Here is a 57,671-nt window from a genome sequence, read left to right as displayed (position 1 = left end):
ACTTTATCAGACCATCTCCTGCCGTCTTCATGCACGTAGCGGTTATTATCAGTCTGGTGGCGCATTTGGCTTCCGCGACCAACTCCAGGATACCTTGGCTTTAACACACGCCATGCCAGAACGCGCGCGTGAACAAATTCTGCTCTGTGCTTCGCGGCAGTTTGTTGAGGGGGATGTACAGCATTGGTGGCACCCACCGCAAGGAAATGGTGTTCGCACCCGCTGTTCCGATGATTATCTGTGGTTGCCGTTGGCGATCTGTCATTACCTTGACGCCACTGACGATCAGACGATCCTCGAAGAACAGGTGGAGTATCTGGAGGCAAGGAAACTGACACCGGGCGAAGAGTCGGCTTACGAACACCCCAGCATCAGTGCAGAAAAGGAAAGTCTGTATCAACACGGCGCCAGGGCACTGAAACATGGTCTGCGGTTCGGTGAGCATGGTTTACCACTGATGGGAGCCGGTGACTGGAACGATGGCATGAATATGGTTGGGCTGGAGGGCCGTGGTGAGAGCGTTTGGCTCGGCTTCTTCCTGTTCTACATTCTGCAGCGTTTCGGCAAACTGGCAACGCAGCGTGGCGATCAGGAACTGGCCGAGCTGTGCCAGCTTGAAGCAGAAAAGCTGCGGATTAACCTGCATGACCACGCGTGGGATGGCGAGTGGTACCGCCGTGGATATTTTGATAGTGGAGAACCGCTGGGTTCTCACGATGCAACAGAGTGCCGTATTGATGCTATTGCCCAGAGCTGGTCGGTCATTTCCGGTGCCGGTGACAAAGCGCGCAGCGCGCAGGCGATGCAATCTTTGGATCAGCATCTGGTAGATAATCAGGCGGGTATCATCAAGCTGCTGACCCCGCCATTTGATGGCAACGGCCCTAACCCCGGCTATATTCGTGGTTATCTGCCCGGGGTGCGTGAGAACGGCGGACAATACACCCATGCGGCAGTATGGGCAGTGATGGCGTTCGCAGAAATGGGAGATATTGAACGCGCCTGGGAACTGATGGCGCTGATTAACCCGATAAATCATAGCCTGAACGTCAGTTCTGCGGAACGCTACAAGGTCGAACCTTATGTTGCCACCGCAGATATCTATGCAGTTGCCCCTCATATTGGGCGTGGAGGATGGAGTTGGTATACCGGCTCTGCGGCTTGGATGTATCGGCTAATCATAGAGTCACTGCTTGGGCTTAAACGCCAAGGTAATACGCTATCGATCAATACACGCTTACCTGATAACTGGGCACCGATCACCATTACTTATCGCGAAGGAAGTAGTGAATACCAATTAACCTTAAGGCAGGGAGAGGGAAAAACTCAGGTGATTATTGACGGCGAGCAACAGTCTGAGCCGGTGATAAACCTGGTTGATGAAGGGAAAATCCATGTGGTAGAAGTGATCCTGGGGCGCGAACCTGGATAACGGTTTTTGTACAAGACTGACAATTCAAAGAACAGGCCTATGGGGTGCGGTAGTTTCCACACCCCATGCCGTTTCAGGCATCGGGAGAGGCATGTTCCGCCAGTGGCGAAGCTTCTTGCCTGCCACGAGCCGCCAACCAAAATCCACTATTTTTCATGGCGTAGCCAAATACCAGCCCAACCAACAGCGAAACGGTGATTAATTGCCAATGTCCATCGCCGGCAAAGGTCGCACAGGCACCAATGAAAGTGCCGGGAACAAATCCCAACCAGCGTTGCTTTGCCTGAATACACATAACAAACGCGACGGCCCCTGTCAGTAGATAGCCAAGCATACTCCAGGCGGGCTCCAACGCACTGCCGTGGATGATAACCATCGCCCAAAACACGCCGCTACAACAGGAGAGCGTACTGATTAATAGGCCCTTTAACCCACCTTGTGGACAAGCGAAGTAAGCCGTGCAACCGAGAAAACCTGCCCAACTGATTAGCCCAAAGCTAATGGCAACCCACCCCCACACGCCAGAAAGGATCCCGGTAGTTATCGCGATGGCAAGAAGTACGTTCATAAACTGTTCCACTGAAATTAGTGCCAACAGTTTACGCAAAATTCGCTATTTCCTTGTGATATAAGTCACATTATTTGTGCAACAAAAATTATTTCATTTTTTATTATTTGATTCTCGTCACAAAAATATCAAGCATACCAAAGTCGGCACTAACATTAGATAGCCTACTGAAAAATCATACTTATGCGGCTTTAACCGTTTTCTTTGACGTACGGCGTAGGATAGCCAAAGCGCCGGATAGAATAATCAATACCATGCCGACCGCCGCCGAGGAAGAGAGTGACTCGTCGAAAATCAGGTAACCCAGTAAGGTTGAGAAAATAATCGTGCTGTAAGAAAGGATACTGACAATCACGGCATTGCCTGTACCGTAAGCCCGAGTCAGGGTAATTTGCCCCAAACTACCGAATATGCCAATGGCACACACGCAAAGCAAAGTAATCGAATCCAAAGCGGTAAACCCGATGAAAGACGTCATCACCGCCCCCACCAAGGTGCCGACCAAAGAAAAGTAGAACACCACACGCAACTCAGGTTCACCAGTACGAACCAGTTTACCAACATTAAAATAGGCCAGAGCAGTCAGTAAGCCTGAAAGCAAGCCAATCAGCGTAGCGGCATATTCACCATGCGGCACATCCGGGCGTAGTAGAATAAGAATACCGACGAACCCTAATAAGACTGAAAACAGTAATTTCCCTGTCAACTGTCCTTTTGCCGTCACAAAGGTGATCACCGACTGAAAAATTGGGCTGGTATAACCTAGGGTCGTAGCCGTTGCGATAGGTAGGTGGATCAGCGAATAGAAGCCACAGTACATGGCAGCGTTGCCGATTGCAGCACGTTTCATGTGCAAGCTCAAGTGCCGGGTACGAAAACCGATATTTTTCAATTTAATCAGTAACGCGACGATCGCTACGTTGATAAATGAACGGTAAAAAACGATATCGAAGAAGCCGACTTTCGCTGAAGCCAGCTTAATGCAGACTCCCATCAACGCGAAAAAAGCGCTGGCGACAATCATCCATAAAGCAACCATGATTTTCCTAGAATGGTGTCCCAAAGGGCCGCATGAAATTTGCTACTCGGCGGCTTTCACCGTCATCGGTGTGCGATCGGCACCGTCAGAGAATAACAGTATTTCAGCATGCTTATCACTATTGTTGATAAACAATATACAGGCTGTATCACTCATGGAACTTCCCATTTTTGCCAGGAAACATGGCTCGCTGTTTGCTGTAAACAATAGGTAAGCCGCAAGAATTGTTCAGGCGGGACAAAGTTATAAAAAAAGGCCGCCGAGGCGACCTTCCTTCTAACTGTTTACCAATCAGAACATCGGCTGTGCCATTTGCACCAGCGCGATCAGCGGTTGCGGGTAAAGACCCAACAACAACACTAGCGCTGCAGAGATCAGCACCACTACACCGCCCGCGGTCAATGCCCAGTTGTTAGGCGTATCGCGTACCAGTGTCTCTGGTGCACTCAGGAACAGGCTAACGGTCACACGCAGGTAGTAGTACAAACCAATCGCGCTACCTACCACTACCGCACCAGTCAACCACCACAGTTGAGCACTGACACCCATCGCAATAACAAAGAACTTACCGATAAAGCCTAGCGTCATTGGAATACCGGCCAAAGACAGCATCATGACCGTCATTACAGCCGAAAGGATTGGCTTGTGCCAGAACAGGCCGCGGTAAGAGAACAGCGAATCTGCATCCGGACCACGATACGGGCTGGACATCAGGCTGACCACACCAAAAGCACCCAGGCTGCTGAACAGGTAACCCGCCAAATAGACACCTGCAGTTTCCAGAGAAAGCTGATGCGTTTGCACCGCTATCAGCGCAACCAGCAGGTAACCCAGGTGAGCGATAGAGGAGTAACCGAGCAGCCGTTTGATGTTGCTCTGGCTGATCGCCATCAAGTTACCAAACAGGATCGAGCAGAAGGCGATGATCGACAACACCATACGCAATGCTTCACTGTCGGCAGCCGGTGCATACAGGAACAACCGCATCACTACTGCGAAAATCGCAATCTTGCTGGCAGTCGCCAGGAAGGTTGAAACCGGCGCAGGCGCCCCTTGGTACACATCCGGTGTCCACAGTTGGAATGGCACCAGTGAGAGTTTAAAGCCCAGGCCGACGATCATCATGCCCATACCAGCCAGGATCAGCGGTTGGTGCACCATGCTATCTTGCAGGCTCTTGCCAAGACCAGCCAGTGACAGATCACCAGACTCAGCATACAGCAGCGCCATACCGAACAGCAGGAAACTGGATGCCGCGGCAGACAGCACCATGTACTTGATCGCCGCTTCCAGTGAACGCTTCTGACGATAGGCATAGCCAATCAGACCAAACAGCGGCAACGAGATCAGTTCAATACCCAGGAACAGCGCAGCCAGATGGTTGGCGCTCGCCAGCAGAATGCCACCCAAGGAAGCAATCAAAACCAGCAGGTAAAACTCTTCGCGGTTATCCGGGTAACCCACCAGCCATGGGTAGGCGAAGGTGCAGGTTGCCAGACTCGCCAGCAAAACCAACCCGGTATAGAACATTGCATAACTGTCAACCCGCATCAGCGGGGTGACGTCCATTGGGCCTACCTGGCCAACAAAATAAAGCGATAGCAGCGCCAGGTTAAGACCGATCACTGTCAGGGTGGCGTTGATAAAGTGGTCGCGTCGCCACGCAATGCACAGCATCACAACCACCACCGTCAATCCGACGATCAACAGCGGTAACAGTGCGATCAGTTGTTGAGGAGTTATTGTCATGGCGAATTACGGCCTTGTTGTTGAAATTGCTGAAACTGACGGACCAAACCAGTGTTGCACGTTACTCATCGCCGCACTTGAGGTATCGAGGATCGGCTGCGGATAAACACCCAGCAGAACCAGCAGTACCACCAGCAACAGAATGATGAACAACTCACGTGCGGTCATGCCAGGCAACGGTTGATCAGATTTGGCTGCGCCGAAATAGGCACGCTGCATCATGATCAACGAGTAAACCGAAGCAAACACCAGACCGAAAGTAGAAATCACCGTGATCACAGGCACAACCTGGAAACTACCGAACAGGATCATGAATTCACCGACGAAGTTCCCGGTACCCGGCATCCCCAGCGTAGCTACTGCGAAGAACAGAGACAAGGCTGGAATGTACTTGATCCGCCCCCACAGGCCGCCCATTTGGCGCATATCACGAGTATGCAAACGCTCATACAACTGGCCGCAGATGATGAACATACCGGCAGCGGACAGGCCGTGCGCAATCATCTGGATCACTGCCCCCTGGTAAGCCAGTTGGCTGCCAGTGTAGATAGCAATCAGCACAAAACCCATGTGCGATACGGAGGTATAGGCAATCAGACGTTTGATGTCGGTTTGCGCAAACGCCATCCAGGCACCGTAGAAGATCCCCACTACACCCAGCCACATGGCAATAGGCGCAAACTCGGCAGAAGCATTAGGGAACAGCGGCAGGCTAAAACGCAGCAGGCCGTAAGCCGCGGTTTTCAGCAAAATCCCCGCCAAGTCAACAGAACCCGCCGTTGGCGCTTGGCTATGGGCATCTGGTAACCAACCGTGTAGTGGCACCACTGGCATTTTCACCGCAAAAGCGATGAAGAAGCCCAGCATCAACAGATACTCAACGTTGTGTGACATTGGAGTTTTCAGCAGATCTTCATAGTTGAAGGTCCACACGCCAGTGGCGTTGTAGTGCACAAACACTAACCCCAGGATCGCAATCAACATCACCAGACCGCTGGCCTGGGTATAGATGAAGAATTTGGTTGCTGCTGTAATACGGGTTTTACCGTCCGACGCCTTGTGCCCCCACAGGGCAATCAGGAAGTACATCGGCACCAGCATCATTTCCCAGAAGAAGAAGAACAGGAACAAGTCGATGGCGAGGAACACGCCGATAACACCGCCCAGGATCCACAGCAGGTTCAGGTGGAAAAAACCCTGATACTTCTGGATTTCACGCCAGGAACAGAGGATCGCCAGCACACCCAGCAGTCCCGTCAGCACCACCATCAGCAGTGACAGACCGTCCAGCGCCAAGTGGATAGTGATGCCGAAACGCGGGATCCACGGCAGCACAAATTCAGATTGCCACTGTGGAATGCCTAGCGGTTTGATCAGTGAATAGCCGCCCTGCAACCAAAGTTGCAGCGAGAGCGCCAATGTCAGCCCCATTGCGATCAATGCGATCCAGCGCGGTAGCTTAGTACCGAAACGCTCACACTGCCAACACAGCAGACCGCCGATAAAGGGGAGAAGAATTAGCCAAGGTAATAGCATGGCGTTTTGTGTCCCTTATATGAATAATCTAAAAACTTGTATCAGGCCCTTGTTCGACAAGGGCCGAACCCAGAATGCGTCTGTTTAAATTATTCAGTTAAACCAAAATCAACAGAGCCAATACGACCACTGCACCCACACCCATAGACGCGATATACCAGCGTATCTGACCGTTCTCACTTACCGTCAAGCCCTGATTCCCCCAACGGGAGAACATTGCTGGCAGGTTCATCATCGAGTTCAACGGATCGCTTCGCAGCAGCTTGGCAATACCCAGATATGGCCTGACGAACACTTTGTCATACAGCCAGTCGAAACCCCAGGCATGGAACCACCAAGTTGAGAAGAAACGACCTGGAGCGCTTTTCGCGATGCTGTTCACCAGACTGCGTTTCCCCAACCAGAGTACGGCAGCCAGCAGGATACCCACGATAGCCACTACTCCAGAGGTTATCTCCAGCGTCAGTACGCTGCCGTGTGTCAGTTTGGCCGTTTCGGGTAGCACACCCTGCAACGGCGGAACGATCATCGCGCCAACAAAGGTGGAGAGTACCAAAAGAACCAGAAGCGGTAAGTGGTGTGTAATACCCTTTCCAGCATGCGCTTTGATTTTCTCTTCACCGTGAAACACGATGAAAATCATGCGGAAGGTATAAAGCGAGGTCAGGAATGCACCAACCAGACCAGCAATCATCAGGTTGATGTGGCCGTTTGCCATCGCACCTGCCAAGATCTCATCCTTACTGAAGAAACCGGCGGTAACAATAGGCAACGCGGACAATGCAGCGCCCCCCACCAGGAAGCACACATAAACCAGCGGAATGCTCTTACGCAGCCCCCCCATCTTGAAGATGTTCTGCTCATGATGGCAAGCCAGGATCACGGAACCGGAAGAGAGGAACAGCAGCGCTTTAAAGAAAGCGTGGGTCATCAGATGGAAGATTGCCGCATCCCAAGCCTGAACACCCAGTGCCAAGAACATGTAACCAATCTGGCTCATGGTCGAATAGGCAAGCACCCGCTTGATGTCGGTCTGTACCAGCGCGGCAAACCCCGCCAGCAGCAACGTTACGCCACCAACGATACCGACAAGGTTCAACACTTCTGGTGCCATCAGGAACAGGCCATTCATCCGGGCAATCAGATAGACACCAGCAGTTACCATGGTAGCGGCGTGGATCAATGCTGATACCGGAGTTGGGCCTGCCATCGCATCCGCCAGCCAGGTTTGCAGTGGTAGCTGTGCTGACTTACCAACTGCACCACCCAATAGCATTAGGGTTGCCCAGGTAATTGCCGTGTCGCCCACCACCAGTTTCTGCGGTGCCAACACCATCAGTTCACGAATGTTCAACGTACCCAATTCGTGATACAGAATAAACAGCGCAAAGGCCAGAAACACGTCACCCACGCGGGTTACGATGAAGGCTTTCATTGCAGCAGCGCCATTGGCCGGATCTTTATAGTAGAAACCGATCAACAGATAGCTGCACAGGCCAACACCTTCCCAGCCCAGATACATCAGCAGCAGGTTGTCCGACAGTACCAATATCACCATGCTGGCGATAAACAGGTTCGTGTAAGCAAAGAAACGCGAATAGCCCTCTTCACCACGCATGTACCAGGAAGCGAACATGTGGATAAAGAAACCGACTCCGGTAACCACTGAAAGCATGGTCAGGGACAAACCGTCCAATACCAGGGTTACCCCGATATTGAAGTTGCCCACCGTCATCCAGTTCCACAGATTTTGCTCGAACAGTTGCACACCAGCGGCTTTTTGACCCAGAAAATCGATCGCCACATAGACCGTAACCAGTGCCGCCAGACCAATAGAGCCCACCCCGACAGTAGCCGCTGTGTTTTCAGACCAGCGACCACGGGAAAATGCCAACAGCAGGAACCCGATCAGCGGTAGCAGAATTGTTAAATATAATAGGTTCATCCGCGCATCTCACTGACAGTATCAATATTCAGGGTATGACGACGGCGGTAGAGCTGCAGCAGCAGCGCCAGACCGATACTGGCCTCGGCTGCCGCCAAGCTGATCGCCAGAATGTACATAACCTGCCCATCTGCCTGGCCCCAATAGCTTCCCGCCACAATAAACGCCAGCGCAGCAGCGTTAATCATCACTTCCAGGCTGATGAGCATAAACAACAGGTTACGACGTATCAGCAACCCGGTCAGCCCTAGAACAAACAGCGTAGCTGCCAGGATCAGCCCATGTTGAAGAGGGATCATGCTTGCTCCTCCGATTTTCTTTTCGCCATTTCACCGCTCCCAGAGGCATTGCTCAGAACTTCCCCCGGTTTGTGTTCACGGCCAATATGGAAGGCAACAACCAGCCCCGCCAGCAGCAGCATTGAAGCCAGCTCAACTGCCAGAACATAAGGACCGAACAGGCTGATACCTACAGCTTTGGCATCCACCACGTCACCACTGATGCCCTGATCGGACAGGCTTCTAATAGCGACAATCAGCACCACCAGCAGAATCAGTGACAACAAACCTGGTCCAATCCACAGGGATGGCTTCAGCCAATCACGCTCCTGCTGCTGCACGGCACCGCCGAGGTTTAGCATCATCACCACAAATACGAACAGCACCATAATGGCACCGGCATAAACGATGATTTCCAGCGCACCCGCAAAATAGGCACCTAGAGAGAAAAAGACTGCCGAGATCGCCAGTAGGGACACGATCAGATACAGCAGCGCATGCACAGGATTGGTATGCGAAATAACACGAATCGTCGCGACAATCGCAATCAAACCTGCCAGATAAAAGGCAATTTCCATGCTTTGCTTGCTCCTACGGCAACAGACCTTTGACATCGATCGGTTTGGCTTCGTTTTCGGCTTCGCCTTTGGCTTTGCCGTCAATCGCCATACCGGCCATCCGGTAGAAGTTGTATTCCGGATATTTACCCGGCCCCGAGATCAACAGTTCTTCTTTTTCGTACACCAGATCCTGGCGTTTAAACTCACCCATTTCGAAATCCGGCGTCAGCTGGATCGCGGTGGTTGGGCAGGCTTCTTCGCATAGACCACAAAAAATGCAGCGCGAGAAGTTGATGCGGAAAAACTCTGGATACCAACGCCCATCCTGGTGCTCAGCCTTTTGCAGCGAGATACATCCCACCGGGCAAGCAACCGCACACAGGTTACAGGCCACACAGCGCTCTTCGCCATCAGGATCGCGCGTCAACACGATACGGCCACGGTAACGCGGTGGCAGATATACCGGTTCCTCCGGATACATTTGGGTTTCGCGTTTGGCAAAGGCATGTAAGCCAATCATCCAAAGGCTGCGCACCTGGGTGCCGAAACCAACCAATAACTCTTTCAATGTCATGGTTTATTCACCCCTTATTGAGCGTTGTACAAAATGACCGCGGCAGTAGCCAGCAGGTTCAACAGCGTCAGTGGCAAGCACACTTTCCAGCCAAAGGACATTACCTGGTCATAGCGCGGACGCGGCAATGAAGCACGGATCAGGATAAACATCACCATGAAGAAAGCCGTTTTCAGTGCAAACCAGATGAATGGCGGCAGGAATGGCCCCTGCCAACCGCCGAAGAACAACGTCACAATCAGGGCAGATACGGTGACGATCCCGATGTATTCCCCTACAAAGAACAGACCGAACTTCATGCCGGAATATTCAATGTGGTAACCGTCAGCCAGTTCCTGCTCAGCCTCCGGCTGGTCAAATGGATGACGGTGGCATACCGCTACCCCGGCAATCGCAAAGGTAAGGAAACCAAAGAATTGCGGAATAATATTCCAAACGTGAGCCTGCGACTCGACAATAGCCTGCATGTTGAACGAGTCTGCCTGCGCTACCACACCCAGCACTGACAGGCCGAGGAACACTTCATAGCTGAGGGTCTGCGCAGAAGCACGCATCGCACCCAACAGGGAGTATTTGTTGTTACTTGACCAACCCGCGAATAACACCGCGTATACAGCCAAGCCCGCCATCATCAGGAAGAACAGGATACCAATGTTGAGATCGGACACCGCCCAGCTCGGGCTGACGGGTACGATGGCAAATGCCAGCAACAAAGAGGTGAAAGCGATCATCGGAGCCAGGGTAAAGATCATCCTGTCGGAGAATGTCGGAACCCAGTCTTCCTTGAAGAACATTTTGATCATATCGGCGACCAACTGCAGCGAACCGCCCCAACCGACACGATTTGGCCCGTAACGGTTCTGGAACAGTCCTAGCAGACGGCGTTCACCAAAACTCATGAAGGCCCCACAGCTCACCACGACCAGCAGGATCACCACAGCTTTCAGAATGGCGATCAAAATATCGATCACCTCAGGCGTAAACCAGCTCATTGTGCCGCCTCCCGCAGATTTTCAACCGTTGCACCCACCAGCACTGGCGGGATCCCTGGCAAGCCGAGCGGTAAACCAACCTGCCCTTGACACAGTGTTTCACTCAACCGTACTGGCAAACGGAGCAACTGCCCTGCACAACTGAACTCTACCCAAGCACCAGCTTTTACCCCAAGCACTGCGGCATCAGCAGGGTTCACCATCACGTACGCCTGCGGCATACGCTGCTGGATCACCTCTGAACGCTGCGACATTTCATCGCTGCCAAACAGATGGTAGTAAGGTGCAACACGCCAGCCTTCCGCCTTGAATGCCACAGGGATGTTGGTGAAGTAATCAAGGCTACCCTCCCCTGCTTCGATCAGGCGAATACCAGGATCGCCATGACGCAGACTGCCACCCACTTCGGCCTGGAACTTGTTCCACGCCTGAGGTGAGTTCCAACCCGGTGCCCAGGCAAATGGGATCTGCTGACGGTCGGCCAGTGGGCTGTTGTTACCTTCCATCGAGAAGGCAAACATGGTGTCTTTATCCTGCGGTTGGCGCGGTTCATGCACACTGATATCGGCGCGCATTGCGGTACGGCCACTGTAACGGTGTGGAGAACGAGCCAACTTCTGACCACGGATACGGAAATTGGCGTCTGGAGCCGCCTCGACGATCCCTTCCAATTGCGGCAATGCAGCCACACAGGCAGCGATGACATCATCAAGTTGGGTCCAGTCAACCTGCCGACTGGTGTAGGTGGAGTGCAACGAATGCATCCAACGCCAGCTTTCCAGCATCACGCTGTGGATATTTTTCTTGGCATCATCGTAATAGGCAGGATCATACACCTGGAAGAAGCGCTGAGCGCGGCCTTCCTGGTTGACCAAGGTGCCATCACTTTCTGCAAAACTGGCAGCAGAGAGGATCAGATTGGCGCGATCCATAATGGCGGTGTGCTGATGGTCCGCAACGATCAGGTTACTGACCTTCGCCAGCGCAGCATCGACTTTAGAAGCCGGAGCATGACGATAGAGATCGTTCTCCATCACGATGGCGGTATCGGCGGCACCGCTTGCCAACTGCGTCAACGCATCGTCAAGAGTGCCCCCACCGATCATCGCCAGACCAAGGCTGTTGGCCGCTGCGGCAACAAAGGTGATACCAACGTTCGAGCCACGCCCTTTAAGTGCCTTGGCAATGTTAGCTGCAGCTTCAATGATCGCTTCGCTACCCGCATTGCTGCCGGTAACGATCAATGGCTTCTGTGCACCCGCTAAAGCCTGAACGATCACGTCAATTTTCTTATCCAGACCTTCTGCAAGATCGGTAACCGCAGGAGCCGAATCGTCCAGCGCATGGGCAATGGCAAAACCTAAACGGGCCTGCTCATCAACCGGTGCACGATAATTCCAGGCTGCAATATCATCCAGACGAGTGTTGTCAACGTTGGTAACAAACAGTGGATGTTTGGCGTGCTGGCCGATGTTCTGCACCGCTGCAATCTGCCAGTCGGCAACGCGTTGTGCCGCTGCCATGGCACGCGCTTTACCCTTCACTGCCTGACGAACCGACAGGGCAATGCGGGCACCGGTCTGGGTCAGATCTTCACCCAATACCAACACGGCATCATAACTTTCGATTTCACGCAGATTAGGCGTATAAACACCGCTGTTTTTCAACACGTTAAGCATCAGGCTAAGACGTTGTTGTTCCGTCTGAGCGACGCCGGTATAGAAGTTCTCCTCCCCTACCAGCTCACGCAACGCAAAGTTGCTTTCCAGGCTGGCACGCGGTGAACCGATACCGATAGTTTTCTTCGCCTGACGTAGAATGTCGGCAGCGCCTTGCATTGCCTGTTCTGCGTTCAGAGTGATCCAGTCTTTACCACGCAGCTGTTGCGGCTGACGCGGACGATCTTTCAGATTCACATACCCGTAACCAAAGCGGCCACGATCGCAAAGGAAGTAATGGTTTACGCTACCGTTATAACGGTTTTCGATACGGCGCAGCTCACCATAACGCTCGCCAGGACTGGTGTTACAGCCAATGCTGCACTGCTGGCAGATGCTCGGCGCAAACTGCATGTCCCACTTACGGTTATAGCGTTCAGAATGGGTCTTATCAGTGAACACACCGGTTGGACAAACCTCCACCAGGTTGCCAGAGAATTCGCTCTCCAGCGTGCCACTTTCCGTACGACCAAAATAGACATTGTCATGCGCGCCGTACACACCCAAATCGGTGCCGTCAGCATAGTCTTTGTAATAGCGCACACAACGATAGCAGGCGATACAGCGGTTCATCTCGTGAGAGATAAACGGCCCCAAATCCTGATTTTGGTGGGTACGTTTACTAAAGCGGTATTTACGGAAGCTGTGGCCGGTCATGACTGTCATATCTTGCAAGTGACAGTTACCGCCCTCTTCACATACCGGACAATCGTGCGGATGGTTGGTCATCAACCATTCAACCACACTTTCACGGAACTGTTTGGCTTCTGCGTCATCGATGGAAATAAATGTTCCATCAGATGCCGGTGTCATACAGGACATCACCAAACGGCCACGCGTATCGTCCGCGTTTTGGTATTGCTTTACCGCACATTGGCGGCAAGCGCCGACGCTTCCCAGCGCCGGATGCCAGCAAAAGTAAGGAATATCGAGCCCGAGGGAGAGACATGCCTGCAACAGGTTGTCGGCTCCATCTACGTCGTATTCTTTGCCGTCTACATGAATCGTAGCCATAGTCAGCATGCTTCCAAGTGACCTGCCATACGGCAGGCATTAATCAAAAATTCTGGCCGTGTTTCTGGGTGCGCTCACAGCTCCCAGGCAAAGCGGGGGTTACCAGCGTTGCTTCAACAAGTTGTTTGGCTGAATGCCGCCAATCGCCTGGGTATTGCCCAAATACTGCGGGGAGATACCGGCTTCAAACTCATCACGGAAATATTTAATCGCGCTTTGCAGTGGCTCTACGGCACCTGGCGCATGGGCGCAAAATGTCTTGCCTGGGCCAAGAGCGCGGCATAGGTGCTCGAGGGTTTCAATATCCCCCGGTTGGCCTTCCCCTCTCTCCAACGCACGCAGGATCTTCACACTCCAAGGCAAGCCGTCGCGACACGGTGTACACCAGCCACAGGACTCACGGGCAAAGAACTCCTCCAGATTACGCACCAGAGGAACCATGCCGATTTCGTGATCCACCGCCATTGCCAGCGCGGTGCCCAAACGGCTACCCGCCTTGCCAATGCTCTCAAAGTCCATTGGCAGATCCAGATGATCGGCTGTCAGGAAATCTGTACCAGCCCCACCCGGCTGCCAGGCTTTGAATCTCAGGCCGTCACGCATGCCACCAGCGTAATCTTCTAAAATTTCACGTGCGGTAATACCAAATGGCAGTTCCCAAACGCCAGGATTTTTCACCCGACCAGAGAAGCCCATAAGTTTGGTACCGGCATCGTTACTCTTACCGGCAGAAATCCCTTTGTACCAGTCAGAACCATGTTCAAGGATGGCGGGTACGTTACACAGGGTTTCAACGTTGTTAACACAAGTAGGCTTGCCCCACACCCCTGAAGATGCAGGGAAAGGAGGTTTTGAACGCGGGTTGGCTCGGCGGCCTTCGAGCGAATTGATCAGTGCTGTTTCTTCACCACAGATATAGCGGCCAGCGCCGGTGTGAACAAACAGTTCTAAATCGAAACCGCTGCCAAGTATATTTTTACCCAGCAAGCCAGCTTCCGTCGCTTCAGCAATCGCACGACGCAGGTGCACGGCAGCTTCAACGTATTCACCGCGCAGGAAGATGTAACCACGGTAGGCTTTCAACGCGAATGCCGAGATCAACATCCCCTCAACCAACAGATGCGGCAGTTGCTCCATCAGTAAACGGTCTTTATAGGTGCCTGGTTCCATTTCATCGGCATTACACAGCAGATAACGGATGTTCATGGACTCATCTTTTGGCATCAGGCTCCACTTCAAACCGGTAGAGAACCCTGCACCACCGCGGCCTTTCAGCCCGGCGTCTTTTACCAGGTTGACGATCTCGTCAGGTGCCATACCTTTGAGGGCATTTTCTGCGCCCTGATAACCATTTTTGCTGCGATACTCATCAAGCCAGACTGGCTGGTTGTCATCCCGCAAACGCCACGTAAGCGGGTGCATTTCGGCAGTACGTTTGATATCAATCATCATTTATACCGCTCCAACAGTTCAACTGCGTTTTCTGGTGTCAGCCGCTCATGAGTATCTTCATCGATCATCATGCTCGGTCCTTTATCACAGTTACCCAGACAACAGGTTGGCAGCAGCGTAAAACGACCATCGAAGGTGGTTTGGCCTGGCTTGATGTTGAGTTTCTTTTCCAAGGCAGCCTGAACGCCCTGATAGCCAGTAATGTGACAAACAACGCTATCACAATAACGGATCACATGGCGCCCCACAGGCTGGCGGTAAATCTGGCTGTAGAACGTGGCCACGCCTTCTACGTCACTGGCAGGTATGCCCAGCACTTCTGCGATAGCATGAATTGCGCCATCCGGAACCCAACCACGTTGCTTCTGCACAATTTTCAGTGCTTCGATGGAAGCTGCGCGCGGATCCTCGTAATGATGCTTTTCATGCTCGATCGCATCACGTTCTTCCACGCTCAGCACAAATGCATCAGCGCCGCTCAGGGGAGCGGCTGCATTGGTCTGCTCAAGCGCATCGTTGACTGCGTGATTATCTTTAAGATCATGCATAGTTAGCGGTCCACATCTGACATTACAAAATCGATACTACCCAGATAGACGATCAGGTCCGAAACCAGGCTGCCACGAATAACCGCAGGGATTTGCTGCAGGTGTGCATAGCTTGGCGTACGTATCCTGGTGCGATAGCTCATGGTGCTGCCGTCACTGGTCAGGTAGTAGCTGTTAATCCCTTTAGTGGCTTCAACCATCTGGAATGATTCATTGGCTGGCATCACCGGGCCCCAGGAAACCTGAAGGAAGTGGGTGATCAGCGTTTCAATATGCTGCAGCGTGCGCTCTTTAGGCGGCGGCGTGGTCAATGGATGATCGGCCTTGAATGGGCCCTCAGGCATATTATTCAGGCACTGTTCCAAAATACGCAGGCTTTGACGCAACTCTTCCACTTTCAGCATCACGCGGGTGTAGCAATCGCTGTTGCCATCGCCGACTGGCACTTCAAAATCGAAGTTTTCGTAACCGGAATACGGGCGCCATTTACGCACGTCAAACTCGATACCGGTTGCACGTAGCCCAGCACCGGTGACTCCCCATTCAAGCGCTTCTTTAGCATTGTAAGACGCCACGCCGACAGAACGACCTTTCAGAATGGTGTTTTGCAGCGCAGCCTTAACATAGGAATCGATACGCTTAGGCATCCAATCGAGGAAATCGCGTAACAAGCGGTCCCAACCACGCGGCAGGTCATGTGCCACACCACCAATACGGAACCAGGCTGGGTGCATACGGAAGCCGGTAATTGCTTCCACCACATCATATACTTTCTGACGATCGGTAAAGGCGAAGAACACTGGGGTCATGGCCCCCACGTCCTGGATAAAAGTACTGATGTAGAGCAGATGGCTGTTGATGCGGAACAGTTCAGAGAGCATCACACGGATGGTATTGACACGATCCGGCACCACGATCCCGGCCAGTTTCTCAACCGCCAGAACGTACGGCATTTCGTTCACACAGCCGCCGAGATACTCGATCCGGTCGGTATAAGGAATAAAGCTGTGCCAAGATTGACGTTCGCCCATCTTCTCTGCACCACGGTGGTGGTAACCCACATCAGGCACACAGTCGACGATCTCTTCGCCATCCAGTTGAAGAATAATACGAAACGCACCGTGCGAAGACGGGTGGTTTGGACCGAGGTTCAGGAACATGAAGTCCTCGTTCTCGGTGCCACGCTTCATGCCCCACTCTTCAGGCTTGAACTTCAGCGACTCCATTTCGAGATCTTCTTTCTGCTTGGTCAACACAAAAGGATCGAACTCGGTAGCGCGCGCCGGGTAATCTTTACGTAGCGGGTGTCCTTCCCAGCTCTGCGGCATCATGATACGCGTCAGGTGGGGGTGCCCATCAAAGGTGATACCGAACATTTCCCAGGTTTCGCGCTCATACCAGTTGGCATTCGGAAACACTTTGGTTGCTGTGGGCACGTGCAGGTCTTTTTCAGACAGCGCCACTTTCAGCATGATGTCACGGTTACGTTCGATGGAAATCAGATGATAGAAAACGGAAAAATCAGCAGCAGGCAAACCCTGGCGATGAGTGCGAAGACGCTCGTCAACGCCATGCAGGTCAAACAGCATGACGTAAGGCTTCGGCTGTTTTCTCAGAAACGTCATTACTTCCAGCAACTGGTCAGGCTTTACCCACACCACTGGCATCCCGGTACGGGTGGGCTGAACAGTAAAGGCTTCCGGCCCAAAACGGTTGCGCAGTTCACCGATCACCGGATCATCAAGATGATCACGGGTATGCCAGGCTGGCAGGGCTTCGTGCGTCGTTAAATCTGTCATAATTTTTTTCACCACACTAAAGGGTCATTTCGCCGCAAGTTCAACTTTCGCTGTGTTAACCAATAGCGCACTAAGATGGACGTTATATGAACGTCTTAAATCTCATCAGGCGACCGCAGGTTGGTTACCGCAATACGCTCGGCGTGCTTACGTTCTTTCTCAGACTGCATATTGGCACGGTAAACGCCCTGATCGCCCACAACCCAAGACAGCGGACGGCGTTCTTTGCCGATGGACTCCTGCAGGAGCAGCAGAGCCTGCATGTAAGCTTCCGGACGCGGTGGGCAGCCTGGGATATACACATCAACCGGCAAAAATTTATCTACACCCTGCACGACTGAGTAAATGTCGTACATACCGCCGGAGTTGGCACAGGCTCCCATTGATATAACCCACTTGGGCTCCAACATCTGTTCATACAGGCGCTGAATAACCGGAGCCATCTTGGTAAAGCAGGTACCTGCAACCACCATGAAGTCTGCCTGGCGCGGGGAAGCACGCAAGACTTCCGCACCAAAGCGTGCCACGTCGTGTACGGCGGTAAACGAAGTCACCATTTCCACATAACAGCACGAAAGGCCGAAGTTATACGGCCAGAGAGAGTTTTTACGCCCCCAGTTCACCATGTCATGCAAAGCATGTTCGAGTTTACCCATGTAAACCGTACGGTGAACCTGCTGCTCAAGGGGATCACCAACGATCTCCTGTTTTTGCAGGGGATAACGGTCATTCTCACCGTTCGGGTCTATGCGGGTGAGCGTATAGTCCATCTTAATGCCTCGCTGTTACTGCGGATGACTGTTGCTTGCGTTCTTGATTGTGCCTGGTTTGCTCAGGCGCCTGGAGCGCACCGGAGTCCAATCCAATGCACCAATGCGCACCAGATAAACCAACCCAGCCAATAACACCAAAATGAAAATGGCGGCTTCGATAAAGCCTACCCAACCGCTCTCACGAATAGAGACCGACCAGGCATACAGGTATAAAGCTTCAACGTCGAAAATAACGAAGAACATGGCGACCAGGTAAAACTTGGCAGAAAGACGCATACGCGCCGAACCAACCGAGTCGATCCCAGATTCATAGGGGGTGTTTTTAGCACGAGCCCGGGCTCTCCCGCCCAGAAAGAACGCACCTAGCAGCATGAAGCCACAAAGCCCGATAGCCAATACGAGAAATACGGCGAACGCCCAGTGATGAGCGATAACTTCAGTGGTTGTAGACATACTCTATGCTTACTCATCAAAAGTGGCGTCGAACGCTCTGCTCTTGTTACTGGCAGTCAGTGCACCACATCGATTTAAGGGAAGGATAAATAACCACACAAACGTACTGCTTTTACAGAGAGTTAGGCAGCGTTTTACTGTGGGCTTTTTACTCCTATCTATAACCTTTTGTCAACTTTGACAAAAGAATCTACACATTAGTTTACATATGAATTATTTGATTAACATATGATGCGCCAGCAGAGGCTAAATCGTGTCAGTCAATTACAGTGCAGAAACAGAAAGATATAAACCAATGTGCATATTTCAGTTTTACCATACCATTGTCTCAGGATTTGCCTGTTGTTCCACTCACTACCTAGGGGTATTTTTTTGATCCAGAACACGTTTTTGGCATAAAGCTTCAAATAAAGTGCAGCTGTTTAACAATTTTTTCAATTGTAGATGAAAAGGCTTCCTCAAAATACCAAAATAGCCCTGCTGACTCCAGGCTCTTTACTGGCTGTTATCATTGCATAAAAAACATACAGATTGAATTTACCAAAACTGACACTGTGTGCACTCACAAATAAAAGTGAAATAAATGGCGCTTTCATGCAAAATTCAGCCCCAACACTCTATTAGCGCATATTCACCAATCTATCCTGCCAATTCGTAATGGTTTTTACTCAGTACAAACAAAAAAGCCCCTGCTATTGCAGGGGCTTAAACGATAAACTGATTGAGCGTTACTCTTCCTCTTCAATCAGGCAAGAGCCTTCTTCAGTCACTGACGAACCAGCACCAAAATGGTAAGTCTCGCCACCATTTTGTACCGCACTGAAAATCGCCATTGCCAGCTCATTCTCGCACTTCATATCTTTACATAACGCATATTGCGTATCGGGAAGCGGCGGCAAACCTTCTGCCGTCCCCAGAACTCGCAGATCTGGGCTCATCATCTCGATTGGCCTTGCAGTAATCCCCAGACCAGCCCTACACGCCGCACGTACTGCGGATAATGTTGAAGCTGAGTAGGCGATACGCCAGGCAATGCCAGCTGCGTCAAGATGTTTGATTGCCATAGCTCTGAACGGGCTAGGCTCGTCCAGCACTACCAGAGGGATAGGCTCTCCTGATTGGAAATGGTAATCAGCTGCGCAATACCACAGCGTTGGCGACGTGCGCAAAACAATGTGCGGATGCCCTTCGGTATCCACCGTAGTGATAGCCAAATCCACTTCACCGTTCTTAAGCATATCGACCATGAATGGGCTACGCTTCACTCGAACATCAATCGCAAGCTTGGGATAAACAGACGTCACGCGGTTGAGTAGATAAGGAAGGATGGTATCGGCACTATCATCGGAAGCGCCTATAGACAAAACTCCCTTGATATTGTTGAACATCAGTGAGGTACAGGCTTCATCATTGAAACGCAGGATTTTCCTGGCGTAACTGAGGAGCTGGATACCGTGCTCGGTTAATAATTTATTGCGTCCATGGCGTGCAAACAACTCTTTGCCAACCAATTGCTCTAACCGCTGCATTTGTTGACTGACCGCTGACTGGGTACGACACACGGCGACAGCCGCAGCCGCAAAGGTGTTCAAATCAGCAACAGCTACAAAAGTTCTAAGCAGATCGAGGTCGAGATTAATTATCGGACGATTTGCAGTTGTCATAGTGTTTTCTTCACTTTTTAAATTCTAATTTACAAACTACCCTGGTGTATTTCCAAGACGTTGCCAAAGAGTGCAAGCGTCAGACACGACAGTAACCCACTCATAAGGTGAGGGCAAAAAGATTACTTATAATTCGTTATCTCTATCGCTTTTTATCCACTATCTATCTTAAAGGCTTATTGATGTGGATGAAAATTACAATGAAAAGTGCTTACACTTAGAAGAACCTATAATTATAAGTGTTGAAACTCAGCACTTTCTTCATAAATCGTACTTCACAATGCATGGCATTTCCCACGTTTTTATTACTGTTGCTGTTCAAAGTATCTGTTCGCTGTTTATCTGCGCCCCCTCAAAGTTAGCGTTTTGCAACGCACAACCGTTGTATCCTCACTGATCTGCTCTTGCAAACCACTTGCAAGTATCAACCCACAAGGGCTGCAGCGCCACACTGCATAGATGTATAAACAATGTTCAACTTTATTAAAAAACCATTTGCTTGTCAGCATTCTGTCACCTGTTGCCTGCATCTCCAAGTCACTTAAGTACAGTATATTTATTAGCTAATTTAATAAATTCAAACAGTAAGAACTTTCACTAAAGAAATAGATCATTCTGAATTAAAAAAAACTTAAGTCACATGCTCAAGCTTATCTAATGCAATTCCCAATTAGCTAAAGTGTGGTATTGTCCGTGATTAGCATCCATCCAATAATCCACGCATTATCATTTTGTTACAATTCTAGGTCTATTCCCCTCCTGACTCAATGCCAACAAATTCTGATTTTTCTGCTGCAAGATGAAGCCAGCTTACCTGCCATAAAATAGAGAAAAAACCCAAAAAAACAATTAATTTAAAAACAAAATCCCAACAATTCTATTTCATCAGCATTTCAATCGCATTAAAAACTCTGTTGGCTGCTCGTTTACACTAAAGCCTTGCATACCCCTTCAAAATCAGGGCATCCAGGAGTACATTGAGTGAATTGAGGTGTCCCACGGTAGGGACACCCACCTACCTAAGCAAAAGGCTCAACGTTCTATGTCCCCCATTGAGAAATCCAGCAAGCTGGACAACGTCTGCTACGATATTCGCGGCCCAGTGCTCAAAGAAGCTAAGCGTCTTGAAGAAGAGGGCAATAAGGTCCTCAAATTGAACATCGGTAACCCAGCGCCGTTCGGTTTTGAAGCCCCTGATGAAATTCTGGTTGATGTCATTCGTAATCTTCCCACCGCACAAGGTTACTGCGACTCTAAAGGGCTTTACTCAGCGCGTAAGGCGATCATGCAGCACTACCAGGCGCGAAACATGCGTGATGTGACCGTTGAGGATATCTACATTGGTAATGGCGTATCCGAACTGATCGTGCAGTCAATGCAGGCACTGCTTAATGTCGGTGACGAGATGCTGGTACCCGCGCCAGACTACCCTTTGTGGACAGCGGCAGTTTCTCTCTCCAGCGGTAAGGCTGTGCATTATATTTGTGACGAAGAGTCTGGCTGGTTCCCAGATCTGGATGACATCCGCAGCAAAATCACACCACGGACCCGTGGGATTGTGATTATCAACCCGAATAACCCAACCGGTGCGGTCTACAGCAAAGCATTGCTGGAACAGATCGTTGAGATCGCCCGTCAACATGATCTGATCATCTTTGCTGATGAAATTTACGACAAGATCCTCTACGACGATGCCGAACATCATTCTATAGCGGCGCTGGCTCCAGATTTGCTGACCGTCACGTTCAATGGCTTGTCAAAAACCTATCGCGTTGCCGGTTTCCGTCAGGGTTGGATGGTGCTCCATGGGCCTAAAAAGCATGCTAAAGGTTACATTGAAGGCTTGGAAATGCTGGCCTCCATGCGCCTGTGCGCCAACGTGCCGATGCAGCATGCAATCCAAACGGCACTTGGGGGTTATCAGAGCATCAGCGAATTTATCCAGCCGGGTGGGCGTCTGTATGAACAGCGCGAGCGTACTTGGCAATTGCTGAATGATATTCCCGGTGTTTCCTGCGTCAAACCGATGGGGGCGCTGTACATGTTCCCGCGCATAGACGCCAAGCGTTTTAACATTCGTGACGACCAGAAGATGGTGTTGGATTTGCTGTTGCAGGAAAAAGTTCTGCTAGTACAAGGCAGCGCATTTAACTGGCCGCATCCTGATCATGTGCGTATCGTTACCCTGCCCCGAGTTGATGAACTTGAAATGGCGGTGGGTAAACTGGGGCGTTTCCTCGAAACCTACAGTCAATAATATTTATACCCAAGTGCATGCAAGTTGCAGAAAAAGGCAACGCGTTTTGAACAACGTTTGCGCAGGCTCCGAAGGGCCGAGTAACGCAGCCAACACCCAAGTAATTTGAAGTATCAAGGTTATAGTGGCGCAGTTCGCTGCGCCTGCACCGCACATCTGGATTTGCATAACCTACCGCCACTGCTCACAATAATGGCACACTCGCCGTTGTCTAAAGAGAGCCCCATGAGCCAGAGCCACTTTTTTGCCCATCTGTCACGTTTGAAGCTGATCAGCCGCTGGCCGTTGATGCGCAATGTGCGCACCGAAAACGTTTCAGAACACAGTCTGCAAGTCGCTTTTGTTGCCCACGCGTTGGCAGTGATCAAGAACCGCAAGTTTAACGGCAATCTGAATGCTGAACGCGTAGCGCTGCTGGCTATGTACCATGATGCCAGCGAAGTGCTTACGGGGGATATGCCAACGCCTATCAAGTATTACAATCCGCAGATTGCGCACGAATACAAGAAAATCGAAAAAATCGCCCAACAGAAACTGCTGGAGATGCTGCCAAAAGAGTTACAAAACGATTTTCGTCCTATCCTTGACGAACATTACTACAGCGAAGACGAAAAACTGATTGTGAAGCAAGCAGACGCTCTCTGCGCCTATCTGAAATGCCTGGAGGAGCTTTCTGACGGAAATAATGAGTTCAAACTGGCTAAAGCCCGCCTCGAGAAAACTCTCGAACTGCGCCATAGCCTCGAAATGGATTATTTTATGGCGGTATTTATCCCAAGTTTCAGCCTGTCGCTGGATGAGATCAGCATAGATTCACCACTTTGAACATTATTGGCCCGGTTTACGGGCCTTAAAACGCATACAACCACGGCACCACCACCACGCTGACCATCATCACCAACACCGTGAACGGCACCCCTATACGCACAAAATCGCCAAACTTGTAATTACCCGGTCCTAATACCAACGTATTTACCGGTGATGATACTGGGGTCATAAAGGCAGCAGAGGCAGCAATCGCGACTATCATGGCAAACGGATAAGGTGATACACCCATTTCCCGCGCTGCGGCGATGGCGATGGGTGCCATCAAGACGGCTGTAGCAGTGTTAGAGATGAACAGCCCGATACTGGCGCAGAGCACAAAAAGACAAACCAGCATCACACGCGGCCCGGCATCACCAGCAACATCCATCAGGCCCCGGACGATCAAATCCACCCCGCCGGTTTTCTGCAACGCCTGTGCAAATGGCATCATACCAACGATCAGGATAATGCTTGGCCAGTGAATAGCCTTGTAGGCGCTTTCCATATCAATGCAGCGAAAGCGTCCCATCAAAAGACAGGCAATCAATGCGGCTATTGGATTAGGGATTTCGTCGGTCAGCATCATTGCCACCATCAGCGCCAAACAAAACAGCGCGTGCGGAGCCTGATTGATGGCTGGGGCGACTTCATCTACTTCGGCTGGCAAATTCAATACAATGAAATCACGCGTTTTAGCCTGTAACTGACGGATTGCTTTCCAGTCGCCAATCACCAGCAGGATATCCCCGAGCCCCATTGGCTCATCCACCAACCGGCCTGTCAGCGCTTCACCATGACGGCGGATCCCCACCACGTTGAGATCGTAACGGCTGCGGAAACCGGCATCTCGCACACTTTTACCCAACAACGCAGAGTCAGGAATTAACGACACTTCGGCCATACCGACGTTACGCGACTGTTCAGAGAAATACTCACCTCGCAGCACCATGGGTTCCAGCTGTTGATCGCTACAGAACTCGCGCAGATCGATATCGCAATCCGACATGTCAATCAACAGTACGTCTCCTTCGCGAAGTTCAGTACTACCAAAGGCACTGATCATGACTCGACGAAAACGCTTCCAGCGCTCAATCCCAATAACGTTGGCACCGTAGCGTGCCCGCAAGTGTAATTCATCCAGCGCGCGGCCAATTAACGGTGAACCACTACGAACGGCTAAACGACGTGCACGCCCGGTTAACTTGTAGTCACGGATCAAATCGCGGAATGTTCGGCGCTGCCAAGTCACTTTGGTTTTCGTACTGCTGCTGTCACCCAGCCAACGGCGTGCAACCAACATGTAGGCCACCCCGAGCAGTAACACCACCAGGCCAATTGGCGTGACGCCAAAGAAACCGAATCCGACAATACCTTCACGCACCAGTTCACTGTTCACCACCATATTCGGTGGCGTAGCGACCAGCGTCATCATGCCGCTGATCAATCCCGCAAAGCTCAAAGGCATCATTAGACGCCCAGGGGAAATCTTCATCCTCACAGCAACACTTAATACCACGGGAATAAAAATGGCGACCACCCCGGTAGAACTCATGAAAGCACCCAGCCCGGCGACGGTGAACATGAGCAGTGCCATCATTTTGGTTTCACTACTGCCGGCCACTTTCACCAGCCAATCCCCTACCTGATAGGCAACTCCCGTTCTTACCAGCCCCTCCCCGATCACAAATAATGCAGCAATCAAAATCACGTTAGGGTCGCTAAAACCTACAGTTGCCTCTTGTAGGCTCAAGGTGCCGCTCAGCACGAAGGCAATGATCACCAACAGCGCCACCACATCCATGCGTAGCTTATTGGTTGTAAACAGCACGATGGCTATAAACAATAAAAGTAAGACCCAAAGTAGTTCGCTGTTCAAAACGCTGTCATCCGGTAGTGTTCCAAACCTTAAAAATTAGCATAAAAAAACCCCGCTCATGCGGGGTCTAATCAATTTGGGGGAAGAAAACACCAATTAAGCAACAACTTCGACGCGTGCACCCTGTTCAACTTTGACGACTTTGATCTGGGCCAGCGACGAAAGCTTCAGGTGTACCTGATCCAATTTTGGCGCATTCGCTGGCGCATTGACCGCAATCACCTGGCAGCCTGCTGCCAAGCCTGAAAGGATCCCTGCCGGGGCATCCTCAACCACAACACAAGCTTGCGGAGCGAAGCCAAGGCGTTCAGCGCCTAGCAAATAAGCGTCTGGCTGAGGTTTACCGTGCTTAACCAGTTCAGATGTAATGAACACTTCGGGCTTAGGCAAACCGCCTGCAATGCGGCGTGCATTGGCGACCGGCACAGAACCGGAAGTCACTATCGCCCAGGGGATCCCCATCTCGGTAAGCCGCTCCAGCAGATCCAGTGCGCCAGGCAGCGCGCTGACGCCTTCCGTATCCTGCGATTCTGCCTGTTCCAGCAATTCAAATTCATGTTGAATTTCTGCTTCAGTGGCACCCGGCATAAAATGACGCAGCGAAGTGATGGCCTGCTTTCCGTGGATAAAATCCAGCACCTCATTTGATTGAATACCATGACGCTCCGCCCAGTGAGTCCAGGCTCGCTCTACCGCTGGTAATGAATCAACCAGCGTTCCATCAAGGTCAAACAGAAAACCCTTACATTCCACTACAAACCTCTACAGTTCAATCATGCATTAATAATTTGTGCAATTTCAACGGCGCTCAGATGGTATTGACGCGGACAGGATTGCCAGATTGCCAGCATACGCTGGTACTTTTCCCACATTTTGGTTTGGGCATTAAAACCATGACTGCCAGAATCAAAATGCGTATAACGCCCTTCCGTGCTGACCAGGAAACGCACGTAACTCAGATAACGCGCTTCGGTTGCCGCATCAAACCCCAGAAACGCCACACGACGCGCATCCAACCCCTGCCGATCCTTGAGATTTTCCCAAGATACCTGCAGCGCATGGTGCATCTCCATAATATTGATAATGGTACGGCAAACCTCTTCGCTCATCTCACCAAAGTCACGATCAAGTTCGCGCATTTGCAAACCAAAACCCCGCTCGATAATAGTCTGCAAGCGGCGGTAACGTTCGGCATTGTCCGGATCGAGCATAGTCATCATCTTGTATTGATTGGACAGGATCAGCCTTTGAGCATTAGTCATTTCCATTTCATGTTCCTCAGTTCTGCAAATTGCCGAAAGCATCGCATGACTTTATTGTGTGGTGGAATAACAACTCGGTCTTTCTTTGATTTGGCAGGGGTTAATGACGCTATCGGCTGCACGACAACCTATTAAACCCCGACAATTTAGCACTTAGAGGTCATCGAGGAAGGTCTTATCCAATTGCTTGAATGCACGTTTCAGCACATCGGCAAGCGCCTGATAGGTGGGAGCTCCCTCTACCGGCGCCATGGCCTGCCCAGCCTCAGCAAGCTTGTTGCGCATCTCATGAAACCATTGCAGCAAAGTAGGCGGCAACGGAGTGACTGAGCGACGGCCCAACCACCACAGCCCCTGCATTGGCAGGCTGCAGGCGAACAGCGCAGTTGCAATCGCCGGGCCGAGTTGGCCACCCAGCGCGATTTGCCAGGTAAGGGTGAATATCGCCAGCGGGGGCATAAAGCGAACGGCAAAACGGGTAGCCCGCGAGACGCGGTTTTCAGGGAAAACTGACGCCAGCCGTTTGTCTGCTGGCCAGGTTTTCATATAGTGCTGCCCACGCTGGAATATTTGAAACCAACTTACGGAACCAGATGGTCTGCTCGTCATCGCTTTCACCTCAACTTCACGTATAAAAATTAAATATTTTCGTAAACACACCAACAAAAAAGTTGAATATTTAAATTTATTTTGTGTTTACGGCAGGCTATCGGTATCCTAAGCTGGCCTTTTGGCCGCTAGTAGAAGACGACGTAAGATCTGTCAACTTTTTTAGTCCGTTATCTATCCGATTTGAGGTTGCTGTGAAAACCACAGCAACCTCAAATCGAGTAGAGAGAAAATAGATTACTTAAACCACAGAGAAATCATCGGTTTTTTCATCATCATGGCCTTTCTTTTAACTGACATGATGTTAATCATAAATGTCAACGGCATTATGCGCTACGCTTGTTGTTTGATTGACGATTTATTCACCACGTGTTTTTGGGTCTTCCACATACCAACACGAACTATCAAGTAGGTACTTCCATGTCGAGTAAGCTAGTACTGGTTCTTAACTGCGGCAGTTCTTCTCTGAAATTCGCTATCATTGATGCAATCAACGGTGAAGAACATCTTTCTGGCCTGGCCGAATGCTTCCACCTTCCTGAAGCCCGTATCAAATGGAAAATGGACGGCGTTAAGCAAGAAGCGGCACTGGGTGCCGGTGCAGCACACAGCGAAGCGCTGAATTTCATTGTTAATACTATTCTGGCACAGAAACCAGAGCTTTCCGCACAGTTGACCGCTATCGGTCACCGTATCGTTCACGGTGGCGAGAAATTCACCGCTTCAGCCGTGATCGATGATGAAGTCCTGCAGGGTATCAAAGATTCAGTCCCCTTTGCACCACTGCATAACCCAGCTCACCTGATTGGTATTGCTGAAGCGTTGAAATCCTTCCCGAATCTGGCTGAGAAAAACGTTGCCGTGTTCGACACCGCATTCCATCAGACCATGCCGGAAGAGTCTTATCTGTATGCTCTGCCATACAGCCTGTACCGCGATCATGGCGTACGCCGCTATGGTGCACACGGCACCAGCCACTTCTATGTCACACAAGAAGCGGCCAAGATGCTGAACAAGCCAGTTGAAGAAGTTAACATCATTACCTGCCACTTGGGTAACGGCGGTTCCGTTACTGCCGTTCGCAACGGTAAAAGTGTTGATACTTCCATGGGGCTGACACCACTGGAAGGCCTGGTGATGGGTACCCGCAGCGGTGACATCGATCCAGCTATCATCTTCCATCTGCACGATGCCATGGGTATGAGCGTGGACCAGATCAACAAGATGCTGACCAAAGAGTCCGGCCTACTTGGGTTAACCGAAGTGACCAGCGATTGCCGTTATGTTGAAGACAACTACGACACCAAAGCCGACGCCAAGCGTGCAATGGACGTATTCTGCCATCGTTTAGCTAAATACGTTGGTGCCTACAGCGCATTGATGGAAGGCCGCCTTGATGCCGTGATCTTTACCGGTGGCATTGGTGAGAACGCAGCGCTGGTACGTGAGTTGACGCTGAACAAACTTGGCCTGCTTGGCTTCGAAATCGATCATGAGCGTAACCTGGCTGCCCGTTTTGGTAAATCAGGCAACATCGCCAAGGACGGTAGCCGCCCTGCGCTGGTGATCCCAACCAACGAAGAGCTGGTTATCGCGCAAGACGCTTGCCGTCTGACGGCTTAAAGACTCTACACACCGTCAGCCAAGGCTGGCGGTGTTGTTTTAGCCTTTATAGTTGAAACCGCACATGCGTTTACCTGTTGCTGCAACTTCAATTATTTTTGGCTACGACCTCATTTCAATCGTGAAGAGGACTATTCTGTGTCACGTACAATTATGTTGATCCCCACAGGTACCAGTGTCGGCCTGACCAGTGTAAGCCTGGGTGTCATCCGCTCCATGGAGCAGAAAGGCGTTCGCCTGAGCGTGTTCAAACCGATTGCCCAACCACGCACGGGCGGCGACTCTCTGGACCAAACCACCGCTATCATCCGCAGCAACTCAACCATTCCAGCGGCAGAGCCACTACGTATGAGCTATGTTGAAGGCTTGCTGAGCTCCAACCAGCAGGACGTGTTGATGGAAGAGATCGTGGCACGTTACCACGAGAACACTAAAGATGCGGAAGTAGTGCTGATTGAAGGCCTGGTGCCAACTCGCAAACACCAGTTTGCATCAGCGCTGAACTACGAGATCGCTAAAACACTGAATGCAGAAATCGTCTTTGTTATTGCGCTGGGCAATGATTCTCCTGCACAGTTGAAAGAGCGTATCGAACTTGCTCGCAACAGCTTCGGTGGCAGCAAGAACAAGAATATTACCGGCGTGATTATCAACAAGCTGAACGCGCCAGTGGACGATCAGGGGCGTACTCGTCCTGATCTGTCTGAAATTTTTGACGATTCCACCAAGGCCAGCGTGACCAATGTCGATCCCGCGCAGCTGTTTGCCAACAGCCCGCTGCCGGTTCTGGGTTGCGTACCGTGGAGCTTCGATCTGATCGCTACCCGAGCTATTGATATGGCGCGCCACTTGAAAGCGCGAGTGATCAACGAAGGCGACATTATGACCCGCCGCGTGAAATCCGTGACCTTCTGTGCTCGCAGCATTCCACATATGTTGGAGCACTTCCGTCCTGGTTCCCTGCTGGTAACCTCGGCAGATCGTCCAGACGTATTGGTTTCAGCCTGTCTGGCTGCGATGAACGGCGTGGAAATCGGTGCCATCCTGTTAACCGGTGGCTATGAGATCGATGGGCCGATCAGAAAACTGTGCGAGCGCTCATTTGGAACCGGTCTACCAGTCTTCATGGTTGACACCAATACCTGGCAGACCTCGCTAAGCCTGCAAAGCTTCAATCTTGAAGTGCCTTCAGACGACAGCCAGCGTATCGAGAAAGTGCAGAACTACGTAGCGAGCCATATCAACACTGAGTGGATCGACTCTCTGACCGCCACCTCTGAGCGTTCACGCCGTTTGTCTCCACCAGCCTTCCGTTACGAATTGACAGAATTGGCCCGTAAAGCAGGCAAACGTATCGTACTGCCAGAAGGTGACGAACCGCGTACTGTCAAAGCCGCCACCATTTGCGCCGAGCGTGGCATCGCTGAGTGCGTGCTGCTGGGTAACCCGGATGAAATCAGACGCGTTGCCTCGGCACAAGGTATTGAACTGGGCAAAGGCATCGAGATCGTTGATCCCGTCGCGGTAAGAGAGCTCTATGTGCCACGCTTGGTCGAACTGCGTAAGAGCAAGGGTATGACCGAAGTAGTTGCTCGCGAACAGCTGGAAGATAACGTTGTTCTCGGTACTCTGATGCTGGAAAAAGGCGAAGTTGACGGCCTGGTTTCTGGTGCCGTTCACACCACGGCTAACACCATTCGCCCACCGTTGCAGTTGATCAAAACTGCGCCGGGCAGCTCTTTGGTATCTTCTGTGTTCTTCATGCTGTTACCGGACCAAGTTCTGGTCTATGGGGACTGTGCGATCAACCCGGATCCTACTGCCGAGCAACTGTCTGAAATTGCCATCCAATCTGCCGACTCTGCCGCTGCATTTGGTATTGAACCGCGTGTGGCGATGATCTCCTACTCTACCGGGAATTCTGGCGCAGGTAGCGACGTTGAGAAAGTGCGTGAGGCAACTCGTCTGGCGCAGGAAAAACGCCCGGACCTGATCATCGATGGCCCACTGCAGTATGATGCTGCCATTATGGCCGATGTTGCTAAATCCAAAGCGCCTAACTCTCCGGTTGCAGGTAAAGCGACAGTATTTATCTTCCCGGATCTGAATACCGGTAATACCACTTATAAAGCAGTACAGCGCTCTGCCGATCTGGTCTCTATCGGGCCAATGTTGCAAGGCATGCGCAAGCCAGTGAACGACCTGTCTCGTGGAGCCTTGGTTGACGATATCGTGTATACCGTTGCTCTGACGGCGATCCAGGCAGCTCAAGCGGATGCCAAAGCGGCAGAAGCTTGATAGCCTGATTGCACCACGGTGGGCCTCGCCGTGGTGCAATCAGCTCATTAGGCTATAGCAGTTGAAGCGCCGCCTTGAGAATATGCTTTGCAGTCAAGCCATACTCCTGTTGCAAAAACTCCTGTGTTCCCACTTGCCCGTAGCGTTCTTCAACGCCGACACGCCGCATCGGAACCGGGCACTCCTCCACCACCACCTCTGCCACTGCCGAACCCAGGCCGTTATGGATACTGTGGTTCTCACAAGTGATAATCTTGCCAGTTTTAGCTGCAAAGGTTTTAATGATCTCCCGATCGATCGGCTTGAGTGTGAACATGTCGATCACCGCAGCGCTAACGCCTTCCTGTTCCAGCATCTGTGCAGCTTTAAGCGCCTCGGCGACCATGATCCCGTTGGCGATAAGCGTAATATCACTACCGTCACGCAGCAGATTAGCCTTACCAATAGTGAAACGAGAACCATCCTGATAAATCCGCGTAGCCTGTTTGCGGATGGTGCGAACCCAGTAAAACCCTTCCAGATCGACTAATTGCTGCAGAATGTCCTGAAACATGGTGGCGTCGGTCACCTCCAGAACCACCGCGTGGGCCAAGCCGCGCACAGTCCCCATATCCTCAAATGACATATGAGTGCCTCCGTTATGACAGGCGCTGACTCCGGCATCAGAGGCGATCACTTTGACGTTATTGCGTTGATAATCCAGCGACATAAACAACTGGTCAAAACAACGACGGCTGGCGAATGCGCTAAAAGTGTGAACAAAGGGCACCCGCCCGGTCAAAGCAAGCCCGGCGGAGACGCCAATGACATTGGCCTCCATGATGCCGCAGTTGATCACGTGCTGTGGGTGATCCTTCTGCACGCCATCCATCGCCATTGAACTCATCAGATCGGCCTCCAGTGCAATAACTGGTTTACCGGCCTCGATCTGTTGACGAATCATTCCGGCGTACACCTTGCGCATTTCTATGCCGTCTTTTTCCAAGTGCGTGGCTACATTAAACATGAGCACCCTCCAGGTCGGTGATGGCTTTTTCAATTTCCAACTTAACATCCGCTGTCAAACGCAGATGATGCGAGTTTTTCAGACTCTCCAGATAGGCCACACCCTGCCCTTTGATACTATCCAGGATCACCATTAATGGCCGCTGTTCCCCGCTACGCAAGGGTAGTACTGCGTCACGGATCGCCGGAATGTCATCTCCCTGCACGGTTTGTACCTCAAAACCGAAGGCGCGGAATTTACCCGCCAGGTCGAAGGGCTTAATAACTTCATCAAGCCTGCCGTCCAATTGTTGTTTGTTGTAATCAATAAACAGCGTCAGATTATGCAGGTTATGGTGGGCGATAAACTGGAAAGCCTCCCAGCACTGACCTTCGTTAAGCTCGCCATCCCCCAGAATGCAGAATACCCGGTTGCTCCGCTCCGCCAGTTTATGTGAAAGGGCCATGCCTGCAGCAATAGATACTCCCTGCCCCAGCGAGCCGGTCGTGGCATCCACACCGCGCGTCAGCAAACGATCCGGATGGCTCGGTAGCCGAGTACCATTCTGATTTAGCGTTTTAAGTTCATCCAGCGGGAAATAACCTTTGACCGCCAAGGCGCTATACAGAGCAGGTCCCGCATGCCCTTTTGACAACACCAGGTAATCGCGTTCTGGCCAATCCGGCCTGTCTGGATCGATACGCATCACTTCGCCATACAGCACTGCAAGGGTTTCTACTACAGACATACATCCGCCATAGTGTCCAAACCCAAGGCCAGTAAGCGCTTTCAACGTTTCCAGACGGATACTACGTGCCAGCGTCTGTAATTCCCCACTATGAGTCATTGTGTTACTCATCAAACTACCCTCGCTTATTTCTCGACAGGTTCGCTATCTGGACCACTTTTGCGATTCCCCAGAAAATTATGCGCAACCAGCAGTGCAAAAATAGCGACCACCACCACCATAATCATTTCTTTGCTCAGGAAGCGTGCCATGTTGCCCAATACAATACCGATCACACCGAAGTCGGCGTCAGAGAAAGTGGTATTGGCAAAACCTAGAGCACCGAGTACCGGCAACAGTAGTACGGGGAGGAAAGTGATCAGAAGCCCATTGGCAAATGCCCCCAGCATGGCACCACGGCGTCCTCCAGTCGCATTACCGAAAACGCCGGCAGTAGCGCCGGTAAAGAAGTGCGGCACGACACCTGGCAGGATAAGCACCATCTTCATTTGTCCTAGCAGAAATAACCCTACCAACCCACCGAGGAAGCTGAACAGGAAACCAATCAGCACAGCATTGGGGGCATAGGGATAAACGACTGGGCAGTCCAATGCAGGGCGGGCATTAGGAACCAGTTTTTCCGAAAAACCGGTAAAGGCCGGAACGATCTCCGCCAGGATCAAGCGTACCCCTTGCAAAATAATGAATACCCCGGCAGCGAAGGTGATCGCCTGGATAATGGAATACACCAGGTAGTTTTGCCCACCACTGAGTTGCTGTTCGACATAAGCCTGACCAGCGCAGATAGCCAGGATCATGTAGATAATGATCATGGTCATTGAGATGGAAATAGAACTGTCGCGCAAGAAGCTAAGGTTCTTGGGAAGATTCATCTCTTCAGTGGAGCGCGAGTTTTTACCCACACGCGAACCGATCCACCCCGCAAGCACATACCCCAAAGTACCGAAATGACCAAAGGCGATATCATCATTACCCGTAATGCGGCGCATATAGCGCTGGGCAATCGCCGGGAAAAATGCCATCACCAGCCCCAAGGTCAGTGCTCCGGTAAACACCAGCGCTACGCCTTCAAAACCAGCTACCGTGAGGATAATACCGATCATACAAGCCATATAGAAAGTATGATGGCCGGTAAGGAAGATATATTTAAACCGGGTAAATCGTGCTACCACGATATTAGCCACCATCCCGAATGCCATAATCAATGCGGTGGATGCACCGTATTTTTCCAAGGCAATAGATACAATAGCTTCATTGTTGGGAATAATGCCTTGAATGTTGAATGCATGTTCAAACATGCCCCCCAACGGATTCAGTGAACTCACTAAAACTGAAGCACCACCGCCGAGAACAATAAAACCCAGAATGGTTTTAACTGTCCCCTTAACCACATCAGAAAATGACTTCTTTTGCGCCAGCAAACCAATCAGAGCAATAACCCCAACCAATACTGCCGGCACTTTTAGTATATCAACCACAAACTTGAGCGTTTCTTGGATAAACATATCCACCTCGCCGATTGGTTTGATTAAATGATGGAGTGAGCTTCGAAGTAGGCGCGTAGTTTGGCCTCGAGCTCATTAATATCGATAATATTGCTGATCACCACTAACTGATTGGCGGGCACGCTAGCACTATCGGCAATATCCTTGGCCATTACAAAAATATCAGCAGCCCCTGGTGTAGCAGATGAAAGGTCAGAATGTTCAACCTCTGCCTCAATATTCATTTTCTTCAGGACTTTTTTAATATTCATTTCCACCATAAAACTACTGCCTAGTCCTGAGCCACAAATAGCCATAATTTTCATTTTTGTCACCTAATAGATATTAATTGTAGTAAAATGCCATCCAAATTAAATTGGATATAGCATATTCGAGTGTTGCACAGCGATTCTAATCAATGTGACCGTAAATTTGAGAATATGTTAGCTAGCGATTAATAGTTGGCAATCACATCCTCAATTTGCTGTTTATTTTCCGCCCTGAATAATTTCTCCATAGACTCGTTATCCGAAAATAATTCTGCCAATTGCGAAATTAACTCAATATGGCTACTGCTATCAGGAGCCGAAAGCATAACCACGATAAAAACGGGATCGTTATCTTCAGAATGAAATTGCACTCCCTGATTAATTTTCAGCAATGAAAGCCCCAAGGCTTTAGCTCCCTCTTCCGGCCTGGCATGTGGCATAGCAATACCAGGAGCCAGTACAAAATAGGGACCTAAAGCCTGATGTTGACGGAATATTGCCGTCAGATAGTCTTGTGTGATGATTCCCCGTTGTAACAGGGGCTGTCCACTCAAAGCTACTGCTTCCTGCCAGTCCGCTACCTTGTCACACAATTGGATATGATCACTGTTGAGCCAGTCGTTGAGCACACGTCCTCCTAAGATTCATTTTCCTTAACACACCAAGATCGACCAATGGATGACACTCTCGACAGCCGTAGCCTGAATTTAACCGGATGCTAACCATTTACCGATGAAACCGCGTACTCGTGATGTTCATGAACCCGCGACGATGAAACCATAATCAACGGCAGGGACTTCAACTGTGATTGTTGTCGCAAAGATAGCGCTACCAAAGATTTATCAGCGAGATTTGTGATAGCGCTATCAAATATATCCAGCCCGATATTACCCGACACAGATTTTTTATCGTTAAACCTTGTAACGGGTTAGAATGTGCACCAAAGCGAGGATAGCGAACCCGGCTATGGGTTTTCTGCCTATAAGCTCATTTATGCGCCTTTAGCGCATTTCAGTCAGGATTAGCAATGTCGATCGGCAAAAAACGACGCAGCACTGGCCGGGTAACGCTGGCCGAGGTGGCTCAATTAGCGGGCGTGGGTACCATGACCGTATCGCGGGCCTTACGTACTCCGGAGCAAGTTTCAGATAAACTGAGAGAAAAAATTGAGGCGGCAGTCAGTGAGTTAGGCTATCTGCCCAACCTGGCGGCAAGTTCCCTAGCCTCTGCATCTTCTTATACCATTGCCATGGTAGTTCCCCGCTTTTCCGAATCCGGGTGCGCAGATATGTTTGCAGGGCTGCAACGCGTACTTCAGCCAGCGGGCTACCAGATCATGCTGGCTGAGTCCCAGCATCATCTTGAGCGAGAGGAAAAACTCCTAGAGACGCTACTCTCTTACAACCTTGCTGCGGCAGTGCTGTTAAGTGTGGAACACTCGCACAACACGCGAATGGCACTGCAAACCGCCAATATTCCTATTGTGGAAATAGGCGCTATTTGCGCCAACGCGATCGACATGAATATCGGCATAGATTACGTCGCCGCCATGTATCAACTGACACAAACGGTCATTGCCAATGGTTACCAGAACGTTGGCCTACTGTGCGCCAATCAGGAGCAGTGGATCTTTCAACAACATCTGCAAGGCTGGCACAAAGCATTATTACGCAACCATATGTCGCCGCACCGGGTAATCAATGCCGCGCAACCCTCAAGCTTCAGCATCGGCGCTCAGCAGTTGCCAGAATTTCTGCTCGCATGGCCAGAGTTGGATGCTTTGGTATGTTCATCTGACGAGTTGGCTTGTGGAGCGTTATATGAGTGCCAGCGCCGAAGGATCAAAGTGCCAGAACAGTTGGCCATCGTAGGTTTTGGTAATAGCGATGTCAGCCAGGTTTGCCAGCCCCCACTGACAACAATGACCGTTCCGCATAAAGAAATTGGAATTCAGGCAGGTAAGGCACTTCTTGCGCGTCTTAATGGTGAAGAATGGCAGGCTGAAGGTTCAATTCCCTCGGTGCTGTGCCGCCGTAGCAGCTGTTAGCACCAAAATACCGGGAATACCCGTCACACCAATGCGGTATTCCCGGCTGTACAGCTAAAATTTTTTACCAGCTGTAAGATACACCAACGCGGTAGCGAGTCTGACGGTTATCGTTGATGCTATCTTGCTTCACATTCCCTACTTCTATATATGGCTTCCAGTTTTTATCCCACTTGTAAGCCAGTTTGACGTTATGTTCGTAATCGGTTTTGCCATCATCAAAGATAACCTTATTGCTGCTCTTATAAACGTAGTTATATTCTACCTGCCAATCTTTGAGGAAACTATATCCTAACCAGAAATCACCACGGTTGGTTTTCTCATCACCGTCTGAACCTTTCGAGGTGGTACGCTTATATTCGTAACGATACCTAGTTGCAACATAAACATCTTTGGTCAAATTATACTGCATACGCAGAAAAGGACGATAACCATTATTATTGCTACTGGATTCAAGAGAGAAACCAGGCTGTAAATTGAAAACATCATTCACTTTATACTGGTAGCTGGCAACGGCTTCAGTACCGTTACTTACCTGCTCATGCCAAAGTTTATTTGGTGTCGAATCTGATGAATCCTGCTTCCATTTAGCTTCCAGAGAGAAACCAAAGCCGTTATCAAACCGATGGGAAATTAACATGCGATCCTTGTGATCGCCTTTAGCCGTATCCATCCACTCGTGTCGTAAATCAACTGACATGGCCATTGCGCTAAAGTTGACGACAGAAGCCACTACCAGAGTTAATATTTTTAATTTCATTGTTCCTGCCCTTATCATTTAATTATAAAAAGAATAACTATTATTTTAAAAAGAATTACTAAAGATGAAAATAATCCATTAGTTATTGGCTCGTGAGGAAAGCCACTTTTCTCATAAAGGTTATTCAATATTGATATGATATATTTATCGACAAATCCAGCTATTTACAAAAAATTCAGATTAAAAACTTATACTCTAAATAATTCAAGTTACAGGAAGGCCGCCCCCAGAAATATAGTCACTGGGGTGAATAAGCGCATGCAAACTGAAATATAATAAGAATATTTAAATTAATAGTATCCCACCTGATTAACAGGTGGGATATTTCTATTATCTCATTGCACGTTTCAGAATACGGTCGCCTTGGCGTTGGAAATCAGCCGCAACTTCATTGACCGTTTTCTTACCGTAATCAAGGGACTGAATAGCGTCCTGGAACAAGACTACGATCTGCGGGTCATCAAAGTAAGGTGCTGCGTTAATGCTGTGCGGTAAGGACAATGCCAGTTTTAACCCGGAAACTGCCGGATCGTTATCCTGGATCACGCCACTTTCACGCAGTTGGGTCACAGCCGCTTGACTCAATGGCACGCCACGTTCGAGTTTCAGGGCTTCAACCCCTTCCTTGCTGTTCAACAGGAAATTAATCAGCATTGCAGCTTCGCGCGGGTGCTTGCTGCTTTTACCAATTGAGAACATTTGTGCCGGTTTGAAGAATAAGCCAGCATCGGTGGCACCTTCCAGCATCGGATAAGAGCCCAGTTCGAGCTTGGCTGGCGGCTTCAAGTTATCAGAATACTTGTTAATGGTAGAATTCCACATGTAAGTACCTGCCCACTCACCCGCGATCCACGGCTTCATTTCATACATATTACTCTTACCGAAGGAAGCGTAATATTTTGAAGAAGGCATCACATGGCTCTCTACCATCTTCTGATACATCTGGAAGAAATCTACCCACTGTTCTTCGCTATAACCGAACTTTTTCTTCTCTTCATTGATAATATCAACGTTATACTTTTGGATCATATAGGAACGTAACAAGGCAAACGTATCCTGGTGTTCCAGTACAACCGGATAGTATTTTTCACCCAGTTTTTCTTTAAAAGTTTTACCTGCTGCTAACAGCTCATCCCAGTTCTTGGGATATTCCACGCCCGCACTTTTCCAGGTGACATCGTTATAATAAAAGACGCGCGCGGTTACTGAGATTGGGATCCCATTGAGCTTGCCGTTAATCGTAGTGGTTTGCAGCTCTTTCGGGTCAAATTGCGTCAGGTCCAGATACTCACTGACTTTATTCAAATCATGGAATCCGCTGCCATCTTTCGAGAAAATGGGCAACCAGTTCCAGTTAGTCTGCATAACGTCCGGCTCGGTTCCACCTGCTATCTGGGTGGTCAGGCGCGAAAGGTGGCCGTCCCAACCGGTATATTCTGATTTAACCTTGATATTCGGGTTTTGCTTCTGGAATTCCTCAATTGCTTTTAACGTTACCTGATGACGGCCATTCCCTCCCCACCAGGACATACGCAGGTCAACCTGCTCCTCAGCAAACGATGTCTGTGCAAACATAGTCAAAGACGAAGCCACCAGGGTGCTTAATACTACTTTTTTCATTATCACCAACTCCTGTTAAAGAGAGATATTTTTTTCTGTTTTAGCATCAAATATATGACATTTGTTCATGTCGAATTTAAAGTAAACAGGGCGATGCAGACCATTTTTCAAAATAGGTTTTACATCATCAGATGGAATACGGCAGGTTAATTCAAAGTCATTAACTTTGAGATAGACAAAGAATTCATGCCCCATATTTTCCACACGGACTAACTCGCCCTGAGAATGATTGCCCTCAAAAGGTGACTCCGAAATGGTAATAAACTCAGGGCGCACGCCGAAGAATACATCTTCGCCGACAAAACTGGTCACTTTCTCTTGCTGATATTCGTTCAGCGTTAAAGTGTAATTTCCTACCGTCAGGCCCACTTTGCCGTCTTTTTCTACCAGTTTACTCGGCTTGATGTTCATTTCTGGTGCACCGATAAAACCGGCGACAAACATATTTTTAGGGTGGTGATAGAGATTATCTGGTGTATCAACCTGCATTATGTGGCCAAGCTTCATCACACAGATACGGTCCCCCATGGTCATGGCTTCTGTTTGGTCATGGGTTACATAAACGGTGGTTGCCGGTTTGCCACTCTTCTTAAGCTGCTTGTGCAGATCGGAAATACGTATGCGCATTGAAGCACGCAACTTGGCATCCAGGTTTGACAATGGCTCATCGAACAGGAACACATCCGGTTTCTTCACAATAGCGCGGCCAACGGCAACACGCTGTGCCTGCCCGCCAGAGAGTTGACGAGGCAAACGATCCAGCAACTCGCCCAGCTCCAGAATTTTTGCCGCTTCGTTAACCTGTTCTTCAATCTGCTCTTTGGGCAATTTGCTCAGTTTGAGTCCAAAAGCCAGATTCTCTTTCACTGTCATGTGTGGGTACAGTGCATAGTTCTGGAACACCATAGCAATACCACGGGATTTTGGTGCCAGATTGTTAACCACACGGTCGCCAATGCGCACTTCACCACCGCTGATGGTTTCAAGACCCGCCAGCATCCGCAGCGTAGTTGACTTGGCGCAGCCGGAAGGCCCGACAATGACCATGAATTCACCATCGGCAATGGTCAGATTGATCCCATGAACGGCCTTAAAACCGTTGGTATAAACTTTCTGCAGATTATTAAATACGACTTCAGCCATGATAGATCCTCAATTAACCTTTAATTCCGCTGCTGGTAACGCCCTGAACAAAGTAACGTTGGGCCAGGAAGAACACGATGACAGACGGCAGAATGGAAATACTTGCCATGGCCAGAATTTCATTCCACGGTGCACCTTCTGTAACGTCGATAGACATTTTCAACGCCAACGCAATCGGGTACTTATCGACGCTGTAAACGTAAATCAACGGGCCTATAAAATCGTTCATCGACCACATAAACTGGAACAGAGCGACCGAGATAATCGCAGGCTTAAGAATTGGCACCACCACATACCACAGCACCTGGAAAGAGTTACAACCGTCGATTTGCGCTGCCTCTTCCATGTCACGTGGTACACCGCGTAAGAACTGGATCAGCATGAAGACGAAGAATCCCTGCGTCGCAAATGCCAGCGGTAAATACAGCGGTAGATAGCTATCCAGCATGCCCATTTCACGGAACATGATGTACTGAGGGATCAGTAGCACGGTGCTTGGCAGCAACATGGTGGTGATCAGCGTAGCGAACCAGAATTTCTTCCAAGGGATCTCAAAACGAGCAAATCCGTAGGCAACTATCGTTGAAGAGATAATGGTCAGTAACACCTTGGGAATAACAAACTTAAAGGTATTAAGCATGTAGTGCCCAAAGTTATATTCCGTACCGGTTTTCCAGCCATTCACAAAACCATCCGACGTTGGATGCGCAGGCCATAGACCCAGCGTGGTGAAGATTTCATGGTTGGGCTTGAATGATGCAGAGAACATCCAGACCAACGGATACAACATCAACAGGCCAACGAATAACAGCACAACATAACGAATAGCCGCACTGATTTTCTCTTTGCGTAACGTCTGTTGTACCTCTTGCTCGGCAATTTCCTGAGCACTGGGCATAGTTAATTGGTTCGGTTGCATATCAGCCATTTTTGCCACCCTTATCTGCAGAGTAGAAGACCCAATATTTCGATGATTTAAAGGCGATTGAAGCAAACAGAGCCACAACCAGGAACAGGATCCACGCTAATGCAGCGCCATACCCCATATCAAAATATTTAAAGGCAGTATCGTAGATATAAAGTGAGAACAGGTAAGTGTAATGCGTTGGCCCGCCCCCTGTTATGACATATGGGGCAGTAAACTCCTGGAATGCCTGCGTAGTCTGCATGATGAAGTTAAAGAAGATCACCGGCGTAATCAGCGGTACGGTTACCTTCATAAACATTTGCCATTTAGAGGCACCATCGATCATCGCCGCTTCATATTGTGACTGAGGAACGTTTTGCAGCGCTGCGAGGAAAATAACCATCGCAGAACCAAATTGCCATACCCGCAGCAAAGTCACCGACATCAATGCCAAAGAAGGCTCACCCAACCAGTTAATCGGGTCCATACCAAAGACGCCGATAAAGCTGTTAAGCAGACCATCAATAGCGAACAGCGCACGCCAAAGTACAGCGATAGCTACGCTACTCCCAAGAATGGAAGGAATATAATATGCAGTCCGGAAAAATCCGATCCCACGCAATTTAAAATTAAGCACAAAGGCAATACCGAGCGCAAAAGCCAGTTTCGCCGGGATGGTAAGAAATACATAGGCAAAAGTCACACCCATGGACTTCCAGAAAAGGTGGTCCTCCATAAACATATAGCGATAGTTTTCCACTCCGTTATATACCGGAGGGTTCATCAGGTCATATTCCGTAAAACTGAGCAAGAATGATGACACAAAGGGAAACGCCGTAAATATTATCAGCCCTATAATATAGGGTGATATATAGGCCAACCCCAACATTCTGTTTTCATTCATGGTTATTACCCACATTAATAGAAATAAAAGTAAGTAAAGTTAGATTTTACTAATATAAAAAATAAAGTAGAAATCCGGGCTTTTAGCCTCCGTTAAGTGACCTGTCACAGTGACATTGGCCCGGAATAAAATCGGAAAGTACCTCCGAGACTGCCAATCTGCAAAATGGAAACTGAGCGAGCCTGTGACGCAAAAGAAAATACTGAATTTGCCCATTTTGTTTGATTTGGTTCAAACACTGACAACTTGCCAATGGCTGAGTTGCAGTGAGGTTACCGAACATCTTGAAGCGGTAGGCGAAATCCATTTTGCGGTCTCCCTGACGGGCCAGACGTGCACCAATCAACAAACTGAAACACTATTTCAAATTAGTATATCTGAAATTTTTCTAGCGTCATTCAACGGATGGCAAAAGTGTGATGAAAGTAGAAACGTTGTTTTGATTTTTTTGTATCGATAGTCGAAAATTTAAAATAAACGAGGAAAAACCAATGCAACTGTTTGATTAATAGCCATTAAATTTACAACTATCAATTGTAACATTAACGATAGAGATTTGGGTGAAATTGGTTAGCCAATTGTATTACTGGCAAAAAACCAACCGCCACCCAATCAAAATGAGGTATGAAAGGCAGGCATATTACGTTAGATAATAGTGCGTTAACAGGTTGGGCCAGCGCTTCACCCTGGTTAGCTGGGGTAACGCGTCGTGGTGCTAAAGGAGACAGCCTCACTGTACAGTAAAACGGCAAGGCTGTGGTACTGTTATGGAAGTTCTGCTTCAGATTCGATTTTGCTGTCACGCGGCAGGGGCTTGCCGTAATCCTGACCATTATTGCGTGTCAACCACAGTGACAACGCTTTCAATGAGTCCGGCGTAAATTCGTCACATCTTGCGGTGATTTCTTCAGGCGTCAACCAACAGACTTCAGCCACTTCATCTTCTTGCAACGCAAACGGGCCATGGGATACACAGCTGAAGAGCGCCCCCCAAATGCGGCACTGATCTTCTTCAAAATAAAACAGACCATGTTCAGCAAAAGGCACACCGGCAATTCCCAGTTCTTCTTCTGCTTCACGACGGGCGGAGTCCAGCACGTTCTCACCGCTCTGTACCACGCCACCAGCCGTGGCGTCCAACCAGCCTGGATAGTAATCCTTGGTGTCTGTGCGGCGTTGCACCAGAATTTTTCCCATCCCGTTATGTACTACGATATAGGTAGCACGGTGACGCAGCCTTTGAGCACGCATCTGTTGACGACTGGATTGAGCAATCACTTCATTCTGCTCGTTGACTATGTCAACCCACTCGGTTTCTGCTGCCTGAACCTGTTCCGCCATCCTCTAGAACCTTCTATTTGGGCGCGATGGAAAACGCGCTACTGGTTGATCAATGGGTGTGCTTCAATGATTCTTATTATGACTTGGGTATATACCTGCCTTTGCATAGCCCCTGCAGATACAAATTAGTGCGTTAGCGTCACCTCTGCAACCGCCTTGCCACAGTGCAGATCGACCACGCTCAAGGTACCGTTTTGCAGTATGCCATAACTGGCAGGAAAGCCACCTTTTGGAATACTGACCGAACCTGGATTAAAACAGTAAATATCCCCCTGCCTTTCGGCCTGAGGCAAATGTGTATGGCCGTAAACCAAGACATCTCCACTGGCTAAGGGGGGTAACTCGTTGGGATGATAAAGGTGACCATGGGTTAAAAACAATCGCCTTTTTGGCAGTAATACCTGCTGAAAAGACGCTGTGATTGGGAATGACAGTAGCATCTGGTCAACTTCACTGTCGCAATTGCCGCGAACAGCAATGATTTTGTCGCGATAAAGGTTTAATTTTTCGGCAACCAGGGCCGGTTGATAATTATCCGGCAGTGCATTGCGCGGCCCATGATTCAACAAATCGCCCAACAGAATCAACCAGTCAGCATGGCGTTGTTCAAACAGTTCGAGGATTTTGTCAGTGGCGGAGAGCGAACCATGCAGATCCGAGGCAAACATCAGCTTCATAATCTTTCCTTTAACGCAAAGTATGAAACCATTTTATCTTAGCGGGGGTTTACGACAAGTGAAGAGTCAAGCAGGTGGCCGATAATCGGCCACCTGAATAAAAGATTACGCTCAGCGGCTGAGGATCTCTTTTACAAACGCAACAATTTCAGGCTTTTTACCCTGTGAGAACAGGCATTCCTGGAAGCGAGCACCGCTGACAGCGGTTTTCACCAATTCAGGATCGATCGCGCGCAGTGTATCGAGATAATCATCTTTGATAACCGCACGTTTAACCTGGTTCAGAATACCCGCATTGCGAACCTGAGGTTCTTTACGCTCTACTGGGTAACCTTCGCCTTTGCGCCCGGTAAAGGCTTTTTCGAAGATGTAACGGACGTTCAGCTCTGCGCCCCAGCCAAAACCTTTGGCAAACGGCAGAGAAAGCGCATTGCCATTGTTGATCTGAGCGAAAAGGAAGGCATCAGCAGGGTCGATGCAGTAGCCACAAACCACGCCTGGGTGAATGTTCAAAGACATCAATGCCCCTTGCCCGGTGCCACAGCCCGTGACAACAAAGTCAACCGCCTCTGCATTCAGCAGAATACTGGCCATAATCCCCAAGTGGATATAGGTCAGATGGTGATCCTGCTCATCGCTCATGCCGACGTTGAACACCGCATCATGATTACCAGCCGCAACGGCCTGCAGTTGTTCGAGAACCAGCGCATTTTTGCCCGCCTGGCTGTTTTCCATCATCAGTGCAATATTCATCTCTTCCTCTCTGCAAATAGAATCAATCGATTATTCTTCAGACTTAGCGCGCCAACCAACCGCCATCCACTGCCAGGGTGAAGCCATTGATATAATCCGAAGCTGGTGACGCCAGGAATACTACCGGCCCCATCAGATCTTCTGGCAGGCCCCAACGGGCAGCAGGAATACGATCAAGGATCTCCTCACTGCGTGCCTGATCGTCACGTAATTGACGCGTATTGTTCGTTGCCATGTAGCCGGGTGCCAGCGCATTGACGTTGATGCCATGGCTTGCCCATTCGTTGGCTAACAGACGCGTTACTCCCATCACTGCACTTTTCGATGCGGTATAAGAAGGCACACGGATACCCCCTTGATAAGACAGCATGGAAGCGATGTTGATGATCTTGCCACCGGTACCTTGGGCAATGAATTGGCGAGCAACTGCCTGAGACATAAAGAACACCGTCTTGATGTTCAGGTTCATTACGTCATCCCAATCCTTTTCACTGAATGCCAATGCATCCTGACGGCGAATAATACCCGCGTTATTAACCAGAATATCGACATGACCAAACTCGGATACTGCACGCTCCAGCAGCCCCGGCAAAACGTCCAGTTTGCTCAGATCGGCTTTCAGGCTCAGGAAACGGCGCCCCAATTCAGTGACTCTAGCGATGGTATCGTCCGGTTCAACCACGTTGATGCCGACAATATCACAACCCGCCTGCGCCAGACCAATCGCCATTCCCTGCCCAAGACCGGTATCACAGCCAGTCACAATCGCTACTTTGCCCTGCAATGAAAAATTATCGAGAATCATGCTCTTGTCCTTAGTACTCAGGGCATCACCGGCCCTTGTCAAAAGTGGGGATAGCGTTGCAATCCCGCCAGTATCCGCAGCCTGCTGCCGCACAGGGTGGGTGGAATTACCCTCCCCTGTCATCATGATGCGGCAAGTCTAGCGCTTATCTCTGGCGCGATCAATTAAATTGAAACGATGTTTTGATTTAAGTGAAAGATATTTTTTATTTATGTGAAGTGTGCCGTCAAGATGACGGGAATAAGACGAGGCAGGGCCAGTTGGGAACAAACATTTCTCTACAATGAAACAGGCCGGGTTCCGAAGAACCCGGCCTGAAATCACCTCTGGGTGCTAAAAATAAAGGCATTATTCTCTGCAATCTGCCCCACTACGGCGTCAGCGTATTCTCCTGGTTTGGTCCGTAAGGAGAGATTTCCGCTAAATATCCCCTGTTTATCCTGAGTCGTGTATGGACCTGGGCGGAAAATATAGTTGAACCGTAGGTTATCGAGGGCCGTATTGTTAGCGAGTTTCAGAGCTCCAGGGTTAAAATTGTCGGTAAAACCATCCATACCGTTCTCGATGGCCAGGCTGTCAGAAACCTGATGAGCCACCGGTAAACCTTCACCACCCAGTTTGAAGCCGTTATTAGCATTACGCAGTGCGACGCTATTCTCAATAACCACACGCCCATTCGGGCCATCCTCAATCTTGTTGAACAGATCGTAGCCATCATCTGCGTTGTCATGCGAGAAGCAGGATATGAGCCGATTACCGTCGCCCACGCGCATTTTGACAGCAAAGCCATCGGCATTGATCATGCCCGGGTCCTTATTCGCATAAGACTCGGAGTGAGAGATCAGGTTATGGCTGGCCCACAGTGGCCGATCGGTTTTAGCCGGTGAGGAAACAACAATTCCTGTATCGTCCGCATGATGTGCAACGACCCGTTCAATATGGTTATGGCTACCCTCGATGCGGAAGCTTTTTTCTGTCACCGCAATGTCCTGAATATTCCAGTAGCTGGCTTCCAGGTTAAGCCCATGCAACACCACGTTTTTGCCTAACGGTTTGAGCTTTTTAGGATGGGCAGATGTTCCACTAGCAGACGCAGGCAATACGCTAAATGGGTATTTACCCTCTTCCAGCCAGAGCACCCCACCTGGAGCCAGTGCTTGCGCAGCAGTAGCCAGATCCAACGGATGTTGCTTGCTGCCGTCATTCTCTGCTTTACCTTGTGGAGAAACGTAGAGATTAGCGCTATCGGCATAACGGGTTTTATGCACTACCAGGCTATCGGTGAGAGTTTTACCATTCAGTGGCGTAAAGCGATATTCCAGTTGGGTATCCGCTTGCGTCAGAGGCACTTTCACGGCCAACATCTCTCCCGCTTTCACCGCTCGTTCTGCTGCAACCACCACACCATCTTTAATCAGCGTCAAGGTGCCTTTCTCGTTGCTGCGCAGTTGAAATACATAGTCATCAGATGCTGCAAGCTTTGCCGAGCCGATTTCTATCTGTGTCGGTAATGTTTTAGCCACGAATTTCTCTGCCGCAGGCAACTTACTGCTACTGAGTGTCAAGCTGGCCTGATTGACTGTGATACGTGCATTTCGCGAAGCAAAAAAGCCAATATAGTAGCCATCAGGATCGAGTTTAGTGACGCGATGCGGGTCCCCGGCATTCTGGCTGACCCAATTATCGCTACCCTGCGGCGCATAAGCAGCGGTAAAGCCCTGATCGGTGCGGGCCAAACGGAGTCGGAAAGTCGGGGTTTTAGCAACATCGACCTCTGGTTGGTAACCTTCACGCTTAATCTCAACGCCGCCATTCCCCCAGGAGTTAAGCACGCCATTACGGGAAATCATGGTTAACTTGACCCGGTGATTATCTTTCTTGTCCTGCGTCATGATCGCATTCATCACCATGTTGGCTGCCGCAGGGAATTCCTCATAGCCCGGCTCTATTTTTTCCAATCGCGGTTTGCCAAGAATATCGCGGATCAATAGCCCTGCGCCTTCCTGTCCGGCGGGGAGCGCCTCATTTTCTGGACCAAATTGCTCAACAGTAATTTCTGCTTCCAATAATGCATTCGCATTGGCGGGAATTCGGGTGTAATAGAAGGTCAGTCCATCATGGCTGTTAGCAATTTTACCGCCTCGGCTTTCCAGATGAAACGGCGTCTTCAGCGGTCCCGCTTGCACTACTTCACCATTGGCCAGCGTCGCTTGATTAGTGCCCACCTTGTTTGGCAGCACGTTGGTCGCGAAATTGACATCCGTAGACTGACCAAAAGCGATAGTCTGCCAGACCAATTCATTGGCAGCAGGCAATTGCCCTGCGCTAGTACAGTGACTGATACTGGCCAGTGCAAAAAAAATCGACAGAGGAACAACCTTCATTTCCCTTTCCTTTTATTGGCATCAGTGGATCCCCTCGCCTTGCGGTGAGGGGAACAGAACACATGGTTTTTTGGGTTAGGCCTGTGAGGCAGGCGTATACACGGTGGAGGCTATTTCGGGTGGCATATTCATTTTTTGGCAGATCTTACTGTTGCCCCAGCATTGTTCATAAGGCAGACCGACCAGTTTTTCGATCACCAGACGAACTTCTGGCTCAATGTCGGCGATTTTGCCGCCAGCTTTGATGCGGGCAACTTCGTATAGCACCACACGGTGAGTTTGGCGGTTAAGCGTCATCTGGCTGCTGAAGACAATCGCCACCAGTGCCAATAAAATCACACCGGCAAAGAACACCCAGGAAATCGCAGTAATGGCCGTTTCTGGCTGGGTATGGGATTTAGACTGGAAACCGTAATAGCTGAGAATAGCTCCCATTGTGAAAACGATAATCGAACGGACAATCTTACCGGAGAATGTCATCGCTCCCGCATAGATCCCTTCACGGCGGCGGCCGGTAAAGACCTCATCCACATCGGCCAGGAAGGTATAAACCGTCCAGGGAATGTAATACACCCCACCAGTCCCTAAGCCAAATATCACCGTGATACCAATGATGGCTGCGGTGGCATAGTGAGCAGGCAAGCTAAAGAAATGCAGCAAGGAGTAACAACAGACGGCGAACATCACGATCCCAAGAGCCCAGCAATAGGGCTTACTGAAGCCTTTCTTCACGCACAGGCCAATAAAGATAGCCGTCGATATCAATTGCAAGATGGCGTTCAGGCTGTTCAACCCTGCCAAGATAGCGGGATCGTACTGCAGAACAAAGATCACGAAATAGGTGAATACCGACGCAAACAACCATTCGGCACCAAATCCGAACAGATACATTCCCAGGTGCTTACGGAACACACGCAGGTAGAACGTCGATTGCATATCACGCGCCAGACAAGTCAGCGTTTTCATCAATGACTGTTTAGTCTTGACCACCGCAGCTGTTTCATCCTTTCGTTCCCAAGAGAATAGGTAAAGCGTACCGATGGCAATAAATAGGATCACGCCATATGTTATGCCGGTATAGAGGAAAGGTTGGGCCGACTCTTTACCGTAAATAAGGATAAATTGACCAGGAATGAATGCAGCCAGGAAGTTGGCCATTTTGCCAAAAATCGCTTTATACCCGGTCAGCTTGGAGCGCACCGCGAAGTCATCGGTCATCTCGGTCGCCAGCGTTTCATACGGCACCATGACCGAGGTATAAATCAGTTCAAAAATCACATAAGTGGCTAAATAGTACCAAAAACCGAATCCCTCAACCCACAGCAGCGGGTAGAAAACCATCAGAGGCGCACCAATCAGCACAAAGAAACGCCGCCGACCGAAACGCTTACCGAGCCAGGTATTGCCAAAGTTATCGGTCAGGTAGCCCATTACCGGGTTACTGATAGCATCAATAACGCTAGCTACGGAGAAAATAAAAGAGGCTTCCAGCAGCGTCAGCCCACAAAACGTGGTGTAAAAGTACAACAGCCAGGCGCCACTGATCGCCAGCGCGCCACTCCCAAGCAAGTTGCCTCCACCATAAGCCAACTGGTGCCCCAGCGTGACCTTACGTCCTTTCTCCAAAGGTTTACTACTGTTTGTTGTCATCTATTCTTCTCGGTATTAAAATGAACCGTAATTTCATTTTTAAAGGAATGATGTTTTATACTTGATTGGCGAGGCAATTTGATGTGATATAAATCACATAAAGTGTAAGGATTATTAATTTAGCTGCATTCAGATCGTGTCCTGTGATCGAGCATAGCCCCGTTGCTGTCCTTCAAGGCTTGGATGGTCTGAGCATAAGCGGTTCAACTTGCCGGCAGCAGCAACGGGTAATGCCAAGTGTTGCGAGTTGAATATTTACTTAGCGTGATTAAGCAGAATGCAACGGTTCTCTGGCTGTTGACCATGACTAAAACAGGCATCCAGCGCTATGCCGGGGAAGGATGTACAAATTATGAGATGTCGATCGCAGAAATCATTAGACTGGGTTGGCCTACCGCCTCACTTTGATATCATTTTTCTAAATTTATGAAACAATGTTTTATTAATTAAGGAACTGCTCAGCTTTGGGCGGTTCATCGCTAAGGTTAAGGGAGGCCATTGTGGCTAAAGGTTCAATCCTGAATTTCAATTTTCATCGTTCTACCGATGAAGGCACTGGCGCGGAGATCATCCGTTTAACACCGCCGGACGTGCTATGTCACCGGAATTATTTCTACCAAAAATGCTTCACTAAAGACGGGAATAAGCTGCTCTTCGCCGGGGAGTTTGACGGCAACCGCAACTATTACCTGCTCGACCTGCAAAAGCAGCAGGCAGTCCAGTTGACTGAAGGTGCCGGTGACAATACGTTTGGTGGCTTTTTATCGCCAGACGATCGCTTTCTCTATTATGTAAAAAATGAGCGCGAACTGCGTCGGGTAGAGTTGAGTAATTGCCAGGAAAAAACGATCTATCAGGTTCCTCAAGAGTGGGTTGGTTACGGTACCTGGGTTGCCAACACCGAATGCACCAGCCTTGTGGGGATCGAAATTGCCGGTAAAGACTGGGAACCACTGACAGATTGGAAGATTTTCCACAGTTTCTTTACCAAAAATCCTCATTGCCGACTGTTACGTGTCGATCTGGTTAACGGTGAGTCCCGCGTGATTTACCAGGATAACCTCTGGCTGGGCCACCCAATCTATCGTCCTTACCATGATAACTGCGTCGCATTTTGTCACGAAGGTCCGCACGATCTGATCGATTCACGGATGTGGTTGATCAACGAAGACGGCAGCAATATGCGAAAAGTAAAAGACCATGCCGAAGGTGAAAGCTGTACTCACGAATTCTGGGTACCAGATGGTTCAGCCCTGATGTACGTTTCTTATATGAAAGGTCAGCAAGAGCGTAATATCTGTCGGTATGTTCCAGAAACTGGCAAAGATGAAGTCGTGATGAAAATGCCAGCCTGCTCGCATCTGATGAGCAACTACGACGGCAGCATGCTGGTTGGTGATGGTTCGGCATCTCCGGTAGATATCAAGGATTCTCAAGGCTACACCATCCAAAATGATCCTTGGCTGTACGTGTTCGATGCCAAACAGAAGCGCCAGGCGCGTCTGGCGGCACATAACAGCTCATGGCGAGTATTGAATGGCGATCGGCAGGTTACGCACCCGCACCCATCCTTCACTCCGGACAACCAGCAGGTGCTGTTCACTTCCGACTTTGAAGGTCAACCGGCACTTTATCTGGCCCGATTGCCAGAAGATCTGTTTGCCTGATATCGCAGAGGAATAAATATGTTTATCTACAAACAAGAGTGTTTACTGGAAGATTTGGGGGGCGGCATTACGCGGCGCGTCCTTGCCCATGGCGGAACCATGATGGCAGTGGAAGTCAACTTTGAACAAGGGGCGATTGGCACCTTGCACAGTCATCCGCACGAGCAGCTTACCTATGTACTTTCTGGCCGCTTCAGTTTTACTATTGATGGCGTTACTCAGGAAGTTGGTGCTGGCGACACGTTGTACAAAAAACCAGACGTCGTTCATGGGTGCGTGTGCCTGGAGGCGGGAACACTGCTCGATACCTTTACCCCACAGCGTCAAGATTTCCTGAACTGAAACTTACTGCTTTGTCCCCCGGCGTTACTACGCCGGGGGATCCCTCTGCTAATAGCGATTATCGCATCAGTCAGGAACAGTAAATGCATCAGGCTTAGAAGTTATATTTCACTCCTAGCACCACCGCCGTATCACTATACCCTTTGTTACCGACCTGCTGGCCGACATTACCCCACAGATTGAACTGCTTGTTGATTTGGCCTTCTACACCGAGCTTCAATTCACCGATATTGGCAGCACCGTCCTGTTTTACCGTCACATTATCCAGAGTAACGCCAAAGTCTTTGCTATTGTGGATCCAGCTGGCTTCAACAAACGGCTGGAATACGCGGTCCTTGCCTTTATCCTGTTCACTGTAACCATTCATAAAAGCTTTCACTCCCAAGCGAGTCTGGATATTACCGTTACCATCACCGGAGACATGAGTACCGTTGATTTCAGTGTGGTCATCAGCTTTCACCCCCATCCAGGTGAGTTGCGCCTGGGGCTGGATAAAGTAAGTCGCATTCTTGGTTTTACTTTCACCCAATTTGAAAGTGTAACCGCTTTCAACAGAAGCGGTGAACCCCTTGGATTTATAGTCTTCAGCATGCATGCTCTGCCCATTAACGGTATTGTTGAACCAGCTGTATTGCAGCCAACCGTCTACGTAGAAACCCGATTTATCGGCCTGATTGGCATACCAGGTGCCGTAAATGCCAGTACTGTAGCCGTCGATAGAAGCATTACTGCTATAGCCGGTCAAACTCGAGTTGGTACGGCTCTTACTGTTGGCGTAGCCCGCCATAACCCCCAGATGCAAACGGTCCATATTGTTGCTGCTCCATTGAGCGATATCTCCCCCGAATTGCATCACGTAACGGTTTGCCTGCGTGCTCAACTGACCTGAGTTATCTCTGGAGCGGTTATGGCCACCCTCATTCCGCAACCACAAGCTGGTGACTTTCTGTTCACCGGTCAGCACATCGATATATTGGGTTTCCCCCAGCCGGTCATGCAAGCGGGTAATAAACATCGTATTGGCCGCGGCCAGATTGGTTGCATAACCGCTGGCCTCTGGGCGTATAGCAGTGACCGAGGGTTCAGGGGTTGGTGGAGTGGGAGGAGTAGGTTCTGGTTCTGGTTCCGGCGGCGGGGCGACATATTCACTGGTCAGATACCAGTTACCAGCATTGCTACCAGTCCCACGGATAAGCGAGTAATCATAAGCCCCCGCGACGATACGGCCATTTTTAGTGAATATACCGTCAGAAAGACCGTTGACTTCTACCAGTTCAATACCGTTCAGGGTAGCGGCACCGCTGCCACCAGCATTGGTCACGCTCACTAAAGTTGTACCTGAAGTATTCCCTTGTACCACCAGTTTATCGGTCGCAGAGGTATCATCATTCAGCACCGAATTAAAAATCAGCACCCCATTGTTGCCGGTATAACTTCCGTTTACAGTCAGGACCGTACCGGGGAAACCGTTAAACATCACCACACCTGCATTGTTCAAGCTGGCCAGCGTCTGGTCATAGCCCGCCATGTCCAGCGTTCCTGCTGTGCCTACCGTATAATCCGACACGGCACTGAACGTCCCGGTACCGCTGGCTTGTAGTGTTCCGACGTTCACATTGGTCGCACCGGTATAATTATTGGCGGTGACTAAACGGGTCGTCCCGCTGTTAACTTGATTAACGGCCACGCTCCCGGTCAATAAAGGGACGAAATCGATATCATCGGTGTGGTTGAAGTTCACGGTAGCATTGCCTAAACCACCGGTTATAGAGCCCGTAGCTAAGCTACCTGACTGGCCACCATTACCGATATTTACAGTACCAGTTGAGTTTGCCAGTGTAGCCAGATTGACCGACGGTGTAGTAATGGTGCCACTGTCAGCCACAGTGATAGCCCCTGAGCCGCCATTTGCCACGCTAAGAGCGCCGGTATTGGCCCATAAGGCGTTCGCCCCCGACACCAGCGCAGAGCCATTGCTGCCAACGTTCTGACCAACAGTGCCATTGGCGCTATTAACCACCCCACCGTCAAACACATTGAGTGTACCGTTACCCGCAGCGCCAACCGCCAGTAAACTACTGGTATTCCATTGTGAACCGGTACCCGAAACCGTGGCAGTGCCGTTAGCACCGAACTGCGTCCCTATGTTAGCTGCATTGTCACGAGCCGTGCCGCCATTGAGGATGTTTAACACCCCAACCCCAGCTCGACCAACGTCGATGGTGTTGGTATTGGTCCAGGCCGAGTTAGCACCGGTTATAGTGACAGTGCCATTCGCGTTGCCATAGTCAGCGATGATACCAATCCCACTGGTTACAACTGCGCCATCAGCCACGGTTAGCACCCCAGTAGCCGCCTCACCGACTTGTAAATAGTTCGCGTTGTTAAGCGCGGAACCGGCACCGGTGACCAATACGGTTCCATTGCCCAGCCCTATCTGATAACCAATACTTGTAACGTTACCACCCGCATTCACCACGCCACCATTTTCAATGGTCAGATAACCTGTTCCCTCTTGGCCCACCTCGAGTGACGTACTGAAACCCGACGTCGCGAGAGTCGAGCCAGCACCGGAAACCAGCACCGAACCAACTGCCCCAACACCGGAACCAATACTAAAATTAGTAAGGTTACTCAAATACCCGCCGTCTAAAATATTTATCGTCCCCGTACCGCGGTTACCAATAGCCATAGCCGCAGCATAGTTTAACTGAGAGCCGGCTCCAGTTACCGTTAGCGTGCCAGTATCACCTGCATCCACACCCAGTAACCCTACATAAGTGCTACTGCTACTGGGCGTTGTTAGCGTGCCGCCGTTGCCGATCAGTAAAGAACCGTTACCTGAAGCTCCAATATAAAACGAGCCGACGCTAATCGCCTGGCCATTAATAGCAGGTGCCGTTGGGCCAGTGGTATTAATTGTGGCGCGATCCGTTGTACCAGGGACCGCATTGACATCCCAGTTGCTGGCCGTTGACCAATCAGTAGAAGTATCTCCAGTCCAAGTTCCCGGAGCAGCATGAGCAGGTCGGACGACGCTAGTCACGGTGAGTGCCATTACTCCCCAAAGAGCTAGGCGTACGCCGGCAGAAATTGATGTCATAAAAAATATATTGCCGGTACAGTGGGTGTTAATAACCTTACTCACAGTTTCCACCTTGATATGTATAAGAAAATTTTTTGAATTTCATATTTTTAGATAGCGAACTTGATATGTTCCACAAGTTATCGCTCTATCATTCTGGGAGCGATGCAGCCTAATCGTTATTGCTTTCAAGCGAACGCGCAATCCATTTGGATTAACATAAAAATGATCACTCATACATTGCAGGGATAACTTGTAATTCGCCGCACAGCATATTTAGTTGAAAGCAACGCCATGTGTTTTTACTAATCACTTGTACTATAGAACCAGTCAAGCGATTGACAAGCAACTGCAGTTATGGGCAATACGTATGTAAATATGTATCGCTTATACGTGCTTATTTTCAATAAGCACTGAATTCAAACCATTATTTCTAATTAAAAAAACCAACTTCAACTTCAATTTGCAACATTAATAATTTATTTTTCATGATAAAAAGTCGAAAATTCTGAAATAATAGTGTATTACTATAAAAAATCTGCCCATGTTTTTTTTAAAAAAAATCAGGAATGAACTGAACCCAGTCCTCCAAGGTAAACTATCGCTAAAAATTAGAGTAGAGCACGCACTCAGCATAGGTTCATTGTATAGGGGTGTTTTAATTGAATTTTGTCATACTAAGATCTGGATCCAACTGCATCGAGTTGGTTGAGCTAAAATACATATTTAATACAATTTAAGATTGCCATTTTTCTCTGTCATAATTGATTAAATATGTATGGTTTTTAGGTGGTGATAAAAGCGGTATATACCCAAGTTACTTCAAGTTGCATGACAAAAACGCAATGCGTTTTTGAACAGCGCTTGCGCTGCCCCGAAGGGGCGAGGCCCAGCATGGGCTGAGTAACGCAGCCAACACCCATGCAGCTTGAAGGGCGACGGGTATACTCTAAATAATCTGAGTTGCAAGAAGGTGGCAACAGAGTGAGTCCTTTGGCGGTTACTCAGACAAGCGAAAGGACAAGCGAAGAAAGCCAACGCACATGTGACTTAAAACATGACAACGAAGCAAGAACGTTCCCATAGTTTCTACAGTGCCAACCGATCTTATCGTGATATTTTATAAGGAAAATTATAATATGATTGATCTGTATTACGCGCCGACTCCCAATGGGCACAAGATTACCCTGTTTCTGGAGGAGGTGGGTTTGCCTTACCGTATCCACAGCATCAATATCAGTGCTGGTGAACAGTTCAGCCCAGATTTCCTGTCCATCTCACCCAACAACAAAATCCCGGCGATCATCGACCATCAGCCTGTGGATGGCGGCGCTCCGATCAGTCTGTTTGAATCCGGTGAGATCTTGCTTTATCTTGCAGAAAAAACGGGCAAACTACTGAGCAAAGGCCTACGTGAACGTGCAGCAACGCTGCAATGGCTATTCTGGCAAGTAGCCGGATTTGGCCCCATGCTCGGGCAGAACCATCACTTCAACCACTATGCTCCACAGCCTGTCCCTTACGCTATTGAACGCTATCAGGCAGAGACCAGACGCTTGTATGCCGTGCTCGATGCCGAGCTGCAAAAGCACCCTTATCTGGGAGGAGACAACTACAGCATCGCCGATATTGCCACCTATCCATGGGTAGTCTCTCACCAACGTCAGCGTATCGATCTTGCCGATTATCCGGCAGTATGCAACTGGTTTGAACGCATCAGCAACCGCCCGGCAACTGAACGAGCCTATAAACTGGCGAACTAATTACCAGGCTGCATCCAGTTATTGAAGGGTGCAGCCTGTTATACCCTTGCCGCGATTTTTAACGCTCTGGCTACATTATCTTTTCTGCACTTTCCGTGTATTCTTGTTACCAATATTCAGACATCCGGAGAATCTCTGATGCCACTCACCCAGCCCGACGCCATTATCCGTATCAAAAATTTGCGGTTACGAACTTTTATTGGCATCAAAGAAGAAGAAATCAACAATCGTCAGGATATCCTGATCAACGTCACTGTCCATTACCCAGCGGATAAAGCGCGTAACAGTGAAGATATAGAAGATGCTCTGAATTATCGCACCATTACCAAGGCAATTATCCGCCATATCGAGGATAACCGCTTCGCCTTGCTGGAAAAATTAACCCAGGATGTGCTGGAAATAGTAATACAGCATCCGTGGGTAACCTATGCTGAAGTAGAGATAGATAAATTGCTGGCCCTGCGTTACGCCGATTCGGTTTCCATGACCATGAGCTACCGTAGGGATACTGCTTAGTACCCACATTTATCAGGGAGGCCGACCATGAGGATCCTCATCACTGGCGCTACAGGATTGATCGGCAGCAGCCTGACAAGGCAGCTGCTAAACCTGTCGCATGAGATTACCGTGTTGTCTCGCAATGTTACCAAAGCGCGCAATCAGTTCGGCGAAAAGGTCAGCTACTGGCCTTCACTTAATGAAATACGCTCTCTGGATGGTTTCGATGCGGTTATTAACCTGGCGGGAGAACCCATTGCCGATAAACGCTGGAGTAAAGCGCAGAAAGATCGTCTGTGCCGCAGCCGCTGGGAACTGACGGAGCGTTTGGCGGCCTTGATCAATGCCAGCTCCACACCGCCTTCAGTGCTGATTTCAGGCTCTGCTGTTGGTTTTTACGGCGATCAAGGGCAAGCAGTAGTGACCGAAGATGAATCTCCGCATAATGAATTTACCCATCAGCTCTGCCAACGCTGGGAATCATTGGCACTCCGGGCGCAGAGTAGTGAAACACGCGTTTGTCTGCTGCGTACCGGTGTCGTTCTCGCTCCCAAAGGCGGAGCATTGGCAAAAATGTTGCCCCCATTCCGCCTGGGTATTGGTGGGCCGATAGGTGATGGCCGTCAGTATCTGCCCTGGATCCATATTGAAGATATGGTCAACGGCATTATTTATCTGCTGGATCATCCCCCTCTCAGCGGCGCTTTCAACATGGTTGCGCCTTATCCGGTGCACAATGAGCAGTTCACAGCCACTCTGGCAAAGGTACTCGATCGTCCCGCATTTCTTCGAGCTCCAGCATTTGCCATGCGCTTGCTGATGGGGGAAGCCGCCGTACTGGTGTTAGGCGGTCAACGGGCAGTACCCAGAAAACTGGAGGAAGCGGGTTTCAGCTTCCGCTTCTTTGAGTTGGAGCAGGCACTGGACGATGTGATTAATCAACAGGCATGAGCGGCTTGTTGTTGGTGAGCCTCCTCCCTGAGGCTCACCCTGTACTTTCAGCCACCCCGGCT

Annotated in this window: 48 protein-coding genes (1 of these 48 running past the window's edge); 11 read left to right on the top strand and 37 right to left on the bottom strand. The window is 49.8% G+C overall.

The window, feature by feature from the left end:
• On the top strand, positions 1-1,432 hold the end of the coding sequence (locus tag SAQUA_RS08790; protein WP_380673621.1) for a GH36-type glycosyl hydrolase domain-containing protein. Its footprint begins 7,163 nt before the window's first position; 1,432 of the gene's 8,595 nt are visible here — the last part of the coding sequence; the start codon falls outside the window, past its left edge; its stop codon occupies positions 1,430-1,432.
• A gap of 73 nt (positions 1,433-1,505) precedes the next feature.
• On the opposite strand, the gene SAQUA_RS08785 is transcribed toward SAQUA_RS08790, so the two are convergent.
• The 16 genes from SAQUA_RS08785 to lrhA all read right to left on the bottom strand — a co-directional run bounded on the left by SAQUA_RS08785 (position 1,506) and on the right by lrhA (position 20,094).
• Complete coding sequence (locus SAQUA_RS08785) at positions 1,506-2,000, bottom strand: DUF1097 domain-containing protein (protein WP_380672666.1); 495 nt, start codon at positions 1,998-2,000, stop codon at positions 1,506-1,508.
• A 181-nt stretch (positions 2,001-2,181) separates the two neighbouring features.
• Positions 2,182-3,039: a DMT family transporter gene (locus SAQUA_RS08780; RefSeq protein ID WP_380672664.1), complete on the bottom strand. Its 858-nt coding sequence runs from the start codon at positions 3,037-3,039 to the stop codon at positions 2,182-2,184.
• Between the two features lie 291 nt (positions 3,040-3,330).
• Positions 3,331-4,788: an NADH-quinone oxidoreductase subunit NuoN gene (gene nuoN, locus SAQUA_RS08775; protein WP_380672662.1), complete on the bottom strand. Its 1,458-nt coding sequence runs from the start codon at positions 4,786-4,788 to the stop codon at positions 3,331-3,333.
• 6 nt (positions 4,789-4,794) lie between these two features.
• Positions 4,795-6,324 carry an NADH-quinone oxidoreductase subunit M gene (gene nuoM, locus SAQUA_RS08770; RefSeq protein ID WP_380672660.1) on the bottom strand — a complete coding sequence of 510 codons (1,530 nt, stop codon included), beginning with the start codon at positions 6,322-6,324 and terminating at the stop codon, positions 4,795-4,797.
• 97 nt (positions 6,325-6,421) lie between these two features.
• Positions 6,422-8,269: an NADH-quinone oxidoreductase subunit L gene (nuoL, locus tag SAQUA_RS08765; protein WP_380672658.1), complete on the bottom strand. Its 1,848-nt coding sequence runs from the start codon at positions 8,267-8,269 to the stop codon at positions 6,422-6,424.
• The gene (gene nuoK / locus SAQUA_RS08760) at positions 8,266-8,568 is read right to left on the bottom strand and encodes an NADH-quinone oxidoreductase subunit NuoK (RefSeq protein WP_380672656.1); all 303 of its coding nucleotides are present in this window, start codon (positions 8,566-8,568) and stop codon (positions 8,266-8,268) included. The genes nuoL and nuoK overlap by 4 nt, the downstream gene beginning before the upstream one ends.
• A complete protein-coding gene (gene nuoJ / locus SAQUA_RS08755) occupies positions 8,565-9,125 on the bottom strand; it encodes an NADH-quinone oxidoreductase subunit J (RefSeq protein ID WP_380672654.1) in 561 nt (186 codons plus the stop codon). The genes nuoK and nuoJ overlap by 4 nt, the downstream gene beginning before the upstream one ends.
• A 13-nt stretch (positions 9,126-9,138) precedes the next feature.
• Positions 9,139-9,681: an NADH-quinone oxidoreductase subunit NuoI gene (nuoI, locus tag SAQUA_RS08750; RefSeq protein WP_380672652.1), complete on the bottom strand. Its 543-nt coding sequence runs from the start codon at positions 9,679-9,681 to the stop codon at positions 9,139-9,141.
• Between the two features lie 14 nt (positions 9,682-9,695).
• On the bottom strand, positions 9,696-10,673 hold the full coding sequence (gene nuoH, locus SAQUA_RS08745; protein ID WP_380672650.1) for an NADH-quinone oxidoreductase subunit NuoH: 978 nt from the start codon (positions 10,671-10,673) through the stop codon (positions 9,696-9,698).
• Complete coding sequence (gene nuoG, locus SAQUA_RS08740; protein ID WP_380672648.1) at positions 10,670-13,405, bottom strand: NADH-quinone oxidoreductase subunit NuoG; 2,736 nt, start codon at positions 13,403-13,405, stop codon at positions 10,670-10,672. The genes nuoH and nuoG overlap by 4 nt, the downstream gene beginning before the upstream one ends.
• Before the next feature lie 99 nt (positions 13,406-13,504).
• Positions 13,505-14,857: an NADH-quinone oxidoreductase subunit NuoF gene (gene nuoF / locus SAQUA_RS08735; RefSeq protein WP_380672646.1), complete on the bottom strand. Its 1,353-nt coding sequence runs from the start codon at positions 14,855-14,857 to the stop codon at positions 13,505-13,507.
• Complete coding sequence (gene nuoE / locus SAQUA_RS08730; protein WP_380672644.1) at positions 14,854-15,405, bottom strand: NADH-quinone oxidoreductase subunit NuoE; 552 nt, start codon at positions 15,403-15,405, stop codon at positions 14,854-14,856. Before nuoE ends, nuoF begins: the two co-directional genes overlap by 4 nt.
• Before the next feature lie 2 nt (positions 15,406-15,407).
• Positions 15,408-17,204, bottom strand: coding sequence for an NADH-quinone oxidoreductase subunit C/D (gene nuoC / locus SAQUA_RS08725; RefSeq protein ID WP_380672642.1), 1,797 nt, complete (start codon positions 17,202-17,204; stop codon positions 15,408-15,410).
• 95 nt (positions 17,205-17,299) lie between these two features.
• On the bottom strand, positions 17,300-17,974 hold the full coding sequence (locus tag SAQUA_RS08720; protein ID WP_380672640.1) for a NuoB/complex I 20 kDa subunit family protein: 675 nt from the start codon (positions 17,972-17,974) through the stop codon (positions 17,300-17,302).
• A 15-nt stretch (positions 17,975-17,989) separates the two neighbouring features.
• A complete protein-coding gene (locus SAQUA_RS08715) occupies positions 17,990-18,430 on the bottom strand; it encodes an NADH-quinone oxidoreductase subunit A (RefSeq protein WP_380672638.1) in 441 nt (146 codons plus the stop codon).
• A 728-nt stretch (positions 18,431-19,158) separates the two neighbouring features.
• Positions 19,159-20,094, bottom strand: coding sequence for a transcriptional regulator LrhA (lrhA, locus tag SAQUA_RS08710; protein ID WP_380672636.1), 936 nt, complete (start codon positions 20,092-20,094; stop codon positions 19,159-19,161).
• A 1,042-nt stretch (positions 20,095-21,136) separates the two neighbouring features.
• On the opposite strand from lrhA, the gene SAQUA_RS08705 reads away from it, so the two are divergent.
• Together SAQUA_RS08705 and yfbR are read left to right on the top strand one after the other, a co-directional pair.
• Positions 21,137-22,351: a pyridoxal phosphate-dependent aminotransferase gene (locus tag SAQUA_RS08705; protein ID WP_380672634.1), complete on the top strand. Its 1,215-nt coding sequence runs from the start codon at positions 21,137-21,139 to the stop codon at positions 22,349-22,351.
• A gap of 225 nt (positions 22,352-22,576) precedes the next feature.
• Entirely contained in the window at positions 22,577-23,176 is a 600-nt protein-coding gene (gene yfbR, locus SAQUA_RS08700; protein WP_380672632.1) for a 5'-deoxynucleotidase, read from the top strand.
• Between the two features lie 25 nt (positions 23,177-23,201).
• On the opposite strand, the gene SAQUA_RS08695 is transcribed toward yfbR, so the two are convergent.
• The 4 genes from SAQUA_RS08695 to yfbV all read right to left on the bottom strand — a co-directional run bounded on the left by SAQUA_RS08695 (position 23,202) and on the right by yfbV (position 26,905).
• On the bottom strand, positions 23,202-25,034 hold the full coding sequence (locus tag SAQUA_RS08695; RefSeq protein WP_380672630.1) for an SLC13 family permease: 1,833 nt from the start codon (positions 25,032-25,034) through the stop codon (positions 23,202-23,204).
• Positions 25,035-25,130: 96 nt separating this feature from the next.
• Entirely contained in the window at positions 25,131-25,787 is a 657-nt protein-coding gene (locus SAQUA_RS08690) for a sugar phosphatase (RefSeq protein WP_380672628.1), read from the bottom strand.
• A 20-nt stretch (positions 25,788-25,807) separates the two neighbouring features.
• Positions 25,808-26,302, bottom strand: a complete 495-nt coding sequence (locus tag SAQUA_RS08685; RefSeq protein WP_380672626.1) for a YfbU family protein — start codon at positions 26,300-26,302, stop codon at positions 25,808-25,810.
• 147 nt (positions 26,303-26,449) lie between these two features.
• A complete protein-coding gene (gene yfbV, locus SAQUA_RS08680) occupies positions 26,450-26,905 on the bottom strand; it encodes a terminus macrodomain insulation protein YfbV (RefSeq protein WP_380672624.1) in 456 nt (151 codons plus the stop codon).
• Positions 26,906-27,325: 420 nt separating this feature from the next.
• On the opposite strand from yfbV, the gene ackA reads away from it, so the two are divergent.
• Together ackA and pta are read left to right on the top strand one after the other, a co-directional pair.
• Complete coding sequence (ackA, locus tag SAQUA_RS08675; RefSeq protein WP_380672622.1) at positions 27,326-28,528, top strand: acetate kinase; 1,203 nt, start codon at positions 27,326-27,328, stop codon at positions 28,526-28,528.
• A gap of 153 nt (positions 28,529-28,681) precedes the next feature.
• A complete protein-coding gene (gene pta, locus SAQUA_RS08670; RefSeq protein WP_380673620.1) occupies positions 28,682-30,826 on the top strand; it encodes a phosphate acetyltransferase in 2,145 nt (714 codons plus the stop codon).
• Between the two features lie 52 nt (positions 30,827-30,878).
• On the opposite strand, the gene SAQUA_RS08665 is transcribed toward pta, so the two are convergent.
• The 5 genes from SAQUA_RS08665 to SAQUA_RS08645 form a co-directional block, all read right to left on the bottom strand.
• A complete protein-coding gene (locus tag SAQUA_RS08665) occupies positions 30,879-31,832 on the bottom strand; it encodes a transketolase family protein (RefSeq protein ID WP_380672620.1) in 954 nt (317 codons plus the stop codon).
• Positions 31,825-32,670, bottom strand: a complete 846-nt coding sequence (locus SAQUA_RS08660; RefSeq protein ID WP_380672618.1) for a transketolase — start codon at positions 32,668-32,670, stop codon at positions 31,825-31,827. Before SAQUA_RS08660 ends, SAQUA_RS08665 begins: the two co-directional genes overlap by 8 nt.
• A 14-nt stretch (positions 32,671-32,684) precedes the next feature.
• Positions 32,685-34,064, bottom strand: a complete 1,380-nt coding sequence (locus SAQUA_RS08655) for a PTS ascorbate transporter subunit IIC (protein WP_380672616.1) — start codon at positions 34,062-34,064, stop codon at positions 32,685-32,687.
• A gap of 23 nt (positions 34,065-34,087) precedes the next feature.
• Positions 34,088-34,369, bottom strand: coding sequence for a PTS sugar transporter subunit IIB (locus tag SAQUA_RS08650; RefSeq protein ID WP_380672614.1), 282 nt, complete (start codon positions 34,367-34,369; stop codon positions 34,088-34,090).
• A gap of 128 nt (positions 34,370-34,497) precedes the next feature.
• Positions 34,498-34,941 carry a PTS sugar transporter subunit IIA gene (locus SAQUA_RS08645; protein ID WP_380672612.1) on the bottom strand — a complete coding sequence of 148 codons (444 nt, stop codon included), beginning with the start codon at positions 34,939-34,941 and terminating at the stop codon, positions 34,498-34,500.
• A gap of 398 nt (positions 34,942-35,339) precedes the next feature.
• On the opposite strand from SAQUA_RS08645, the gene SAQUA_RS08640 reads away from it, so the two are divergent.
• A complete protein-coding gene (locus SAQUA_RS08640) occupies positions 35,340-36,359 on the top strand; it encodes a LacI family DNA-binding transcriptional regulator (protein ID WP_380672610.1) in 1,020 nt (339 codons plus the stop codon).
• A gap of 64 nt (positions 36,360-36,423) precedes the next feature.
• Here the strand turns inward: SAQUA_RS08640 and SAQUA_RS08635 are convergent, their stop codons facing one another.
• The 11 genes from SAQUA_RS08635 to SAQUA_RS08585 form a co-directional block, all read right to left on the bottom strand.
• Positions 36,424-37,119: an oligogalacturonate-specific porin KdgM family protein gene (locus SAQUA_RS08635; RefSeq protein ID WP_380672608.1), complete on the bottom strand. Its 696-nt coding sequence runs from the start codon at positions 37,117-37,119 to the stop codon at positions 36,424-36,426.
• Positions 37,120-37,449: 330 nt separating this feature from the next.
• Positions 37,450-38,739 (bottom strand): ABC transporter substrate-binding protein, encoded by a 1,290-nt coding sequence (locus tag SAQUA_RS08630; protein WP_380672606.1) that lies wholly within the window; start codon positions 38,737-38,739, stop codon positions 37,450-37,452.
• Between the two features lie 15 nt (positions 38,740-38,754).
• Entirely contained in the window at positions 38,755-39,882 is a 1,128-nt protein-coding gene (locus tag SAQUA_RS08625; RefSeq protein WP_380672604.1) for an ABC transporter ATP-binding protein, read from the bottom strand.
• A gap of 13 nt (positions 39,883-39,895) precedes the next feature.
• Positions 39,896-40,780: a carbohydrate ABC transporter permease gene (locus SAQUA_RS08620; protein ID WP_380673619.1), complete on the bottom strand. Its 885-nt coding sequence runs from the start codon at positions 40,778-40,780 to the stop codon at positions 39,896-39,898.
• Between the two features lie 22 nt (positions 40,781-40,802).
• Positions 40,803-41,693 (bottom strand): carbohydrate ABC transporter permease, encoded by an 891-nt coding sequence (locus SAQUA_RS08615; protein WP_380672602.1) that lies wholly within the window; start codon positions 41,691-41,693, stop codon positions 40,803-40,805.
• 765 nt (positions 41,694-42,458) lie between these two features.
• Positions 42,459-43,034: an NUDIX hydrolase YfcD gene (yfcD, locus tag SAQUA_RS08610; RefSeq protein WP_380672600.1), complete on the bottom strand. Its 576-nt coding sequence runs from the start codon at positions 43,032-43,034 to the stop codon at positions 42,459-42,461.
• 125 nt (positions 43,035-43,159) lie between these two features.
• A complete protein-coding gene (yfcE, locus tag SAQUA_RS08605; protein ID WP_380672598.1) occupies positions 43,160-43,711 on the bottom strand; it encodes a phosphodiesterase in 552 nt (183 codons plus the stop codon).
• 111 nt (positions 43,712-43,822) lie between these two features.
• Positions 43,823-44,464 (bottom strand): RpiB/LacA/LacB family sugar-phosphate isomerase, encoded by a 642-nt coding sequence (locus SAQUA_RS08600; protein WP_380672596.1) that lies wholly within the window; start codon positions 44,462-44,464, stop codon positions 43,823-43,825.
• 43 nt (positions 44,465-44,507) lie between these two features.
• The gene (gene kduD, locus SAQUA_RS08595; RefSeq protein WP_380672594.1) at positions 44,508-45,269 is read right to left on the bottom strand and encodes a 2-dehydro-3-deoxy-D-gluconate 5-dehydrogenase KduD; all 762 of its coding nucleotides are present in this window, start codon (positions 45,267-45,269) and stop codon (positions 44,508-44,510) included.
• 320 nt (positions 45,270-45,589) lie between these two features.
• Entirely contained in the window at positions 45,590-47,653 is a 2,064-nt protein-coding gene (locus SAQUA_RS08590; protein WP_380672592.1) for a right-handed parallel beta-helix repeat-containing protein, read from the bottom strand.
• A gap of 75 nt (positions 47,654-47,728) precedes the next feature.
• Positions 47,729-49,303 (bottom strand): MFS transporter, encoded by a 1,575-nt coding sequence (locus tag SAQUA_RS08585; RefSeq protein WP_380672591.1) that lies wholly within the window; start codon positions 49,301-49,303, stop codon positions 47,729-47,731.
• A gap of 500 nt (positions 49,304-49,803) precedes the next feature.
• Here SAQUA_RS08585 and SAQUA_RS08580 point away from each other — a divergent pair, with 500 nt between their 5' ends.
• Together SAQUA_RS08580 and SAQUA_RS08575 are read left to right on the top strand one after the other, a co-directional pair.
• Positions 49,804-50,970 carry an oligogalacturonate lyase family protein gene (locus tag SAQUA_RS08580; protein ID WP_380672590.1) on the top strand — a complete coding sequence of 389 codons (1,167 nt, stop codon included), beginning with the start codon at positions 49,804-49,806 and terminating at the stop codon, positions 50,968-50,970.
• Positions 50,971-50,988: 18 nt separating this feature from the next.
• Entirely contained in the window at positions 50,989-51,312 is a 324-nt protein-coding gene (locus SAQUA_RS08575; protein WP_380672588.1) for a cupin domain-containing protein, read from the top strand.
• A 94-nt stretch (positions 51,313-51,406) separates the two neighbouring features.
• On the opposite strand, the gene SAQUA_RS08570 is transcribed toward SAQUA_RS08575, so the two are convergent.
• Positions 51,407-54,460 carry an autotransporter outer membrane beta-barrel domain-containing protein gene (locus tag SAQUA_RS08570; RefSeq protein WP_380672586.1) on the bottom strand — a complete coding sequence of 1,018 codons (3,054 nt, stop codon included), beginning with the start codon at positions 54,458-54,460 and terminating at the stop codon, positions 51,407-51,409.
• Between the two features lie 1,076 nt (positions 54,461-55,536).
• Here SAQUA_RS08570 and yfcG point away from each other — a divergent pair.
• The 3 genes from yfcG (at position 55,537) to SAQUA_RS08555 (ending at position 57,609) form a co-directional block, all read left to right on the top strand.
• Positions 55,537-56,160, top strand: a complete 624-nt coding sequence (gene yfcG, locus SAQUA_RS08565; RefSeq protein ID WP_380672584.1) for a GSH-dependent disulfide bond oxidoreductase — start codon at positions 55,537-55,539, stop codon at positions 56,158-56,160.
• 138 nt (positions 56,161-56,298) lie between these two features.
• Positions 56,299-56,676, top strand: coding sequence for a dihydroneopterin triphosphate 2'-epimerase (folX, locus tag SAQUA_RS08560; protein ID WP_380672582.1), 378 nt, complete (start codon positions 56,299-56,301; stop codon positions 56,674-56,676).
• A 27-nt stretch (positions 56,677-56,703) separates the two neighbouring features.
• The gene (locus SAQUA_RS08555; protein ID WP_380672580.1) at positions 56,704-57,609 is read left to right on the top strand and encodes a TIGR01777 family oxidoreductase; all 906 of its coding nucleotides are present in this window, start codon (positions 56,704-56,706) and stop codon (positions 57,607-57,609) included.
• The last annotated feature ends 62 nt before the right edge of the window (positions 57,610-57,671 follow it).

It is taken from the genome of Serratia aquatilis (assembly GCF_044865145.1).
Taxonomy (GTDB): domain Bacteria; phylum Pseudomonadota; class Gammaproteobacteria; order Enterobacterales; family Enterobacteriaceae; genus Chania; species Chania aquatilis.
This window is presented reverse-complemented; position numbering and strand designations above follow the sequence as displayed.

Coding starts and splice junctions, on each gene's coding strand:
- yfcE (WP_380672598.1), bottom strand. CDS start 43,711: ATGAAGCTGATGTTTGCCTCGGATCTGCATGGTTCGCTCTCCGCCACT.
- yfbR (WP_380672632.1), top strand. CDS start 22,577: ATGAGCCAGAGCCACTTTTTTGCCCATCTGTCACGTTTGAAGCTGATC.
- SAQUA_RS08590 (WP_380672592.1), bottom strand. CDS start 47,653: ATGAAGGTTGTTCCTCTGTCGATTTTTTTTGCACTGGCCAGTATCAGT.
- yfbV (WP_380672624.1), bottom strand. CDS start 26,905: ATGACGAGCAGACCATCTGGTTCCGTAAGTTGGTTTCAAATATTCCAG.
- nuoC (WP_380672642.1), bottom strand. CDS start 17,204: ATGACAGATTTAACGACGCACGAAGCCCTGCCAGCCTGGCATACCCGT.
- SAQUA_RS08575 (WP_380672588.1), top strand. CDS start 50,989: ATGTTTATCTACAAACAAGAGTGTTTACTGGAAGATTTGGGGGGCGGC.
- folX (WP_380672582.1), top strand. CDS start 56,299: ATGCCACTCACCCAGCCCGACGCCATTATCCGTATCAAAAATTTGCGG.
- nuoL (WP_380672658.1), bottom strand. CDS start 8,269: ATGAACCTATTATATTTAACAATTCTGCTACCGCTGATCGGGTTCCTG.
- nuoG (WP_380672648.1), bottom strand. CDS start 13,405: ATGGCTACGATTCATGTAGACGGCAAAGAATACGACGTAGATGGAGCC.
- SAQUA_RS08640 (WP_380672610.1), top strand. CDS start 35,340: ATGTCGATCGGCAAAAAACGACGCAGCACTGGCCGGGTAACGCTGGCC.
- nuoE (WP_380672644.1), bottom strand. CDS start 15,405: ATGCATGATCTTAAAGATAATCACGCAGTCAACGATGCGCTTGAGCAG.
- SAQUA_RS08635 (WP_380672608.1), bottom strand. CDS start 37,119: ATGAAATTAAAAATATTAACTCTGGTAGTGGCTTCTGTCGTCAACTTT.
- nuoK (WP_380672656.1), bottom strand. CDS start 8,568: ATGATCCCTCTTCAACATGGGCTGATCCTGGCAGCTACGCTGTTTGTT.
- SAQUA_RS08600 (WP_380672596.1), bottom strand. CDS start 44,464: ATGAATATTGCACTGATGATGGAAAACAGCCAGGCGGGCAAAAATGCG.
- SAQUA_RS08620 (WP_380673619.1), bottom strand. CDS start 40,780: ATGCCCAGTGCTCAGGAAATTGCCGAGCAAGAGGTACAACAGACGTTA.
- SAQUA_RS08665 (WP_380672620.1), bottom strand. CDS start 31,832: ATGTTTAATGTAGCCACGCACTTGGAAAAAGACGGCATAGAAATGCGC.
- SAQUA_RS08660 (WP_380672618.1), bottom strand. CDS start 32,670: ATGAGTAACACAATGACTCATAGTGGGGAATTACAGACGCTGGCACGT.
- ackA (WP_380672622.1), top strand. CDS start 27,326: ATGTCGAGTAAGCTAGTACTGGTTCTTAACTGCGGCAGTTCTTCTCTG.
- kduD (WP_380672594.1), bottom strand. CDS start 45,269: ATGATTCTCGATAATTTTTCATTGCAGGGCAAAGTAGCGATTGTGACT.
- nuoN (WP_380672662.1), bottom strand. CDS start 4,788: ATGACAATAACTCCTCAACAACTGATCGCACTGTTACCGCTGTTGATC.
- SAQUA_RS08705 (WP_380672634.1), top strand. CDS start 21,137: ATGTCCCCCATTGAGAAATCCAGCAAGCTGGACAACGTCTGCTACGAT.
- nuoH (WP_380672650.1), bottom strand. CDS start 10,673: ATGAGCTGGTTTACGCCTGAGGTGATCGATATTTTGATCGCCATTCTG.
- yfcD (WP_380672600.1), bottom strand. CDS start 43,034: ATGGCGGAACAGGTTCAGGCAGCAGAAACCGAGTGGGTTGACATAGTC.
- SAQUA_RS08615 (WP_380672602.1), bottom strand. CDS start 41,693: ATGAATGAAAACAGAATGTTGGGGTTGGCCTATATATCACCCTATATT.
- pta (WP_380673620.1), top strand. CDS start 28,682: ATGTTGATCCCCACAGGTACCAGTGTCGGCCTGACCAGTGTAAGCCTG.
- SAQUA_RS08715 (WP_380672638.1), bottom strand. CDS start 18,430: ATGTCTACAACCACTGAAGTTATCGCTCATCACTGGGCGTTCGCCGTA.
- SAQUA_RS08785 (WP_380672666.1), bottom strand. CDS start 2,000: ATGAACGTACTTCTTGCCATCGCGATAACTACCGGGATCCTTTCTGGC.
- SAQUA_RS08780 (WP_380672664.1), bottom strand. CDS start 3,039: ATGGTTGCTTTATGGATGATTGTCGCCAGCGCTTTTTTCGCGTTGATG.
- SAQUA_RS08650 (WP_380672614.1), bottom strand. CDS start 34,369: ATGAAAATTATGGCTATTTGTGGCTCAGGACTAGGCAGTAGTTTTATG.
- yfcG (WP_380672584.1), top strand. CDS start 55,537: ATGATTGATCTGTATTACGCGCCGACTCCCAATGGGCACAAGATTACC.
- SAQUA_RS08685 (WP_380672626.1), bottom strand. CDS start 26,302: ATGGAAATGACTAATGCTCAAAGGCTGATCCTGTCCAATCAATACAAG.
- SAQUA_RS08630 (WP_380672606.1), bottom strand. CDS start 38,739: ATGAAAAAAGTAGTATTAAGCACCCTGGTGGCTTCGTCTTTGACTATG.
- nuoF (WP_380672646.1), bottom strand. CDS start 14,857: ATGATGATTGATATCAAACGTACTGCCGAAATGCACCCGCTTACGTGG.
- nuoM (WP_380672660.1), bottom strand. CDS start 6,324: ATGCTATTACCTTGGCTAATTCTTCTCCCCTTTATCGGCGGTCTGCTG.
- nuoJ (WP_380672654.1), bottom strand. CDS start 9,125: ATGGAAATTGCCTTTTATCTGGCAGGTTTGATTGCGATTGTCGCGACG.
- nuoI (WP_380672652.1), bottom strand. CDS start 9,681: ATGACATTGAAAGAGTTATTGGTTGGTTTCGGCACCCAGGTGCGCAGC.
- SAQUA_RS08585 (WP_380672591.1), bottom strand. CDS start 49,303: ATGACAACAAACAGTAGTAAACCTTTGGAGAAAGGACGTAAGGTCACG.
- SAQUA_RS08655 (WP_380672616.1), bottom strand. CDS start 34,064: ATGTTTATCCAAGAAACGCTCAAGTTTGTGGTTGATATACTAAAAGTG.
- SAQUA_RS08555 (WP_380672580.1), top strand. CDS start 56,704: ATGAGGATCCTCATCACTGGCGCTACAGGATTGATCGGCAGCAGCCTG.
- SAQUA_RS08625 (WP_380672604.1), bottom strand. CDS start 39,882: ATGGCTGAAGTCGTATTTAATAATCTGCAGAAAGTTTATACCAACGGT.
- SAQUA_RS08720 (WP_380672640.1), bottom strand. CDS start 17,974: ATGGACTATACGCTCACCCGCATAGACCCGAACGGTGAGAATGACCGT.
- lrhA (WP_380672636.1), bottom strand. CDS start 20,094: ATGACAACTGCAAATCGTCCGATAATTAATCTCGACCTCGATCTGCTT.